Source organism: Methyloversatilis sp., assembly GCF_030696805.1.
GTDB lineage: Bacteria > Pseudomonadota > Gammaproteobacteria > Burkholderiales > Rhodocyclaceae > Methyloversatilis.
Genome location: NZ_JAUYRO010000051.1, coordinates 1 through 55,272, shown reverse-complemented (window position 1 = coordinate 55,272; position 55,272 = coordinate 1). Strand labels below are relative to the sequence as shown.

The following is a 55,272-nucleotide window of genomic DNA, read 5'->3' as shown; positions in this document are numbered from 1 at the left end:
CTCAAGCGCATGGAAACCGCAGGGTTGATCATCCGCCGTCGTTCAACGGCCGACGAACGCCTGGTCGAACTGAGCCTGACCGAAGTCGGCCAGGACACGTGCCGGCGCGCCCGGGCGATTCCGGTGACGCTGGGCCCGGCCACCGGCTGCTCGGCGCGCGAACTGTCCGAACTGGTAGCTGCATTGCAGGGCGTGCGCTCTGCGCTGACGCGCCACCTCGATGCGGTGGCCGGAAACTGAACGCGGCAGGGGCCCATGAATGAAAGGGGCCGCATTCTCGGCCCCTTTCAATGCAGCGGCTGATTCAGTCGCGCCGGACGCGCCTCGCCGCGAAACCGGTCAGCGCCAGTCCCGCCAGCAGCATTGCGTACGACGACGGCTCGGGCACCGCGAGCACCGCCACACCGCGCATCTGTGACGGGCTGAACGGCAGGTTCGGGTCGAAATCCTGTTGCGCCCGGACCACTTCCACCACATCGCTGCCATCGAGCGTCATGCTGAGGATGCGACCGGCGCCCAATGTGGTGTTGCCTTGCGGTGTCGTGAAAAGGGCCTGCAGCGCCGAAACGTAAATCGTGTCGGCGGTGACATCGATGCCATTCAGGAAGCCCAGCCCGCTGGCCAGCGTGGTGAGGTCGCTGCCGTCGAGGTTGCTGCGCTTCACGAAGCCATCGGTCGTCGTCAGGTAGATGTGGCTGGCGGTGACTTCGAAGTCATACGAGGTCAGGCCGGTCAGCAGCGTCTGCACGTTCGAGCCGTCCAGGTTCGAGCGCATCAGGCGGTTCGACGTGCCGACCTGACTCCAGAACACGCTGTCGGCGGTCACGTCGATCGCAAACGGTGACGTCAGCCCGCTCTTGAACACATCGGCGGGCGGGAATTGCAGCGACGGGTCGAGCGTCAGGATGTCGCCCGAGTTCTGCCGCGTGACATACAGCAGTCCGCCCTGCACATCGATGTCGTAGGCGCCGGAAACGTTGTACGACTTCAGATCTGAACCGTCGGGCAGCGCGGACACGACGCGGTTCAGTTGCTGGTCGGGCCACCAGATGCGTCCGCCGACGACCTCGACGCCATTCGGCCCCTTGACGCGGGTCGGGTCGGTCACCAGCGCGCTGGACGTGCCGCCCGGCACGGTCGCCGTGTTGATCGACCCGACGGTCTGGAATGTCGGCGTGAACCGCTGGAAGGTTTCCGACCACACCAGCTGGTCAGCCGCCATGGCGGTAAAGCTGCTACAGGACAGCGCAAGCGCGAGGAACTGACGACCCCGTTTTTTCATTTTTGGTGATCTCCGGATCTGAACGGCGATGAACGTTTTCGCCCGGAGAGGCCGGTAGCAAGCGGCATTCCTTCGTACAGCAAGGGTTGGGCCGCGAGGACCCGAGCGGCCATGGCGACCCGGTGTGCGAGCACTTCGATCAATGTGTCGGCGCAGAAATTCCCTTTTTCAATAACGGGTTATCGAGTCGATGGATGTGCGAGGAATGCCGAGGAAGTATGACGTTTGATGGCGGCCTCCGGGCGGCGTCGGCGGTGTTCGCCATGTGCCGGAGCGTCGGACTGTCATGACGAAGGTTCGGTGTAAAAAAATCCGACGCGTCGGCAGCACACCGCGCCCACAAAACCGTCGAGGTTTTCGTGGGCGCCCTCCGCGGCGGCCTTACACCTTCCTGTACACCTCGGCGCCCTGCTTGACGAACTCGATCGACTTCGTCGCCATGCCCTGGGTGAGCGCAGCCTCGTTGCTGAGACCTTGTGCGGCGGCGTAGTCGCGCACGTCCTGGGTGATCTTCATGCTGCAGAAGTGCGGGCCGCACATCGAACAGAAGTGGGCGAGCTTGGCGCCGTGCTGGGGCAGCGTCTCGTCGTGGAATTCGCGCGCCTTGTCCGGATCAAGCCCGAGGTTGAACTGGTCGTCCCAGCGGAATTCGAAGCGTGACTTGCTCAAGGCGTTGTCGCGGATCTGCGCGCCCGGGTGACCCTTGGCCAGATCGGCGGCGTGCGCGGCAAGCTTGTACGTGATGATGCCGGTCTTCACGTCGTCCTTGTCCGGCAGCCCCAGGTGCTCCTTCGGGGTGACGTAGCAGAGCATGGCCGTGCCGTACCAGCCGATCATCGCCGCGCCGATGCCGCTGGTGATGTGGTCGTAGCCGGGGGCGATGTCGGTGGTCAGCGGCCCCAGCGTGTAGAAGGGCGCCTCGTCGCACCAGTCCAGCTGCAGGTCCATGTTCTCCTTGATGAGCTGCATCGGCACGTGGCCCGGGCCTTCGATCATCACCTGCACGTCGTGCTGCCAGGCGACCTGCGTGAGCTCGCCCAGCGTCTTCAGCTCGGCCAGTTGCGCCTCGTCGTTGGCATCAAAGATGCTGCCCGGACGCAGCCCGTCGCCCAGGCTGAAGCTCACGTCGTAGGCCTTCATGATTTCGCAGATCTCTTCGAAGTGCGTGTAGAGAAAGCTCTCCTTGTGGTGCGCCAGGCACCACTTGGCCATGATGGAGCCGCCGCGCGACACGATGCCGGTCATGCGGTTGGCGGTCATCGGGATGTAGGGCAGGCGCACGCCGGCGTGGATGGTGAAGTAGTCCACGCCCTGTTCGGCCTGCTCGATGAGCGTGTCGCGGAACATTTCCCAGGTGAGCTCTTCGGCCTTGCCGTCGACCTTCTCCAGCGCCTGATAGATGGGCACGGTGCCGATGGGCACCGGCGAGTTGCGGATGATCCACTCGCGGGTTTCGTGGATGTGCTTGCCGGTCGACAGATCCATCACCGTGTCGCCGCCCCAGCGGATGGCCCAGGTCATCTTGTCGACCTCTTCGCCGATGGACGAGCCGAGCGCGGAGTTGCCGATGTTGGCGTTGATCTTCACCAGGAAGTTGCGGCCGATGATCATCGGCTCCGCCTCCGGGTGATTGTTGTTGGCCGGGATGATGGCGCGCCCGCGGGCCACTTCATCGCGCACGAACTCGGGCGTGATTTCGGCGGGGATGGATGCGCCGAAGCTCTGGCCCGGGTGCTGACGCCCGAGCAGGGCGGCCATCTTCGCCCCCGTCGGGCCGGAGGCCTTGAGCGACTCGATGTATTCGCGCCGCTGCAGGTTCTCGCGGATGGCGATGTATTCCATCTCGGGCGTGATGATTCCACGCCGGGCGTAGTGCATCTGCGAAACATTGGCACCCGCCACAGCACGGCGCGGTGCGCGGTGCAGGCCGGGGAAGCGCAGATGGGCGGTGGCCGCATCCAGGGCGCGCTCGGTGCCGAAGGATGAACTCAGACCCGGCAGCTGTTCGGTGTCTCCGCGCTCGGCAATCCAGCCGGAGCGAACACCGGGCAGGCCGGAGCGGATGTCGATCGAGGCGGCAGGGTCGGAGTAGGGGCCGGAGCAGTCATAGACATAGACCGGCGGATTCTTCTCGGCGCCGAAGGAGGCGGGGGTGTCGGACTGGGACACTTCGCGCATGGGCACGCGGATGTCCGGGCGCGAGCCTTCGATGTAGACCTTGCGCGAATTGGGCAGCGGCGCGATGGCCGCCGAGTCGACGTGCGCCTGTGCGGCGAGGAAGGTGTCGCGGGAATCGCGCGAGTCGTGGGACAGCGGGTCTTTGGCGTTCATGAAAGCTCCTGTGTTGTGCGGCTGCGGCGATGTCACCACAGGCGCACGGTGTGCGTCTGTACGGTTCAGCAATTTCCAGTCCACGAAGCGGACGCATGACGCGGAGATGGCGCGCGTCCGCGCTGCGTGGCCGTCAATCCTTTCCGGGTCCGGATCGGCGCCCACCGGGCTCCATGGGCAAGTTGCGGTCTACCCGTGTGCGGCTCGTCGGGCGCGCTGTATGGCGTCTCACGGAACGCTTGCGACGCCGTGCGCGGGGCCGATACAGATGTCGCAGTTTTTCTGCCTCGGCCAAGACATCTGTCGCATGTCTCTGCCGGCGAATCTCAGAGGTCGGGAAAAATACCCAGTCAATTCAATGCTGTGAGAGTTGGCATGGATTCTGCCCTTGTGTTCTGCGACGAAGGCGTTGCGGAAAGCGGCGCCGCGTCGAAGCTCGAAGTTTCGACATCAACAATCGGAGGGGAGTATGAAAAAGAAGATCTCTGGCGCTTCGGCGCAGGGCGCACGCAACGCATGCACGCTGGCCGCTGCAGTCGCTGCGGCAATGATGATGGTTCCCGGTGTGGCGCAGGCCGACATCGTGATCGGTGAAATGGGCGGTACCAAGCTGTCGATGTTCGGCATCATCGACGTTGGCCTGCTCTACAACAGCAAGGGCAACGCCGCCGGCGACAGCAAGACGTCGATGGAAACCAGCGGTCTGCGTCAGACCGTGATCGGTTTCAAGGGCGAACGCGATCTGCAGCCGAATCTCACGGCGTTCTTCAATCTCGAATCGCACTTCGACACCAACGACGGCTTCCTGCACGGCACCGGTGATGCGCCGCGCGGCGGTACGAACAACACGCCGCTGTTCCGGCGTCAGGCGAATCTGGGTGTGCGCGGCGACTGGGGTAGCGTGACGGTTGGTCGTCAGTATGGCCCGGCACTGCTGGCCCACATCGGCACCGAACCGCGTGCCTTCAAGGAACAGTTCTCCAATCTGTATGCATGGGCCTACGGCCAGTTGTTCACGACCGCCAATGCGGCGGGCGGCGACCGCAACACCAACAACGATGTGGGTATTTTCTTCAGCAACTCCGTGCAGTACAGACATACTGTCGGCCCGGTGAATTTCGGTGTGCTGTACGCGTTCGGCGGTCAGGCGGGAGCGCTCAAGGACAACCAGTCGTATGCCCTGGGCGCGACCTACAACGGGCCGATCACGCTGTCCGCGTCCTACCAGGCGATGAATGACGAACAGACCGGTCGCAGCAATATCGAGCACACGTCGCTCGGCTTCGCGATTCCGTTCGGCGACTTCATCTGGAAGAACAACTGGATGAATGCCAAGAACGATGCACGCACCGGCGCGGAACTGGCCGACATCAACGGCTTCGGCACGGGCCTGGACTGGAAGTGGCACGCCAAGAATTCGGCCACGGTGGCGTACTACATCAACAAGGATGACGCGAACAAGACGGACGAAACAAAGTTCCTGGTCATCAGCAATGACTACCAGTGGCGTCCGGACACCACGCTGTACGTGCAGTTCGCGTACGCCGATGCCGATGCAGGCGCGACGCTGCGCACCAGCATCGTCGCCGCGGGCGTGACTGCCGGAGAGAAAAGCACGCTGCTGAACGTCGGCCTGAATTTCATGTTCTGAAGCAACGCAACTGTCTGAACACCCGGGGCCGAACCCGGGTGAATGAACTCAGTGAATGGAGATTGATAGATGACCGCCTCACGCAAGATGTTCCGCCTGTCTGCTGGCCTTCTGGCAGGCTCGGCGCTGTCCCTTCTGACCGCGGCACCTGCCATGGCACAGGGCAAGGCCGGCTTTGAAGATCCGAACAACTGGCCGGAATATCACCGCACCAGCAATGCCTGGCGCTTCAGCCCGCTGAACCAGATCACGCGCGAAAACGTGAAGAAGCTGAAGGTCGCCTGGATTCACCAGCCGGGCAACATCACGCACGGCCTGCAGTCGACGCCCATCGTCATCGATGGCGTGATGTATACGATTTCGGCTAACAACAACGTCTGGGCGATCGATGCTGCCACCGGCAAGACGCTGTGGCAGTACGCACCGAAGCTCGACAAGATCGTCGAACAGGTGTTCTACGGCGCAGCCAGCCGCGGCGTGACCGTGGGCCGCGGCAAGGTTTTCGTGGGTACGCTGGATGGCCGCTTCATCGCGCTCGACCAGAAGACCGGCAAACAACTGTGGTCGACGCAGCTCACCGATCCGAAGACGCAGTACGGCGCATTGTTCTCCGCCCCGCCGCAGCTGGCCGGCAACATCCTGTTCGGCGGTACCACCGGCGGCGATCAGCCGATCTCGGGCAAGATCTACGCCGTCAACGCCGACACCGGCAAGCCGGCGTGGACCTTCGACGTGATCAAGAACGATCCGAAGAGCTGGCCGGGCGACAGCGGCAAGGTCGGTGGCGGCAGCGCCTGGATGCCGGGTACCTACGACGCGAAGACCGACACCATCTACATCGGTACGTCGAACGCAGCCCCCGACTACTACAACTACGACCGCAAGGGCGACAACCTCTATACGGCTTCGCTGCTCGCGATCGAAGGCAAGACGGGCAAGCTGAAGTGGCACCGTCAGGAAGTCCCGAACGACTCGTGGGACTACGACTCGGCGTATGAAGCGCTGATCGTGCAGAAGGACGGCAAGGACGTCATCGTCCACCTGAACAAGGGTGGCTTCGTGTTCGTCATGGACAAGAAGGACGGCGCGCTCGAAAACGTGTGGCAGTTCTCCGAGAACGTGAACTGGGTCAAGGGCATCGACCCGAAGACCGGTGCGCTGATCGATCCGATCTACCCGGAAGTCGACAAGGTAAAGACCTTCTGTCCGAACCTGCTCGGTGCGCGCAGCTGGAATCACGGCGCCTACAACCCGGGCACTGGCCTGTGGTACTCGCATGCGATGGAAGTCTGCAACGAAGTGGTTGCCGGCAAGGATGATCCGGACAATCTGAAAGCAGTCTCGGCGCTGTCGCTGGGTATCGAGTCGATCAAGCTGGTACCGCCGCCCAGCGGCAAGCCGCATGGCCGTCTGGATGCGCGTGATCCGCTGACCGGCAAGCTCAAGTGGTCGATCAAGTACGACCTGCCGCCGCTGTCTTCGGTACTCACCACGGCAGGCGGACTGGTGTTCACCGGCGATATGGAAGGCAAGATCCTCGGCTACGACGCTGAAACCGGCAAGGAACTGTGGTCATTCATTTCGGGCTCGGGTCTGCGTGGCGGACCGGTCAGCTACTCGGTGAAGGGCAAGCAGTACATCGTGTTCCCGACCGGTCTGGGCTCGCATGCTCCGGGCTTCCTCGCAGGGGCCTTCCCGCAGATCAAGGATCTGCCGGGCGGCGCTGCGATCATCGCTTTCACGTTGGAGTAGCAACGTTGGAACCCCCGGCGCGTGGCTCCGCGCCGGGGTGGCATGTCTCCTCATTAACAGGCGGTTACTCATGTTGCTGCCTGTTTTTTTTCGTTCACACTGTTGCTGGGGTCTGCTGACATTCATTCGGGTCGTGATGGAATGTCACGAGACCCTCATCCGGAAACCCGACGAGGACTTCAAGCAATGACTCATGAAACTCCACGCAGCAATGCCGCTGGCCGGTTGACCGCAAGCGCACTGGTGATTGCCTTCGGAATGATCTGGGCCGCACCGTCACCCGCCATGGCGACCGAAGCCCCCATCGTTGCACCGTCTTTCGATCTGACCGATCCGGACCGGATCGCCCTCGGCAAGAAGCGCTTCAACAAGACCTGCGCAGGCTACTGCCATGGTTCGGATGGTGTAGGCGGGCGCGCCCCCGATTTCAAGGGTCGCACCGATCTGGCCGACGAAGAGGCTTACCGCACGATTTTCCACGGACGTCGTACGTCAGACATCATGCCGCCCTGGGGCGCGGCATTCACGACCGATCAGATCTGGGAACTGGTGGCCTACATCAAGTTTCTCGGCACGCAGTAGAGCGTGTCCGGCCCGCAGCGTGAAGCTGCTGCGGGCCGGATGCCTCGGGATCAGCCCTGTTGTGCGGTCTGCTCGGCGCTGTCCAGGTAGTTGGGCGCAACGATGCGCAGACGCGCCATCTTGCGGTAGAAGGTGGCGCGCGACATGCCGAGCTGGCGCGCCGTCTCGGTCACCTTCCAGTGATTGCGCCGCAGCGCCTCAAGCATCTTCTGGCGCAACTGCAGACATACTTCATTCAGTGGTTCGCCGCTGTCGTCTTCACAGGCGTCGTACGCAATGGCTGCGACGACCGGCTGCTGCACGGGTGGCGGCGGCAGGGCAACCCGCGTCGGCTTGTTGCCGGCGCGCAGTTCATGCGGGAAGTGTTCAAGCCGCACCAGCGGGCCTTCCGCAATGGCGCAGGCGTAGCGGACCGCATGGCGCAGCTGGCGGATGTTGCCCGGCCAGCTGTAGGCGAGCAGCACGTCCATCGTCTCCGCTTCGATCGACAGTCCGGTGCGTTCCATCGCGGTGCTTTCTTCCAGCATGACTTGTTCGACCAGCGAGCGCTTGTCCTCGCGCTCGCGCAGCGGCGGCAGCGTGAACGAGGCGCCGTTGAGGCGGTAGAACAGGTCTTCGCGGAAGCGCCCTTCGCGCACCAGTTCCGGCAGGTCCTGGTGGGTGGCGCAGATCACGTGCAGGCGCACCGGCGTCGGCTGTTCGGCACCGAGCGGCACCACTTCGCCTTCGGCCAGCACGCGCAGCAGCCGGCTCTGCAGCGACAGCGGCATGTCGCCGATTTCGTCGAGGAAGAGGGTGCCGCCATCGGACTGCAGGATCTTGCCCTTCGAACCCTTGTTGCGGGCACCGGTGAAGGCGCCATCGCGGTAGCCGAACAGTTCGCTCTCGATCAGGCTTTCCGGAATCGCGGCGCAGTTGAGCGCGACGAACGGCTGTTTGGCCCGGTCGCTGAAATCGTGGATACCGCGCGCGAACGCTTCCTTGCCGGTGCCCGTCTCGCCCAGCAGCATGACCGGAATGTCGCGGTTGGCGACGCGCACTGCGCAGCCCACATTGGCCTTCACGCGCGGGTCTCCCAGCGCGAGGTGACGGAAGCCGCGCGGTGCCGTCAGGTCTTCGGCCTCGGCGACCGGCTTGGCGGCAATCTGCGGCAGCGTGCGCGCGTGCGGTGCGCGCAGCACGGCAAACAGGCGCTGACCGGTGGCGAACATGCGCAGCGGAAACGGTGCGCCCGGGCTGGCGTGCGCGGCGGCCATGATGCCGTTGGCGGTGCATTCGAACAGGTCGTGCAGGTATTCGGCGCGGCGCCCGTTGTGGTTGATCAGGTCGTGGCGGGCGCGCCGGTTGCCGCCGACGATACGGCCGCTGTCGTCGAAGGCGATCAGGTAGTCGGTTTCGACGGGCAGGAATTCGGCGATCGGGCCGAGCTGCAGTATCCAGTGGTTGCGCAGGCTGTAGTGGGCGTAGGCGTCCTCGATCAGGCGCGCCTTGTCGATCACCATGCGGTAGATCAGCAGCTGGCTTTCGCGCTGTTCGGGCGAGTACAGGGCCGAGGCATCGAGCACGGCGATCGGTTCATCTTCGAGGCCGACGATGGGTACCGAACTGCAGGTGAAGCTGATGTTGTGGGCGCGGAAGTGTTCGCCGCGATGGACCAGTGTGGGCTGGCAGTCGATCAGGCTGGTGCCGACGCCACAGGTGCCTTCGTGTTCTTCCGCCCAGCAGGTGCCGTTGCGGAAGCCTTCGTCCTTCAGTTCGCGTTCGAGGTGCGGCACGGTGCGGAAATCGACCGTTACGCCCTGGGCGTCGGTCAGCAGCACGCAGTAGTCGGCCAGCAACACCTGATGGTGCAGGCGTTCGACGCCTTCGCGCGCGATGCGCATGAAGGTTTCGAGTCGGTCGCGGTGCTCGCGCAGTTCGTAGGCGGTGACGACCTTTGGTGTCGTCGCCCGTCCGGGGTCGATCGAGTGCTTGTTCAGCGACCGGTGCCACGAGCGCTTCAGCCGGTCGTGTTCCGCATGAAGCGGAGCGGATCGGCTGGGTGCTTCGATGGCCTTGAGTACCCGGCCGACGTGTTCCGAGATCGTGTGTCCGCGGTCCATGTCCTTCTCCTCACGAATATATACCTCTATCGAAACACCGCGTACGACGAAGTCTGCCGCGGCGTTTCACTTTTGTGACTTGAGGGTAAGCCCTGAACGGCCTGAAATCAACGCGACGAATGTCTCCTAAAAGTGAGACAGGTGTCTCATCGTCCCGTTGTCGCAGTGGGCAGCGCTGCGACAGGTGGGCGGCCGCGTGTTGCGTCGACACGGACGAGGTGCCGAAGAGCGCTTAAGAATCATCTGCTTGTCGGGTGCGGCGAGGCTAAGGGGGCGCTGCTGGCACGGCCGATGCAATGACACCGGTAACCAATGCCTGGAGTCGCATCGCCGTGCTGTCTGTTCCACCCCGTCCTGCCATCGTCGGCATCATCGCGAACCCCGCGTCGGGTCGGGACATCCGTCGCCTGACTTCGCGGGCGTCGGTGTTTCCGAACGCCGAGAAGGCCAGCATGATGGTGCGGGCGATCGCCGGGCTGGAAGCGGCCGGCGTGCGCGATGTCATGATCATGCCGGACTCGGGCGGCATCTGCGGCCCGTTGTTCCGCGCGCTGTCGGTGTCCACCGGTTCCCCGGTCACCGTGAAGCCACGCTTCATCGACATGCCGGTGACCGGCTCAGCCGAAGACACGCTGCTGGCGACCGAGCTGATGTGCCAGGCCGGTGCCGGCGCGATCATCGTGCTCGGCGGCGACGGCACGCATCGCGCCGTGGCGGCGCGCTGCGGCCAGGTGCCGTTGCTGGCGCTGTCCACCGGTACCAACAACGCTTTTCCCGAAATGCGAGAAGCCACGGTCGCCGGACTGGCGGCCGGCTTGCTGGCCAGCGGCGCCGTGCCGGCCGATGTCGCCGTACGGCGCAACAAGCTGCTGCGCGTGCGCTGCGATGACCGCACGGACATCGCCCTGGTCGATCTGTGCGTCACGCGCCACAACTATGTCGGCTCGCGCGCCGTGTGGGACAGCGCACTGCTGGAGGAACTGTTCGTCGCCTTTGCCGGCGCCGATGCGATCGGTCTGTCGGCGATCGCCGGCCAGCTCGAACCGGTCACCCGCAGCGCGCCGCACGGCCTGCATGTGCGCTGCGCCGACACGACGCATACGCCGCAGCAGGTGATCGTGCCGATTGCCCCGGGGTTGATCAGCGCAGTCGGCATCCGCGACTACGCCCGCCTGCTGCCCGGACAGCCGGTCGTGCTCGCCCCGCAGAGCGGCACCATCGCGCTCGATGGCGAGCGCGAGATCGAATTCGATCCGTCGAACCGGATCAGCGTCGAACTCGACCTGCACGGCCCGCTGACCATCGATGTCGCCGCGGTACTCGAAAACGCAGCGCGCCGGCGCGTGCTGCGCCACTACGCAGGGTGCCCGGCATGAGCCGCGTGTGCGCCCTGTCCCGTCTCTCCCCGGAGGTGCCGGCGCCTGCCGCCAGCGTCTTCGTGCCCGGTTCGTCCGGCCAACCGCCCGCAGCTGCCGGAGATCAGCGGGCTTGTCATTCCATCCACAACGAGGAGCACCCATGAGCAGTTCATTGACCAGGGAAGGCCTGCTGCAGGCCTACCGGACCATGCGCACGATCCGGGAATTCGAGGAACGTCTGCACGTCGATTTCGCCACTGGCGAAATCCCCGGCTTCGTCCACCTGTATGCCGGTGAGGAAGCGTCGGCAACCGGCATCTGCATGCACCTGAACCGCGACGACTACATCGCCAGTACCCACCGTGGCCACGGCCACTGCATCGCCAAGGGCGTCGATCCGGTCGGCATGATGGCCGAGATCTGGGGCAAACGCACCGGCACCTGCAAGGGCAAGGGCGGCTCGATGCACATCGCCGATCTTGACGTCGGCATGCTGGGTGCCAATGGCATCGTCGGCGGTGGCGGCCCGCTGATCTGCGGTACCGCGCTGGCGTCCAAGCTGCGCGGCAGCAACAACGTCGGCGTGTGCTTCTTCGGTGATGGCGCGTCCAACCAGGGCACCATTTTCGAAGCCATGAATCTGGCGGCCGTGTGGAAGCTGCCGGTCATCTTCGTCGGCGAGAACAACGGCTACGCCGAAGCGACGTCCAGCAATTTCTCGGTTGCCTGCGAAAACATCGCCGACCGCGCGTCCGCCTTCGGCATGCCCGGCGTGATCACCGATGGCTTCGATTTCTTCGCCGTGCATGAAGCCGCGGGTGAAGCGATCAAGCGTGCCCGCGAAGGCGGCGGACCGACGCTGCTGGAAGTGAAGCTGTCGCGCTACTACGGCCACTTCGAAGGCGACCAGCAAACCTACCGCGCGCCGGGCGAAGTGCAGAAGCTGCGTGAAACCAAGGACTGCCTGATGCAGTTCGCACGTCGCGTGACATCCCGCGGCGAACTGTCGATGGCCGAACTCGAAGCCATCGATGTCGAAGTAAAGACCCTGATCGATGCATCGGTGGTGAAGGCGAAGGCAGATCCGCTGCCCTTGCCCGAAGACCTGATGGCAGACGTCTACGTCTCTTACTGAACCTACGCCACACGCTGACAGGAGAAATATCAGATGGCACGAAAGATTACTTACCAGCAAGCCATCAACGAGGCGCTGGATCAGGAAATGACGCGTGACCCGAGCGTCATCGTCATGGGCGAAGACGTGGCCGGCGGCGCCGGCGCACCGGGCGAGGAAGACTCGTGGGGCGGCGTGCTCGGCGTCACCAAGGGCTTGTATGCGAAGCACCCTGGGCGCGTGCTCGACACGCCGATTTCGGAATCCGGCTACATCGGTGCCGCGGTCGGCGCAGCCTGCAACGGCATGCGTCCGGTGGCAGAACTGATGTTCATCGATTTCATGGGCGTCTGCTTCGACCAGATCTTCAACCAGGCGGCCAAGTTCCGCTACATGTTCGGTGGCAAGGCGAAGACGCCGGTGGTCATCCGCGCCATGTACGGCGCCGGTTTCCGCGCCGCGGCACAGCACTCGCAGTGCCTGTACAACATCTTCACCCACATCCCCGGGCTGAAGGTGGTGCTGCCGTCGAACCCGTATGACGCGAAGGGCCTGCTGATCCAGTCCATCCGTGACAACGATCCGGTGATCTTCCTCGAGCACAAGGCCCTCTACACGATGGAAGGCGATGTGCCGGAAGAAAGCTACATCGTGCCGTTCGGCGAAGCCGCCGTGGTGCAGGAAGGGGATGACGTGACCATCGTGGCATTCGGCCGCATGGTCAATTACGCCAAGGATGCGGGTGCCAGCCTGCGCAAGAAGGGCGTCCAGTGCGAAATCATCGATCCGCGCACGACGTCGCCGATGGACTTCGACACCATTCTGGAAAGCGTCGAACGTACCGGCCGCCTGGTCATCGTCGATGAATCGCACCCGCGCTGCAGCATGGCGTCCGACGTGTCGGGCTTCATCGCGCAGGAAGCGTTCCGCGCCCTCAAGGCACCGATCCAGATGGTGACCGCACCGCACGTACCCGTGCCCTTCGCAGCGTCGCTCGAAGATCTCTACATACCCAGTCCGGCGCGCATCGAAGAAGCCGTGATGCGCGTCAAGGAGTACCGCTGATGTCCTCGATTCTTACCGTCACCATGCCCAAGTGGGGCTTGTCCATGCAGGAGGGCAAGGTCAACCTGTGGCTGAAGGAAGTCGGTGACACGATCGCTCCGGGCGAGGAAATCGTCGAAGTCGAGAGCGAGAAGATTTCCGGCGCCGTCGAGGCGGCGGTGTCCGGCACGCTACGTCGGCAGATCGCACAGCCGGACGAGGTGCTGCCGGTTGGCGCCCTGCTCGGCGTGATCGCCGACGCCGACGTGTCGGATGAACTGATCGATGATCTGGTCACCCGCTTCCAGGCGGAATTCGTGCCGCCGACCGACGACGAGGCCGATGACGGACCGCAGACGCAGACCGTGCAGGTCAATGGCCGGCAACTGCGCTATCTGAAGCGCGGTGAAGGCGGCACGCCGCTGCTGCTGATCCACGGCTTTGGTGGCGATCTGAACAACTGGCTGTTCAACCATGAGGCGCTGGCCGCTTCGCGCGCCGTCTATGCGATCGACCTGCCGGGTCACGGCGCATCGACCAAAGTCACGGGTGCCGCGTCGCTCGATGATCTGGCCGATGCGGTGAGCGGGTTCATGGATGCGGTCGGCATTGCATCCGCCGACGTCGTCGGCCACTCGATGGGTGGCGGCGTGTGTCTTGCGCTGACGCGCCGCGCGCCGCAGAAGGTCAGGTCATTGACGCTGATCGCGAGTGCCGGAATGGGCAGCGAAATCAATGGTGCCTACATCGACGGCTTTGTCGCCGGCAACACGCGCAATGCGCTCAAGCCGCTGCTGGCCCAGCTCTTCTCGGACGCCGGTCTGGTCACGCGTCAGCTGATCGACGACATGCTGAAGTTCAAGCGGCTGGAAGGTGTCGACGCGGCGCTGGCCACGCTGGCCGGCGGGCTGTTCCCCGGCGGTCGGCAGTCGGAGGTGCTCGCCGGTATCGCAGCGGCAAGCGGCAAGCCGGTTCTGGTGATCTGGGGCGAGAACGACCAGATCATTCCGGTTGCGCATGCTTCGGCCATTCCGTCGGCCAGGGTGGTCGTGCTGCCGGCACAGGGCCACATGGTGCAGATGGAATCGGCCAGCGAAGTGAACAAGCTGATCGGCGAGTTCACAAGCTGAGACCACGGTGAGCCGTCAACGCCGTCCGCACTGAAAAGGTGCCGGACAGGGCGGAACATCCGTTGTGGATGTTCCGCCTCGCTGCGGCATGCGCCGCAGCAACCCGATGAAGGACAAGAAATGAATTCAGCAGTCATGGGGGAAGGACTGCGCGGACGCGACAAGCTGGCCCGCATTCCGGTCAAGGTGCGCGAGGACGTGGCGTCGCCGGCGAAACCTGCCTGGCTGCGCGGCCGCGACCAGGACACGCCAGCGGTGCGCGCGCTGCAGGGCGTGCTGCGCGACCACGCACTGCATACGGTATGCGAGGAAGCGGCCTGCCCGAACATCGGCGAATGCTTCGGCCGCGGCACCGCGACCTTCATGATCCTCGGGGCGATCTGCACGCGCCGCTGCCCGTTCTGCGATGTGTCGCACGGCCGGCCGCTGCCGCCCGACGCCGACGAGCCGCAACGTCTTGCAGACACCGTAGCGGCGATGAAGCTGCGCTACGTGGTCATCACCTCGGTCGACCGCGACGATCTGCGCGACGGCGGCGCAGCGCACTTTGCGCAGTGCATGGCCGACATCCGCGCGGCGTCACCCGACATCACGATCGAGGTGCTGACACCGGATTTCCGCGGCCGCGAAGCGGCCGCACTCGACGCGCTGGCGGTATCGCCGCCGGACGTGTTCAACCACAACATGGAAACCGTGCCGCGCCTGTACCGCGAGGTCAGGCCCGGTGCGAACTACGAAGGCTCGTTGAAGCTGATCCGCGATTTCGGTGCGCGCTTCCCCGGTGTGCCGACCAAGACCGGCCTGATGCTCGGTCTGGGCGAAACCGAAGCCGAAGTGGTCGAGGTGATGCGCGACCTGCGCGCACACGGCTGCGACCTGTTGACGCTGGGTCAGTACCTGCGGCCGTCGCCGGCCCACCTGCCGGTGATCGAGTACATCACGCCGGCACGCTTTGACGCACTGCGCGACAAGGCGCTCGAACTGGGCTTCAGCGAGGTGGCGGCCGGCCCGCTGGTGCGCTCGTCCTACCGCGCCGACGTATTGCATCAGGCGCATGCCGATCATGAATGACCCGCGCCCTTCGCTGGTCACCGTCAATGGACAGATCGAACGGCTGGACGCCGTGATGTCGATCGGCAGCCTGCTCGACGGCAAGGCGTTGCGCACTCGGCGCATCGCAGTCGAGCGCAATGGCGAAATCGTGCCGCGCAGTGCCTTCGACTGCACCTGGCTCAATCACGGCGATCGCGTGGAAATCGTCGTCGCAGTCGGAGGAGGTTGATGTGCATGCACCCTTGAGTCCCTGTCAGAGCGACTCGCTGGTCATCGGCGGCCAGGCTTTCGAATCGCGCCTGCTGGTGGGTACCGGCAAGTATCGCGACCTCGCCGAAACCGCGAGTGCGCTCGATGCCAGTGCAGCCGAAATCGTCACCGTCGCCATCCGCCGCGTTCCGCTGACGTCGCGCGACGGTGCTCCGGGGCTGCTCGACGTGCTGCCGGTCGGCCGTTACACACTGCTGCCCAATTCCGCCGGCTGCTACACGGCCGACGACGCGGTGCGTACGCTGCGGCTCGCGCGCGAACTGCTTGATGGCCACGATCTGGTGAAGCTCGAAGTGCTGGGCGACGCGAAGACACTGTTTCCCGACATGCCGGAAACGCTGCGCGCTGCCGAAGTGCTGATACGCGATGGCTTTCGCGTGATGGTCTATTGCTCGGACGACCCGATCCAGGCGCGCGTGCTCGAGAAGATGGGCTGCGTCGCGGTGATGCCGCTGGCCAGCCTGATCGGTTCGGGCATGGGCATCCTGAATCCGTGGAACCTGAAAATCATCATTGCCGAGGCCGGCGTGCCGGTCATCGTCGATGCCGGCATCGGCACTGCGTCGGATGCCGCCGTGGCGATGGAACTCGGTTGTGACGGCGTGCTGATGAATACCGCCATCGCGCATGCGCGCGATCCGGTACTGATGGCCAGCGCCATGCGCCATGCCGTCGCGGCCGGTCGCCAGGCCTTTCTGGCCGGGCGCATGGACGCAGTGCCATATCGCGCCGTGGCGTCGTCTCCGCAGGTCGGATTGATTACCCAGATGTAAGTACAGCAGGAAGCACCCACTACAAAAACAGGGAGGAATTCAGATGTCTTCAGCAGGAACGCGCAAGGTTGCACTGGTCACCGGTGCATCCCGCGGTATCGGTGCCGCCATCGCCCGCCGGCTCGCACGCGACGGCTTTCATGTCGTCGTCCACTACGGCAGCGGGGCGGACGAGGCGCGCGCGGTGTGCGACGGCATACGGCAGGCGGGCGGCAGTGCGTCGGTCGTGCAGGCGGATCTGGCGGCGCGCGACGGCGCCGACCAGTTGCTCGCCGGTCTGGCCGAACAGCAGGTCGATGTGCTGGTGAATAACGCAGGCATCGCGCCGTTCGCATCGATCAGCGACATGGCTGTCGACAGCTTCGACGAACTGTCGGCCGTCAACATGCGGTCGGTGTTTTTCGTGACGCAGAAGGTACTGACGCGCATGGGCGGCGGCGGTCGCATCATCAACCTGTCGTCCGTGGTGGCGCGCACCGCATTCCCCGGCATGCCCGCCTATTCGGCCACCAAGGGCTTCGTCGACGTGCTGACGCTGCACCTTGCGGCCGAACTGGGCCCGCGCGGCATCACCGTGAATGCCGTGGCCCCGGGCGTCATCGAAACGCGCCTCACCGCAGGCATGCTGGAAGGCGCCGGCGCCGATGCCGTGCAGTCCATCCAGGCGCTGTCGGGCATTGCCGGCCCGGATCGCGTGGCTGGCATCGTTTCTTTCCTCGCCGGTCCGGATGGCATCTGGACAACCGGTCAGGTGATCGACGTCAGCGGCGGCACCAAGCTCTGACCGTTGAGTCCGCACCCGCTCACGCCAAGCGCAGGCTCATCGCGATCCAGCCCAGCCATTCGTGCAGCGCGACCCATGATTGCGACAGCGCACGCATGGTCGGTACCAGATCGCCCGGCGACACGCCCCCGTCGCGGCGGATGAGGGTAGGTGCGGCGAGCGGCGTCAGTCCGGCGCGGCGGAAGTGTTCCATCGCGCGCCGCATGTGGAAGGCGTGCGTCACCAGCGCCACGCGGGTGATGCCGTCGCGGCCGAGCGCGACAGCGGACAGTGCGGCGTTGTCGCCGGTATCGCGCGACGCCGATTCAATCCAGCGCACCGCAACCCCCTGTTCCTGCAGAACCGCCGCCATCATGTCCGCTTCGGGTTGGCCTTGCCATACGACGCCACCGCTGACCAGCAACGGCAGGCCGGTTTGCCGCGCCAGCCGGGCGCCGGCGCGCAGCCGTTCGAGGGCTAAGCCGTTCACCGTCTGCCCGTCGTAATCCACCAGGTTGTCGGAGCTGCCGGCGCCGAGAATGACGATGGCCTGGGCGTCCGACAGATCGGCCACGGCATTCGTGGCATAGGTCGAACGCTCGAGCCAGCCCGATACCACCGGTGTGGCGAGCAGCCACAGCGCGATCAGACCGCTCCACGCCAGCACCGCGCCGGTGCGCGGATGGCGCCCGCGCAGCAGCAGCCCGAGCGTGCTGGCCAGCAGCGGACTGACTGGGGGCAGCAGCAAGGTGGACAGCAGTTTCTTCAGGGCGAACAGCAGCGAAGCCAGCATGGGCGCCTATCCGGGCAAAAAGACTTATTATCCGGGCCAACGCGCCTCATGGCGATGGCGTTGGCGATGGCGGCGCGACGCCGCGCCCGGAACGGTGCTTACAACGGAGCATGCTCTTGATCGATGTGTCGGCTATCGGCTGGAAGGAAGCGGCGCTCCTCGCGCTGGTCATCCTCGCCGTGTACATGGGTTATGCATTGCTGCGTTTGTCCACACTGAACGCGCGCCGCGTGCAACCCGAGCCGGAACCGGTTGCCGACCCCGACCCGCCCACCATTGTTCCGGCTGCGCCAGCGCTGCAGCAGGAACAGATCGAGGCAATGCTCGACACCTTGCTGGACCAGCGGCTGGCGCCGTTGATGCAGCAGCTGGAAACGCGCCTCGAACAAGCCGAGTTGCGCATTGACGAACTGGGCCGCCGGGTGGAAACGGTCAATCAACTGCCGCCAGTGGCGCCGCAGTACAGTGAGGCGCTGTCGCTCGCGGCACGCGGGCTGAGTGCGGAGGACATCGCCGACCAGTGCGAAATGTCGGTCGGGGAAGCTGAACTGGTGCGGACACTGGCGAGAAGTCGCGGCATGGGCGGAGGAAACGAAGCATGAGTGCGGCAGTGGCGCGGGCGCGTCTGGGCGTGAGAAGCGACGCCGAGGAACAGGCGGCGGAACAGCGCAGTGCGCTGCTGCGCCGGGTGGCGGTGGCAGGCGGCCTGATCGCGCTGTTGATCGGTGGCCTGGCACTGTTCGACGTGAGTCGCAAGCCGGCCGAGCCGTTGCCGCCGCCGATCTCGGACGTGCAACCCGAGCCGGCCGTCGCCGAAGCCGAACCGCCAGCCGAAGAAACCGCATTGCCGCCGTTGCCGCCGGTCGACGACGGCGCAGCCGACCCGGGTGCGCTTGACGACACTGCGGCGCAGGCACGGACCGTCAATATGCCGGATACCCCGCCGCCGCTGCCCGAAGGCACGGCGCGTCCCGAGGCACCTGCCGGCAGCGCCGAAGCGGAGCCCGCACCCGCACCCGCACCCGCCGTACCGGCCACGCCAGGCCGTCTGGTGATCGGTGACGGCGAGCGTCGCGCGCCCGCGGCGGCGCAGGGCGCTTCGGCGCGCGCGCCCGCGGTCCAGCCGATCACGCGCACGCCGCCGCCAGCCGTCAGCCAGGGCGAAATCACCGGTTACCGGGTGCAGGTCGGCGTGTTCAGCAGCGTGGCCAATGCCGAAGACGTGCGCGCGAAACTGGCGCTCAAGGGCATTCCATCGCAGATCGAGGCGCGCGTGCATGTCGGCCCGTTCAAGTCGCGCGCCGAAGCCGATCAGGCGCGCGCACGTTTGCGCGCGCTGGGCATGGACAGTGGCGCACCCGCGCCAGTGCGTGCCGCGACGGGCCAACCGTGAGCGCTGCCTCGGCTGGCGTCGGCAGACCGTAGGGTCTGTTCTCATCTGATTCGTACATCACGCGTGCAGCCAGAGCGCCACATGGCTGCACGCGCACCGCGTTGCATGCCTTTTCGAGACAGCCAGTCTCGACTGCGTCGCGCGCCTCGTTCGCGGCTATCCCAAAAGCAATGTGACGCACGAATCAAACGAGAACAGACCTTAAAGCCCGTGTTCGATCCGGACGTAATAAAGATCCCGATCAATACGAACATGCGAGGCTGCGATGGCGCTTCTGGGCTGGGTAAAAAAGACGGAGCTGGATGCTCTGGCGGATGAGGGAAAACGTTTGCGAAAGGATGTCGGCGCGTTGCGGGCGGACATCGAACGCCTCGAAAGCGAGCGGGCCGAGTTGCAGCGAACCAACGAGGACATCCGCGCGCAGTGCAGCTTCAACGCCGGGTTGCTGGCCAACCTGACGGCTTACGCCGGCTCATTCCAGCGTTTCCGGACGACGCTTGCATCGCTGGCCGGCATCGTCACCGGCGAAGCCGAGCGGGCGGTCGACACGGCAACCCGAATATCGCAGACGGCCGAGGGCAGCCGGGTCATCGCATCCGGCCTGGAGGGCTATTCGGCGCGGCTGAAGGACACTGCACTCAGCGTCGATACGCTGCGCGAACGCGCCGATCGGATCGGCGGCATCGTGGGTCTGATCCGCGAAATCGCCGACCAGACGAATCTGCTGGCGCTGAACGCTGCCATCGAGGCAGCGCGCGCCGGCGAACAGGGCCGCGGCTTCGCGGTCGTGGCCGACGAGGTGCGCAAGCTGGCCGAACGTACCGGTGCCGCCACGGCCGAAATCGTCGGGCTGGTCAACGGCATCCAGCACGACACCGCGCAGGCCACCGAACGCATGCAGGCCAATTCCGCCGACGCCGACGCGTATTCGGCGCAGGGGCTGGCGGCGAGTTCGCAGCTCGATGCGCTCAGCAGCCAGGCCGGCGCCAATGGCGCGCACATGGCCGCAACCTCGCTGCGTACCTTCGCCGAACTGGCAAAGGTCGATCATCTGGCCTACAAGATGGATGTCTACCAGGCGGCGTCCGGCCAGTCGGGCCTCACACCCGACAGTTTTGCCAGCCATGTGCAGTGCCGGCTGGGCAAGTGGTACTACGAGGGCGAAGGCCGTCGTTGCCACAGCCACCTGGACGGGTTCCGCGAGCTCGAAGGTCCGCACGAAGCGTTCCACCGCGTCGGTATCGAGGCGCTCGAACATGCCCGGGCCGGGCGTTTCGATGCCGCGCTGAGCAGCATTGCCCGCATGGAAAGCCTGAGCGTCGATGTGATCAGCCAGCTCGATCGCATGAGCGAATCGATCGATCACCGGCATCCGCACTGAGCGTTTCGCATGACGGGCACGCGGCGCTGCGCCGTGCGCCCGCGAATCCGCGATAATCCGGCGTCGTCCGGCGTGCGACCATCCCGTCGCGGCGCCGCATTCCCCTTGCAGACTTCCGGAGATACGCATGTCGCGCACCATCATTTCCACCCCTGATGCACCCGCTGCCATCGGCACCTATTCGCAGGCCGTGAAAGTCGGCAATACCGTCTATCTGTCGGGCCAGATCGGTCTCGACCCGGTCAAGATGGACATGGTCGACGGCATCGACGCCCAGATCGCCCGCGTGTTCGACAATCTGAAGGCGGTCGCCGAGGCGGCCGGCGGATCGCTCGACGACGCGGTCAAACTCAATGTCTACCTCACCGACCTGGGCAATTTCGTCAAGGTGAACGAAGCCATGGCGCGCTACCTCAAGCAGCCGTATCCGGCGCGCGCCGCGGTCGGCGTGTCGGCGCTGCCGCGTGGTGCGATGGTCGAAATCGACGGCGTGCTGGTGATCGACTGACCCCGCCCCGGTTGTTGTCGGCCGCGCGGTGAGCACCCGGAGCGAAGCGCTCGCTGCGGCGCTGGAAAAACTCGGCCTCGGCGCAGACGCCGCGCTGGTGCTGCACTTTCCGCTGCGCTACGAAGACGAAACCCGCCTGACGCCGATCGCGCAGGCGCGTGCCGGCGCGCCGGTGCAGGTCGAGGTCGAGGTGAGCGCCAGCGAGGTGAAGTTCAAGCCGCGCCGCCAGCTCATCGTCAGCGCCTTCGACGAAAGCGGCACGGTCACGCTGCGCTTCTTCAACTTCTATCCGTCGCAGCAGAAGCAGCTCGCCGTAGGCCGGCGGGTGCGCCTGTTCGGCGACATCAATCCCGGCTTCTTCGGCGCCGAAATGCTGCACCCCCGGGTGCGCAGCGTCGGTGACGACACGCCGCTGCCGGATCGCCTGACGCCGGTCTATCCGACCACGGCCGGCCTGTCGCAGGCCAGTCTGCGCCGGGCCATCGATGAGGCGCTGGCGCGCGTCAGCCTCGACGACAGCCTGCCCGACGCGCTGCGCCGGCAATATGGGTTGATACCGTTCGCCGAGGCGGTGGAGGCGCTGCACCGGCCGAGACCGGGCGAATCGCTGCGCGACATGGACGAGCGGCTGGCACCGGCCTGGCGGCGCATCAAGTTCGACGAACTGCTGGCGCAGCAGATCAGCCTGAAGCGCGCGCACGATGCACGGCGCAGCCGCGACGCACCGTCGCTGGCCGGCCGGGGTGCGCTGATCAAGCGCTTCCTCGCCGCATTGCCCTTCCGCCTGACCGGTGCCCAGGCGCGCGCCTGGAAGGAAATTTCCGCCGATCTGGCGCAGCCCTTTCCGATGCAGCGGTTGCTGCAGGGTGACGTCGGCTCCGGCAAGACGGTGGTGGCCGCGCTGGCCTGCCTGCGCGCGGTCGAAGCGGGTTATCAGGCAGCGTTCATGGCGCCGACCGAAATCCTCGCCGAACAGCACTACCGAAAGCTGGCCGGCTGGCTCGAACCGCTCGGAGTGCGCGTGGCCTGGCTGTCGGGCAGCCTGAAGGTGCGCGACAAGCGTGCGATGAAGGCGCTGATCGCCAGCGGCGAGGCGCCCGTGGCCGTCGGTACGCATGCGCTGATCGAAGACGCCGTCGATTTCGCCCGCCTCGGTGCCGCCGTGGTCGACGAGCAGCACCGTTTCGGCGTGCGCCAGCGCCTCGCGCTGCGCGCCAAGGCCGGCGGCATCAGTCCGCATCAGTTGATGATGAGCGCCACGCCCATCCCGCGCACGCTGGCCATGAGCTACTACGCCGACCTCGACGTGTCGGTCATCGATGAACTGCCGCCGGGTCGCACGCCGGTGCTGACCAAACTGATATCGGCGGCGCGCCGCGAACAGGTGATCGAGCGCGTGCGCGACGCCTGTGCGATCGGTGCCCAGGCCTACTGGGTGTGCCCGCTGATCGAAGAGTCCGAAACCCTGCAGTTGCAGACCGCGATCGACACCCATGAACAGCTGGTCGCCGCCTGTGCCGATCTGAAGGTGGGGCTGGTGCACGGGCGCATGAAGCCGGACGAAAAGGCGGCGGTGATGGCGGCCTTCGTCGCCGGCGACATCGACCTGCTGGTGGCGACGACGGTGATCGAGGTCGGGGTCGATGTGCCCAACGCCAGCCTGATGGTGATCGAGCATGCCGAGCGCTTCGGCCTGTCGCAATTGCACCAGTTGCGCGGCCGCGTCGGGCGCGGCAGTCGAGAATCGGCCTGCGTGCTGCTGTACGAAGGCCCGCTGTCGCAGACCGCGCGCGAGCGGCTGCGCGTCATCCATGCCTACACCGACGGCTTCATGATCGCCGCCGAAGACCTGAAGTTGCGCGGCCCGGGCGAATTCATCGGCAGCCGCCAGTCCGGCCAACCGCTGCTGCGCTTCGCCGACCTGCTGCTCGACGAAGCGCTGGTCGAGCTGGCGCGCGAAGCGGCGGCCACCCTGCTGCGCGACGACGTGCCGGCGGCTGAACACCATCAGGCGCGGTGGCTGGCAGGGCGCGAGGATCTGCTCAAGGCCTGAGGTGCCTATCCGTTAAGCAGAGGTCGAGGCGCTCCGTGTGCGAGCGCCCCATCCTGTGGAGCAGACATGGATATTGCATTGGATCGCAGCGGCAGCGTCGTTGCGCTGGCGACCCTGCTGGAAGACGTGGCGGCCCGCCCCGGCGTGGGAGGTCTGCTGGTGCTGGCCTGCGACGGCAACGGCTTCACGGCAGAACAGCTCGACCCGTTACTGCGTGCGGCCGCGCGACCCGTGTTCGGTGGCATCTTTCCGCAGATCATTCACGGTCGTGAGCACCTGGAGCGCGGCACCCTGGTGGTGGGCCTTCCGGTGGCGCCGCGCCTGTGCATCATCGAAAACCTGAGTGACGCGGACACCGACATCGATGGCGCGCTCGCCGGACTGGACGCGCCCGGGAGCACATTGTTCGTGTTCGTCGACGGTTTCAGCCGGCGGATCGGCGCCACCATTACCGCCTTGTTCGAAAACTTCGGCCTGCTGCCCAACTACATCGGTGGCGGCGCCGGCTCGCTGAGCCTCGTGCAGAAGCCTTGCCTGATCACGCCGCGCGGGCTGCTGCAGGACGCGGTCGTGCTGGCCGGCACCGATCTGCGCAGCGGCATCGGTGTGGCGCACGGCTGGCAGGTGGTGTCCGACGCGCTCAAGGTGACCGCCTCCGACCGCAACACCATCCTCACGCTGAATGGTCGTCCGGCCTTCGACGTCTATCGGGAACATGTCGAGCCGCTGGCCGGCGCCACGCTGGATGCGACCGGGTTTTTCGACATTGCGAAGGGCTTCCCCTTCGGCATACGCCGGCTGGATAGCGAGGTGGTCGTCCGCGACCCGCTGATGGTGGGCGGGGAGGGCGCGCTGGTGTGTGTCGGCGAGGTTCCCGAAGGCGCCTTTGTACACGTGCTGCGTGGTGTGCCGGATAACCTGCTGGATGCCGCCGCGCAGACGGTGCGCAAGGCGGCCGACGCTTTTGAAGGCGAGCCGCCTGTGCACGCGACGCGCTTGTTCATCGACTGCATCTCGCGCGTGCTCTACCTGGGCGACGACTTCGGACGCGAGCTCGACGCGGTGGATCGCGGCGAGCCGCTGTTCGGCGCCCTCACGCTGGGCGAGATCGCGAACAGCGGGCGCGAGTTTCTCGAGTTCTACAACAAGACGTCGGTCATGGCCCTGATCGAGGGCTGATACGAGCCATGACATGAAGCTCGCTCTCGAGACCGAAATCCTGTTTCGCATTTCGCTGTCCATCGGCGACAGCACACAGCTGGAGCCGATGACGCGACGCGTGCTGTCGGAGACGCTGCGTCTGCTCAACGCCAGTGGTGCTGCCGTGTATGCGCGCAGCGGCGATGTGCTGGAGCCGGTCTGCATGCTGCCGCGTACGCTCGGGCGCAGCGCTCGCTTTCCGCTGCTGCGGGCGCGCTGGCCTTCGCCGGCCGAAGTGGCAGGTCAGGGCTGGATGATCGTCGAACTGGAGGGCGTCATCCACCACCTGGTCGACCTTCCCGGGTTCGGACTGCTGGTGATCGAGCGCAGTGGCCCGGTGCTGGAAAGCAGCTTCCTCGACAGCTTTCTCGCCCTGGCCCGCAAGCTGGCCAACGCCTGTCGCGCATGCCTGAGCGACGAGGCGCTGGAGCGCGAGAAGCAGCGGCTTGAAATGGCCACCTCGGCCGCATCGCTGGGCGTATGGAGCTGGACACCGGCCACCGGCGCGCTTGACTGGGACGCACTCATGTGCGCCATGCACGGCGTCGAGCCGACGGTCTTCGGGCAGCGGCTCGACGACTGGCTTGATCGACTGCTGCCGATCGATGTGGGGCGCCTGCGAAGCGGGCTGGACGCCGCACTGGCAGGCAAAAAACCGCTCGATGAAGACCTGGGTGTGCAACAGCCGGACGGCAGTGTGCGGGTGGTGCGCGTGCTCGGACGTGCCGGTGTGCATCAGGTGTCGGGTGTGGCGCTCGATGTGACCAGCCGGCGCGAAACGAATGCGGCCCTGCGCCGCGCACGGGACGCCGCCGAGGCGGCCAGCCGGGCGAAGAGCGATTTCCTCGCCAACATGAGCCATGAAATCCGTACCCCGATGAATGGCGTGCTCGGCATGCTCGACCTTGCGCAGGACGCGGCAAGCGAGTCGGAGCTGCGCGAGTACGTCGCGGTGGCGCGCAGTTCCGCAGAGTCGCTGCTGGCCATCATCAACGACATACTGGATTTTTCCAAGATCGAAGCGGGGAAGGTCGAGGTCGAATCCGTACCGTACGACCTGGGCGATCTGCTGGGTGAAGTGCTGCGCATGATGGCCACGCAGGCAGGTCGGAAATCCCTGCCGCTCAAGCTCGAGTGCGATCCCGGTCTGCCACGGCTGATCTGCGGCGATCCGTTACGCGTGCGTCAGGTGCTGCTCAATCTGGTCAGCAACGCAATCAAGTTCACCCCCCGGGGCAGCGTCACGATCCGGGCTGGCGTGCGCGTCGATTCCGCTGCGCAGGAGCGGCTGTCCATCTCTGTGATCGATACCGGCATCGGTATTGCACCGGACAAGCAGGCTCACGTATTCGAAGCGTTTGCACAGCAGGACAGTTCGACCACACGCAGTTATGGCGGTACCGGTCTGGGGCTGTCGATCTCCAGCCGCCTCGCCTCGCTGATGAGCGGCCACATCGCCCTGAGCAGCACACCCGGAGAGGGCAGCGTGTTCTGCCTTGATCTTCCGCTCGTACGCGGCAACGCGGTGCGGGTCGAGCCGGCAGTTGCCGGCGCGGAACCGTCGACTCACGCATTCAGCATCCTGCTGGTGGAGGACCATCCGGTGAATCAGAAAGTCGCCGAAGCGGTGCTGACGCGCAGCGGTCACCGGGTCACGCTGGCAGAGAACGGCATGCAGGCGCTGGAAATGATGGTCGATGGGGGATTCGATCTGGTGCTGATGGACATGCAGATGCCGGTGATGGGCGGCGTCGAGGCGACGCGGCTCATTCGTGAAATGGAGCGCGAACTCCGGCGCCCGGCGGTGCCCATCTTCGCGATGACCGCAAACGCGCTGGAAGAGGACCGCGTGGCCTGCATCGACGCCGGCATGAACGATTTCCTGACCAAACCGCTGCTGCCGCGCGTGCTGCGCGAGAAGATCGCGGCACTGGCTGAAGGCTTGCCGGAATGAGCGCGCGCACCGCCCCTGCGTGTAGAGCGCAAATGGCAGACGAAAAAAGAGGGGGCCGAAGCCCCCTCCCATTGCTGCGGTGCTACCAGTGGATCAGCCGACGCGGCGACGCGCCATCAGACCCATCAGGCCGAGGCCGGCGAGGAACATGACGTAGGTTTCCGGCTCCGGCACGGCCGTGATCTGCAGCAGCGTGTCGTTGCCGCTGCTCGGGTGCTGGATGTTCACGTAGGCGACGTTCGGGTTGAACTTGTCGAAGTACAGGCCGGTAGGCTCGGCGCCCACGGTCGACATCGACGCCCAGCGGCTGACCGATTCGGCCACGCCATCGCGGTCAGCATCATTCGCAAACCAGATGTCGGCGCGACCGCCCGGCTGGTCTTCGCTGATGTAGATGTTGCCGTTGGCATCGATCGCGATGTTGTCCGGGCTGGTGAATTCGCTGCCGACGGCGGCACCGGTGACCGAGTTGAAAGTCGCGCGGCTGACGAACAGCTTCATTTCGTTGGTCGCAAGATTCAGCGAATACACCTCATGGGTGGTGGTCGTCGCGATGTACAGAATTTCGTCACCGTTGCCGAGCACCTGCAGTTCGATGTCTTCCGGACGCTGGTAGTTGGTGCCGCCGACCATGTCGGCTGCGGCGCGGCCGTCCATCGAGAAGCTGCCGCCGCCCATGTTCAACATCGCGCCAGCGGTGGTGGCCAGCGGGGTGCCGGTGCCGGTCGTGATGGCTTCCCAGGTGGCAGCGCCGACGGCATTCGAATTGCTGCCGCCGTTGGCCTTCAGCACGAAGGTCTGACCCTTGTCGAAGTAGCTGTTGCCGGTGGTGGCAGCCGGTGCGGCCGACACGTACTTGTAGATCGAGCCGCCGTTGAATTCGTCGATGAAGTAGAAGCTGTTGTTCTTGTCGAACGCGCCACCTTCATGGGATACGCGCGGCACGACGTTGCGATGCACGAAATCGGCGCTCGAGGTGTCGGCCAGCGGGTTGGTCACTTCGAACAGGCGACCGTTGGTGCTGTTGGTGCCCCATGACTCTTCAGCCGTCATGTAGGTGCCCCACGGCGTCCAGCGCGAAAAGTCGCCGGACCTGAAACCCTGGGTGCCGGACTGGACGATGGTCTTGGTAACGCCGGTCCACAGGTCAGTGCGCTGTACGCCGCCAGCGCCTGTTTCGAACGGTGCGTAGAGGTAACGGCCGGCATCGGTGCCGGTTTCGTTGGCGGTGATCATGTCCCAGTTGCCGCTGTTCGATTCGCCGAGACCGAGCTGGGTGTTGCGATCGGCCAGGACCTTCTGCGAAAAGAACGGCGACGACAGTTGCAGCGGTGCGGTTTCCGGCAATGAGCCGGCAGCGACGTTTCCGGCCAGTGCCGTGAAGTTGTCGAAGTAAGTGTTGTCAGCCGCGGAAACCTGGTGGGCGGAAGCGCCCATCAGGCCAATGGCGGCAGCTATGGCAAGTTTGCGGGACTGCATTGTTGGACTCCCTGATTGAATGCCTTGCGAACGACAAGGTGCCAGCAGGGTAGTCAGCACGCGTGATGTTGCCGTGATGCAGATAGATGGGGGCACTGGTCCGAACGGCGCATCGTTTGTTAACCGCGCTTAATGTCCCGCAGTGCGAGGTGTGAATTGAGCACTTGCGGGTGGAAATTCGGAACGCAGTTAAAGAGGGCCGCGTTCATGCCGGGTTCGTTGATCAGTGCAGCAGGCTCCGCTGCGCCCTGCGCCGGATCGATCGAATCAATGTGTCAGCCCGCGTCGGCCCACGACCTCCGCCGGAATGGCCTGAAGCGGGGGACGGCTGGCTAGCGGTTGGCGTGGGTGGCGGTAAACACCGCCACAAACACTTCGCGCAGGAACAGGCTCAGCGACATGATCAGAGATAGCATCGCCAGCACGAAGAAGCCGGCCAGCAGGTCGGACAGCACGACCGTGAACAGCACGCCGAAGAAGGCGCAAGACACCACCAGACAGACCAGCAGCGCCGACAGCACGGCGAAAAGCACCGCCAGATAGACCAGGCGCGCACGCTGCGACAGCAGCGCAAGTTCGGTCGCATTGCTCATCGTTTCGTCTTCGCACTGTTTGCCGCCGCGCGCCAGCACCACACGGCGGCGGTCGATGATGCGACCGAGCCGGTTGTTCAGCGTGCCGATCAGCGTGGCGATCGCGGTCAGCAGGAACACCGGTGCCACGGCCAGACCGATGGCGTGCGTGATGGTGTCGATGGTGGTTTGCAGAACCATGGCCGTGCCTTACGGAATCTTGAATTCGAGTTCGAACTTTGCGCCGTCGTCGAGTGCCAGCGTGCGCGTAAGCCATGGCATGACGGTCTTCAGCGTGGCCGGCAGTGTCCATGGCGGATTGACGATGAACAGGCCGCTGCCGTGCATGCCGAACCCGTCCGGTGACGGCTTGCGCGTGGTCAGCGTCACGTGCAGCCAGGCCGGCACCGGCAGGCGTTTGAGTTTGGCCGGCAGGTCGCGCGATTCCATGCGGTGCAACTGCGGGTACCACAGGCAGTAGGTGCCACCCGGAAAGCGCGTGTTGGCGTCACGCAGCGTTTCGAACGCCAGCCGGTAGTCTTCGCGGATTTCGTACGGCGGGTCGATCAGCACCAGCGCACGGCGCGGGGGTGGCGGCAGCAAGGTGCGCAGGCCGGAGAAGCCGTCGGATTTGTCCACCTTCACGCTGCGGCCAGCCTCGGCGAAGGCAGCGTTCAGCAATTTGTTGTCGGCCGTGTGCAGTTCAAACAGGCGCATCCGGTCGTCGTCGCGCAGCAGCGCGCGCGCAATCATCGGTGAGCCCGGATACGCGCGCAGCTTCGCGCCGCTGTTGAAGGCACGCACCAGATCCACATAGGTCGCGAGCTGCGGCGGCAGGTCGGGCGCCGACCACAGTTTTGCGATACCGCCGGCGTACTCGGCGTTCTTGGCCGCGAAACCGCTGTCGAGCGCATAGCCGCCGGCACCGGCGTGCGTGTCGATGTACCAGTAGGGTTTGTCCTTCTGGTTCAGGTGCTGAAGCAGTTCAACGAGTACGAAGTGCTTGAGCACGTCGGCCGGGTTGCCTGCATGGAAGGCGTGGCGATAGCTGAGCATGGCGGGGCGGGGGTTGTGGCCGCTGAGTATACGCTGGCCGCCACCGTCATCATGGGGCTTCGGGACACGGCGCGGGTTTGGTGCGCTGCGTGGTGTTCGGCTCTTCGGTCAGCCGCTTTTGTTGGGCATCGCTGCGCTCACCCCAACCTACGAAGCGCGCCAGAAAATTGCCGTTGGCACAGGACATTGCCCGACATGACCCGAGATGAGGTTCCAAACCCGTTGGTGGGGGTGAGCGCAGCGATGCCCAACGCCCTCCGGAAAACGCGCGACATACCCGAGCCCGGCGCCACGCCCGTAGGTTGGGGTGAGCGCAGCGATGCCCAACGTCACACGAAACACCGGCGGCCCCCCGGTCCTTGATGATCAGACTACGAAGCGACCGACATTGTCCTGCAACTGGCCGGCCAGCTTTTCCAGACCGAGTGTTTCGCCGTCGGCGCGCCGGGTGATGTCGGCATTCTGTTCCGCCATGCCGGCGATGCGTTCCACGCCCTGCGCCACGCTCTGACTGGCGCTGCTCTGTTCGCGCGTGGCGGCGGCGATTTCCTTCATCGCCGAGGCGGTGCGTTCGCTCTGCTCGCTGATGACGCGCAACACGGCACCGGCTTCGGTCGCCCGGCTCACGCCGGTGGCGACCTGACCGCTCACTTCGCCGATGCGTTGCACGACCTTGTCGGCGTCGGCCTGCACGCTGCTCACCATGCTGGCGATTTCCTTCGTCGAGGCGGCGGTGCGTTCGGCCAGCTTGCGCACTTCGTCGGCCACCACGGCGAAGCCGCGGCCGGATTCGCCGGCGCGTGCTGCTTCGATGGCCGCGTTGAGCGCCAGCAGATTGGTCTGTTCGGCGATCTCCTGGATGATGCGGCCGACGTTCGAGATTTCGCGTGTGCGGCCGGCCAGATCGGTCACGGCGGTCGACGCGTCGTTGATGTCGCGGGCGATGTGCTGCATGCCGTCGACCACGGCGTTCAACTGGCGCTCGCCGTCGATCGCGGCGCTGCGCGCTTCGCGGCTGACGGCATCGGCCACACCGGCGCTGTCGGCCACGTGCGTGATGCTGACCGACAGTTCCTCGATCGCGGCGGCAAGGCCGGCGGCGGCGCTGCTCTGTTCGGTCGAACCTTCGACCACTTCGCTCGAGCCGGCGCGCAGCGAACGCGCCGCTGCGCCTACGGCGCGGGCTGCGTCGGCCGTGGCAGTGATCAGCGTGGCAGTCTTGCGAGTCGCTTCGTTGATCTGCACGGTGATCAGGTCCAGTTCGTTGCGGCTTTCGCCGGCCTGCACCGCAAGACGCTGGCTGAAGTCGCCATTGCCCAGCCGGTTCATTGCCGCCGACACATCCTTCAGGCGCACGAGACGGCTGTGTGCCAGCCACCACGTGAGCGCAGCCAGCAGCAGAGCGGCGCCGACGCAGATCATGATCAACTGGTTGCGCAGCCGCACGCCGGCGGCCGTGAATTCGGCGACATGCGCGCCGGAGGACACCATCCACCCCCAGGTGTCCGATGTACGGAAGGTGGTGAGCTTCGGCGCCAGGCTGCCATCGGCGAGCGGCCAGTCATACGTCAGCTGGCCGTTCTTCATGTCGAGCTGTTGTGCGATGACGCTGGTCAGCACCGGATTGCCGATGTCGGCGATCGTCTTTCCGCCATGTTCGGGGTGCAGGATCATTTCGCTCGCGTCTGCCGACTCACCCGGCTTCAGGATGTTCAGGTAGCCGGTGTCGCCGATGCGCAGGGTTTTCAGCGACGCGAACAGCTGGTCGATGCCCTGTTGCACGTCGACCCGTGCCGACAGCGCGCCGACGACTGTGCCCGAGGCGTCCTTGATCGGTTCCAGCGAGGAAATGTAGAAGCGGCCGTTGCGGATCACGACGCCCGAATAAGGCTTGCCGGCAAGCAGGGTATCGGTTTCCTTGCTCTTGTTGATGGCCTTGCCGGCCATTGACTTGCCGTCCTTGTCCTTCAGCAACGTCGCCACGCGGACGAATTCGTCGCCGACGCGCACCATGACCGCCGGATCGGCACCGATCAGGTCGCGCAGCCCGCTTACACGGTCAGTGTCTCCGTTCAGTACTGCGCCATTGACGCGCGCGATGCGCACCGCGCCATAGCTGCCCATGGGCATCGTATCGTCGCCGATGACCACGTCAGCGCCGAGCCCGCGTTTGAGCGCGCTCATGCCCTTTTCGGCACTGGCCATTGCGTTGTGATAACTCAGGTCGAGCAGTTTGACCGTGGCGTCGGCCTGCTCACCAAGATGGGCCTCGGTCTGTTGCAGCGTGGAGCGCTGGGTGGACATCGATACGATGATGATCAGCGACGCAAAGATCACTGCGCAAAGCAGGCCGATCGAAATCGAAAGCTGGTGTACCACCGAAAGGCGGCTGAATGCGTTCATGGGAAGTCTCCTGTAGGTCCCCGCAGTGCCTTGAGTGGCCGCGCGAGGCAACTTGCAAAGAGATTCACGGCACAAGCCCGAAAAACTGGAGTCAGGCGATGCGGTCGGTGGTACAGCCGGCCTGCAGCAGGCGCGCGAGCACGCCGTCAGGGCCGGTCAGGTGGGAAGCGCCGAAAGCGGCAAATACGCCGCCTTCGCGGATATGCGGCAGCAGGCGTTCGACGAAACGCGCATTGCGCTGGCCGAGCAGCGACTGCATGAACAGATCGGCGTGGCGCCGCAGCGCCTTGTCATCGCCGATCAGCCGGGCATTGATGCGCGCCAGCTCGCCGATACCGCCGGCCAGCCAGGCGTCGGTCATCGGTGCGACACCGGCCTGTATCGCATCATGCCGGCGCGCGCTGTCGATCAGCAGTGCCATGACCGTCGCGTCGGGCAGGCGCGCGATCGCATCGATCTGTTCCTGCACGTTTTCGATCGGCAGAATCTTCCTGCCGGCGGCGCGCGCGCGGCGCACCAGCACCTCGTCGAGCGTGGGCTGCGCGCCGCCGACCGGTTGCAGCAGCGTCACCAGCGCCGCCCACGGGCGCAACCGTGGCTGCACGCGTTCGTCGACGCCATGCAGTGCGAGCATCTGCGACACCCGCGGCCAGTGCTTGCTGCCGACCTTTTTCGGCAGCTCGTCAGCCTCGGAAGTGCTGGCGGCCATGAAGGCATTCACGGCATCGGCGTCGGCCACCAGTTCCGGCATGAATACGCGCGCCGCTTCTATATAGGTGTACAGCGGAGCAGCACGGTCGAGCACGCGCGGCTCACCGCTGTGCAGCGTGCCGAAGAGATGACTGACCGGTGCGTCACCGAGCGTGATCTTCCACAGCAGGCCGTGATCGTAGGGGCCGGTCGGCGCCGCGCGCAGTGCCCTCGGCAGCGTGCTTGCCAGGGCGATGGCGCCGCACTGACGAAGAAAGAGGCGGCGCGCTGTCATGCCGCCCAGGCGCCGCGGATCGCGGCGATGCCGTGCGCACCGCAGCCGTGCGCGGCCTGCCTGTGCGATGCGTCGAGTCCGCCGATGGCAAACACCGGAATGCCGCATTCGGCAACCAGCGCCGTCAGTGCAGCCCAGCCCAGGCCGGCTGCGTCGGGATGGGTGGCGGTCAGCAATACCGGGCCGACCACCGCGTAGTCGAGTCCGAGCTGCGCGGCCTGCGCGAGCTCGTCGGCCGTGTGGCAGGACGCGCCCACCCATTCGAAGTCGGGGCGGGCCGTCAGCGCGGCAAGCTGCGACGACTTCAGATGCACGCCGTCCGCCCCCAGCGTGCGGGCGAGCGCTGGCTCGCCGTTGAGTACGGCAGGCGAACCGCCGGCGTGCGCCAGCCGGACCGCTTCGGCGGCGAAGGCCTGGGTTGCGTCATCCATCACCGGTTCGCGGATCTGCAGCAGCAGCCGCTGCCGCGCACAAGTCCGGCGAATGGCGTCGAGTTGCGCCGCGTGACCGATCTGCCAGGCATGGGTGATGGCCATGAAACCGGGCAGGCGCAGCGATTTGAGCACCGGCCCGTTGGCCGGCAACATCGGCCCGACGGTCAGCACATCGGCCTGCTGCCAGCTCAGCGCGCTGTGTACATGGTCCTGCAGCGCGCCCTGCCAGGCTTCGACCCGGAAAAAATGCAGCCGCACGAAGGCGTGTTCGTATTCGTGCGACAGCGTCAGCCAGGGCGAACAGGCTGTGACCGTGATGCCCAGTTCCTCGTCCAGCTCGCGCTTGAGCGCGTCGACCGGCGCTTCGCCCGCTTCCACCTTGCCGCCGGGAAACTCCCAGTAGCCCGGATAGAAGGTGCCCGGCGCGCGCTGGCCGAGCAGGAATTCCCGTCCGCGCGCGCTGTCCCGGAAAATGACGGCCGCCGCGACGGCGACCTGTTTGCGTTCGATCATGCGCCGGCCCTCGATGCGCTCACTTTGCCGCGTGCTGCCCCGCCCAGTCGCGCGCGAACTGCCAGGCAACGCGGCCGCTGCGCGAGCCGCGTTCCAGCGTCCAGCGCAGCGCATCGGCGCGGCAGGCTTCGATCTGGTCCGGCGGCACGCCGAGCTTTTTCAGCCAGTGGCGAACGATGTCGAGATATGCCTCCTGATCGAAGGGGTAGAAGGACAGCCACAGGCCGAAGCGCTCGGACAGCGAAATCTTTTCCTCCGTCGCTTCGCCCGGATGCACTTCGCCGTCGACATGCTTCGCTTCGTTGTTCTCGGAGAAGTATTCCGGCATCAGGTGACGCCGGTTCGACGTGGCATAGATCAGCACGTTGTCGAGCACCGCCGACACCGAGCCGTCAAGAATGCTTTTCAGCGCCTTGTAGCCGGGTTCGCCGGATTCGAACGACAGGTCGTCGCAATAAATGATGAAGCGCTCGGGCCGGTTGGCGATCAGGTCGGTGATGTCGGGCAGGTCGACCAGATCATCGCGGTCGACCTCGATCAGGCGCAGACCCTTCTTCGAGAAATCGTTCAGCAGCGCTTTCACCAGCGAGCTCTTGCCGGTGCCGCGCGCACCGGTCAGCAGCACGTTGTTGGCCGGCTTGCCTTCGACGAACTGCCGGGTGTTGGTGGTGATGCGGGCCTTCTGCACGTCGATGTCTTTCAGATCGGACAGGCGCAGCTTGTGCGGATGGGCAACCGGCTCCAAACGGCCGCGACCGTTGCTGCGTCGCCAGCGGTAGGCGGTCGCCTTCCAGTCGGGTGGTGCCGGCGGCGCCGGGATCATGTGTTCGAGACGATCGAACAGCGCATGCGCGCGGGCGATCAGGCTTTCGAAACCTTCACGGTCTGTCATGGTCGTCCTTGTTGTCGGTGAGCGCCTTCGGCGGTTCGGTGTCGGAGGCGTCCTTTTCCTTGCGCGGCAGCGTCCACCACAGGATGAACAGCAGCAGGGCCAGCGCAACGCCGGCTTCGAGAAGGAATATCCACATGGGTGAAGTGTCCGCGAAACGTCCGTCTTCAATGCAGCCGTCCGGCAGGACCGCTGCTCGTTATCATTGCACCCTCAGCGTCTGCGGGCGCGCCAATCTAAAGCACATCACGATGTTCCAGCAAATCCGCCGCGGCGTACGGTTCGCCATGCTCGCTTCGGCCGCCGCGTTGTTCGCCGCCTGCGGCTCGGCTCCACGGCCCGGCCCGGCGAGCGCTGCCGCTCCCCCGTCCTGCCCTGAGGTGCAGCCTGCCGCTGCGCCGACCCAGGTCTGCCCGGTCTGCCCGGCGTGCGCCGCGTGTCCGGTCTGTCCGCCGGCTGCTCCGGTGCCCGAAGCAAAGCTGCCGCCGCGTCTGGTGGCCGCCGAGTGGTCCGCGCTCGAAGGCTGGGCCGACGACGATCTGCGCGAGGCCTTGCCGGCGCTGCGCGCCAGCTGCAGCGCACTGGCCAGTCGTGCCGAATGGCGTGCACCGTGCGCTGCGCTGGGCTCACTCGCCCAGGAAGACAGCGCTGCGGTGCGGGCGTTCTTCGAATCGGCTTTCCGCCCATGGCAGCTGCTCAATGGCGACGGCACCGACCAGGGGCTGGTGACCGGCTATTACGAACCGCTGCTGCGGGCGAGCCGTACGCGTGGCGGTATATATATGCACCCCATTCACGCGGTGCCTGACGATCTGCTGGTGATCGACGTCGCCAGCCTGCATCCGGATCTGAAGCATCTGCGGCTGCGCGGTCGCGTCGAGGGTCGCAAGGTGGTGCCTTACTGGTCACGCAGCGAACTCGACGCCCGTGCGGCCGAATTCGACCGCAAGGTGCTGTTCTGGGCGGCAGACGCGCTTGATGTGTTTTTCCTGCAGGTTCAGGGCTCCGGCCAGGTGGAACTGCCGGACGGCAGCCGGGTGCGTGTGGGCTATGCTGACCAGAACGGCCACAGCTACCAGTCGATCGGTCGCTGGCTGGTTGACCAGGGCGAGTTGAAGCTCGAGCAGGCATCGATGCAGGGTATCCGGCAGTGGGCGCGAGCCAATCCGTCGCGGGTGGCGACAATGATGGCGGCCAATCCGAGCTACGTGTTCTTCCGCGAACTGCCTATCGGCAAGCAGGCCCCCGGTCTGCCGGAAGGCCCGCTCGGCGCGCTCGGCGTACCGATTGCCGGCGAGCGGGTGATCGCGGTCGATCCGCGCAGCGTGCCGCTGGGTGCTCCGGTGTGGCTGGAGACGACGCGCCCGAATAGCGCCGACCCGCTGCGTCGCCTGATGATGGCGCAGGACACCGGTGGCGCAATCAAGGGTGGCGTGCGGGCCGATTTCTTCTGGGGTTTCGGTCCTGACGCCGGCGCGCTGGCGGGCCGCATGCGCCAGCAGGGCCGCATGTGGGTGCTGCTGCCCGCCGGCGTCACACCGCCGTAAGCAGCGCGATGACAGGGAGGGTTCGATGAACGATCAGGCGCACGGCCACATCCTCAGTGCGTGCGAACAGGGCATCGCGACGATCACCATTTCGAACCCGGCACGACGCAACGCGTTTTCGGTCGCCATGCTGCAGGCCATGCGCAGGGCGGTCGAGGCGAATCTGGCCGATCCGCACTGTCGCGTGCTGGTGCTGCGTGGCGCCGGTGGCTGCTTCAGCGCCGGCGGCGACATCAACGATTTCCGCGCCACCCTGTATCTGGAGGCGCCGGCGCGGCTTGATGCCTACCGTGCCTTGATCGAGAACTGGGTCAATCCGGTCATCCTCGCGTTGCGCCGCGCGCACCAGCCGGTGTTGTCGGTGGTGCAGGGCGCCTGCGCCGGCTACGGGCTGTCGCTCGCGCTGGCGTCCGACTGCGTGATCGCCGCCGATGATGCGATTTTCAGTACCGCATACACAGGTCTGGCACTGCCGTGCGACGGTGGCCAGTCGGTGTTCCTGATGCAGGCGCTGGGCGAGCGGCGCGCGCGCGAACTGATGTGGTCGGCGCGTCGCGTCGCGGCGCCGGAAGCGCTGGCGCTCGGCCTGGTCGAACAGGTGGTGCCGGTTGCCGGGCTGGATGCCGCAGCGCAGACGCGCAGCGCCCAGTTCGCGCGCGGGCCGCGTCATGCGCTGTCGGAAATCAAGCGCTTGCTGGTGGCTGCCGGTCCGTCACTCGAAGCACAACTCGCGGCCGAGGCGCTGGCTTTCGCGCGCTGCGCGGCGACGATGGATTTCGTCGAAGGAGTGACCGCGTTCGCCGACAAGCGCGCGCCGCTGTTCCGCGGGCGCTGAACATTCATTCAAGGGTGACGATGCAGCGCCTGCATGCCGGGGCCCTGGCGGGCGTTCGCCGCGCGGCCACCCGGCAGCATCCGTTGTTCCGTCAGGCCGGTAACGGATTCAAGCCGGCCCGGCGCGAGTCGATATCACTTGCGTGCATTGATGGATACCGCGGCGGGCGGATGGCGCTGTCACGTTTTCCGATGTCCGGGCGGGCGGGAATTTGCGCGGTCAGCGAGCATTCCGAGAAACAGTTCCCAAAGGAATCGTCATTCCGGACCGTTATCGATAAAGAATTTGTTGTGCTGACCTGAGCGGGGCGCCGCGTGAGCCGCGCCCGGGTTCCGAATTTCCGATGCCGCGCAGCATCGACCACTGATTCCGGCAAAACGATGAACAACAGCGAAGCGGGCATGATCGAGGCGGTGGCGCAGGGCGCCAATGCGCCCGGTGTCGTCAAGGACGTGCTGTTCAAGGACATCGGTCTCAAGATCGGCGACCGGCTCATTCTTGAACCGCCGCCGAAGCTCGGCGAACAGCTTGGAATGGTCAAGCTGATCGGCTACGTCAACGATGTGAGTGTGCTGGTCACGATGCCCGACACCCGCGCCTGGGCCGGCCCGCCGATCGAAGGCGACGAATTTGCGGTGCGCGCGTTTTCGGGCCGTCATGCCTACGGTTTTTCAACCACGGTGGGCAAGCGCTCGGTCAACCCCTTCGAGTACCTGCACCTGCAGTTTCCGCGCCGCATCACGATGCGCCAGATCCGCAATGCGGAGAGGATTGCCACGACCATCAGTGCCCGTGTTCTGGATGGCGCCGAGCCGGTGTCGACCACGGTAACCAACCTCAGCGCCACCGGTGCCGAACTGCGCGCCTGGGACCCGCCGCGTGCCATCGGTGAAACGATTTCCCTGGAGTTGATCCTCGACATCCACAAGGTGCGTACCCGCGTGGTGGTCAGCGCAACCATCCGCAATACGCATGACATCGTCGATACCGGCGAAGCGGCCTACGGCGTCGAGTTTTCCGACGTCAACGCACAAACCAACATCTTCCTGAAAAGCTTCGTTTACCAGAATCTGGTGGAACAGCCGCACAAGCGACTGTGACCTGCGTGGCCGGTGCCGGGCGCATGGCGGCTGGCGTCAGCGGGCGCCGATAGGCGAGAACGGCGCTTGCGATGTACTGTCTTGTCTGAAGCAGACAACAGGAACCGCAGTTATGGAACGTCACAGGCACACCACCCGCCCGCACGGCGCGTCGGCCAGCACCCGGCCGGCCGGACCTCTTGCGAAGTTGTTCGCCGCTCTGGCCGGCGTGATCCTGCTGGTACTCGGCCTGATGTTTTCAGTGGTGATCATTGCCGTCGCGATCGCCTTTGGCCTGGTCATCTGGGGCTGGATATGGTGGAAGACGCGTGCGTTGCGCCAGCAGATGCGCGAACAGATGGAAGCCCGCATGGCAGCCGGAGAAGGCGCTTCAGCGCCATTTTCCGACGGCGAAGGGGCGCAACCCAGTGGACGCGTGATCGAGGGTGAGGTCATCCGCGCTGACGACACCCCACCGCCGCCGGAGCGCTGACTGCACACCCTGCCACCCTGGAGTGCCCGCCCCGGCGCTCTTTTTTCTTCAATGTCCGTCCGGAATAGTCCATGACAGAGTTCATCCATCGCGTCGGCCTGGGTTTTCTTGCCGAGCCCTGGATCGCCCGCATCATCATCATTCTGGCGGTCACGGCAGCAGCCAACCTGCTGGCCGAATTCCTGCTGCGTCACGTGCGTCGCGTCACGGTGCGTACGGTCAACGTATGGGATGACGCACTGGTGCGTTGCGCCAGCCGGCCCATGCTGGTCGTGATCTGGCTCATCGGGCTGTCGCTGGCGGTTGACATCTTGCGACGCCACGTCGACGAACCCTTTCTCGAGTACGTCGTGCCGTTGCGCAACATCGGCATCGTCCTCTGCCTTGGCTGGTTCCTGATGCGCTTCATCGGGCGGGTCAGCGAGAACATCGTCGCCGCGCGACTGGTGCGCGGCGACGAGATCGATCGCACCACGGTCGATGCGTTGAGCAAGCTCGGTCGGCTGGTGGTGGTCGTTTCGGCGCTGCTCCTGGTTCTGCAGACGCTCGGGGTAAGCATTGCCGGCGTGCTGACGCTGGGCGGCATCGGCGGTATCGCGGTGGGCTTTGCCGCGAAGGACCTGCTGGCCAATTTCTTTGGCGGGCTCACGATTTACCTCGATCGGCCATTCAGTGTCGGCGAATGGATACGTTCGCCCGACAAGGCGATCGAAGGCACCGTGGAGTACATCAGCTGGCGCCACACGCGCGTGCGCGCCTTCAACAAGAACCCGATCTACGTGCCGAACGCGCTGTTTACCACCATCGTGGTGGAGAACCCCTCGCGCATGACCAACCGGCGCATCCGCGAAGTCGTCGGCGTGCGCTATGACGACCTGCCGAAGGTGGCCGCCATCGCGAACGACATCAGGGCCATGCTGCAGGCCCATCCCGACATCGACAACGCGCAGACGCTGATCGTCAATTTCACCGCCTTCGCCGCGTCGTCGCTCGACATCCTGATCTACACCTTCACCCGCACCACGGTGTGGGTCGAGTACCACATGGTCAAGCAGGACGTGCTGCTGAAGATCGCCGACATCATTGCGGCGCACGGCGCGCAGATCGCCTTCCCGACGCAGACGCTGCACGTCGACCTGGAGCCGCTGCCGCCGGATGCTGCACCGGCTTGATCCGGATCAAGCCGGTGTTGAAGACGGATTTTGAAGATATAAGTAGAATACATGTTCAAAACTGTCTTCAATACTCAATTTCCGGAGCCCGATCATGGCCACCCTGCTGTCGATACAGGAAGCGGAACAGCCCCTGCCGCATGCGCCATCATGGGGCGCCTTTCTCGAACTCGGTTTTCGCCCGGTCTATCTGGCCGGCGCGCTGTGGGCACTGATCGCGGTCGGGCTGTGGATATTCGCACCGCACTGGCTGAACGGCCCGCTCGCCGGGGTGGCCTGGCACGCGCATGAAATGCTTTGGGGCTTCGTGGCCACCATCGCGGTCGGCTTCCTGATGACGGCCGGCGCTGCCTGGACCGGCATCAACCCGGTGCAGGGTCGAGCGCTGGCCATTCTGTGCGCACTTTGGTTGGTGGCGCGGCTGGGCTTTCTCGCAGGTAACGGGATGCCGTTCCTGATCGGCACCCTTGCCGAACTGCTGTTCTTCACCCTGGCTGCCGCGGCACTGCTGCGCGCCGTCGTGGTGTCGCGCAATGTCCGCAACTACGCCGTCCCGCTTCTGCTGCTGGCACTGGGCGTGTCCGACGCCCTGTTCCTGCTGGCGGCGCATGACGGCGACTACGCAACACTGATGCGCCAGTTCAACGCCGGTCTGCTGATCATGACGCTGATCGCGCTGCTGGTGGCGCGCCGGGTCATTCCGTTCTTCGCCATGCGTGCCGTGCCGGGCCTGCAGATTCCGATGCAGTTGCGCAGCGGCCACATGCAGCTTGGCGCCAGCGGTGTCGCCGTCGTGTGCCTGCTGGCCGATTTCCCGGTTGCGCAGGCACTGGCGCTCGCCGTGGCCGGCGCCCTTTCGCTGCAGCACTGGGTCAGCTGGAAACCGCAGGCCGTGCTGCACAAGCCGCTGTTGTGGATACTGTATCTGGGCTACGCATCGCTCGGCGTCGGCCTGCTGCTCGCTGCGGCGTCGGTCGCGGGCTTCGGCGCGCGCCCGGCGCTGCACATCCACGTGATCGCGATGGGCGGCTTTTCGCTGCTCATCATCGGCATGATCACGCGCACCGCACTCGGTCACCTCGGGCGTCCGCTGGAAGCCGATCGCAGTATGGTCGCCAGCTACGTGCTGGTGATCGCGGCCACCGTGCTCAGGCTGCTCGCGCTGCAGCCATCCGCCGCCGCCCTCCACCTGCTGCATGTTGCCGCGTTGCTCTGGGTGGCGGCCTTCGCGCTCTACCTGTGGCGCTTTGTGCCGATGATGATCCGGCCGCGTGCCGATCGCCCGGCGCCGGCCGCCGTGGCGGCGACGATTGCGCGCCCGGGCCACTGACCATGCGTCTGACCACGATGACCGATTACGCGCTGCGCCTGCTGATGCACGTGGGCCAGCATCCGGACCGCCTGTGCACGATTGCCGAAGTCGCACACGCGCATCAGGTGTCGCTGGCGCACCTGATGAAGGTGACCCACCAGCTCGGGCTGGCCGGCTGGATCGAAACCGTGCGCGGCAACGGCGGCGGCATGCGGCTCGCGCATGCGCCGGAGGCGATCGGCCTGGGTGCCGTGGTGCGCAGCGTCGAACCCGACTTCAGACTGGTCGAATGCCTCGATGGCGGCGGTCACTGCCGGCTGCTGGGCGATTGCCGTCTGGCCGGGATATTCGATGACGCGCTGCAGGATTTTCTCGCCCGTCTGGACCGCCACACGCTGGCCGACCTCCTGCCGCCGGCCGCGCCTCCCGGGGCGATCGGGATAGCTTTCCCGACCCGGCAGAAGGTGTCGTGATGCCCACCGAAGACACGCTGCGGGCCGCGCTGCACACCGTCGCGGACCCGGAACTGGTCGAAAGCATCGTCGAACTGGGCCTCGTCAAGTCGATTGCCATCGGTGAGACCCGCGTCGATGTGGTGCTGATACCGACCAGCGCGACCTGCCCGATGGGCGAGCTGATCATCGAAGACGCGACATCGGCGCTGCGCACCGTCTGCCCGCCGGGCTGGATCGTCCAGGTTGAATTCGACTGGGATTGCGCATGGCACCCCGGCCGCATGAGCCCGGCGCTGCGCGAGCGGTTCGGATGGTGAGCGTGACGACGCCTGCGCTGTGGCGCACCGGCGTCGCGGTGTGTGCGCTGCTGGCGGTGTCCGCCATGCTGGCCGGCATCGCCGCCGGTCTGGCTCGTTTCGGTGTGCCGATACCGGCGGTGCCGGTCGCGCTGCACGGGGCGGTGATGATCTGCGCCGTGTTCGGCACCGTCATTTCGCTCGAGCGCGCGGTGGCGCTGCAGCGTCTGCCTGGCCTGCTGTCACCGCTGGCGGCGGGGCTCGGCGGGCTCGTCGCGTGGGCGATCGGCTCCGTGGTCGCGGCGCAGATGCTCTGGGCATTCGCGGCCGCGGCGCTGGTGCTGCTCTACCTCCATGCCGGACGCAGCCGCGCGTGGTCGCTGCACCTCGTGGTCGAAATGGCCGGCGCGGTGTGCTGGCTGATCGGCGTGCTCGTCTGGGCGGCTGGAGACCTGTCGGCAGCCGTCATGAGCTGGGTCGCCTTTCTGGTGCTGACCATCGCCGGCGAACGTCGCGAACTGATGCAGATGATCCGCCTGCCGCGCTTCGCCCGCGTGCTGTTCGTGCTGGCGGTGGCGATGCTGCTGCTGTCGGTCGTCCTGTCACCGGTGCGGGCGGCGCTGGCAGCGCTGCTGCTCTGGCTGGCCTGCGCGCTGCTCGCGCTGTGGCTGCTACGCTGGGACATGGCGCCGCGCAAATGGTCGGCGCCCGGCTGGCCCGGTCATGTCGCGCAGTGCCTGACGGTCGGCTATGTGTGGTTGCTGGTCGGTGCGCTGCTCGGGCTGTATGGCGTGCTGTCGCCCGGCCCGCTGCCCGCGGCAGGTCTGCACGCGGTGCTGCTCGGCTTCGTGCTGGCCATGGTGTTCGGCCACGCACCCATCATGCTGCCGGCACTGCTGCGCCTGCGACCGGTGTATTCGGCCTGGGCGCGGGTGCCGCTGTGGCTGCTGGCGGCAAGCCTGCTGCTGCGCCTGGGCGCCAGCCCCTCCGGCGACCTGTCTGCGCTGGCCCTGGCCGGCGTCGGTCATGCATTGGCCATCGTGCTGTTCGGTGCCGTCATGGTCGCAGCCGTGCGGGGCAAACTGTCATGATGCACTCTGTGCAACGCAGCCTCGTTCCCCTCGTTCTCATTCCATCTTGCGGAGACCTGCCTTGACAGCAACTTTCGACGGCCTGATCGCAGCCATGCGCGAAGAATCCGAACCGCAGCGCCTGCTGATGGTATTCACCGTGGCCGAACTGCCGGACGATGCCTCGGCCGAAGAGCGCGCGCGCTTCGAAGCCGGACAGGGCGGCGCACTGGTGCCCTACGTGTGCGTGGACAAGACGATCGACGAGTTGCCGAGCTTCGCGGCCCTGCTCGAAGAGACGGCCACCTTCGACGCGCGCTGGGCCATCGTGTTCGTGGCGGCGCTGGCCGGACGCGACGGCCAGGCGCCCGCCAGCGCCGATGCGGATGCACCGCTCGAAAGCATGATCTCGGCGATCCGCACCGGGCGGCTTGACAAGCTGATCGCCTTCGACCGCACGGGTGAAGCCGTCGATGTCGGCTGAGCGACATGCCGACACGCCGCGCGCATGAATCTGATCGACATGTATCCGCTGGCGCGACAGGCCCACATCGGACTGGTCATCGCCAGTGGAACGCTGTTCGCGCTGCGCGGTATCGGCGTGCTGTCGGGGGCGCGCTGGAGCATGCGGCGCAGCGTGCGCATCACCAGCCAGATCATCGATGCCGGCCTGCTGATCGCTGCGCTGTCGTTGCTCGGCCTGCTGCAGCTGAATCCGTTCGTCGTGCCCTGGCTGGCGACGAAACTCGTATTGCTGGTGGTCTACATCGTGCTGGGCAGCCTTGCGCTGAAGCGCGCGCGCAGCGCGCGGGCCCGCCTCGTGTGTTTCATCGCGGCGCTGCTGACCTTCGCCTTCATGCTGGGCGTGGCACGCGCTCACCATCCGCTCGGCCTGTTGCACGGCGTGTTGTGAAACCGGGCCTGCCAGGGAGCTGAATGTGGACGTACTGACGGATCTGCCGGGCTGGCGGCGCACCGAACGGCAGCGACTGATCGCTGCGCGCGAAAGCGTGCCGGCCGTGCAGCGTGCCGCGCGCAACGTGGTGATCACCGCCTTGCTTGAACACGGTTTCCCGGCACTGCGCCGGCTGATCGTCGGCTTCTGCTGGCCCTACCGCGGCGAGTTCGACGCGCGCTTCGCGATCCGTGCCTTGCGTGACGCAGGCGCTCGCGCTGCGCTGCCCGACGTGGTGGCACGCGCCACGCCGCTGGTGTTCCGCGAATGGTGGCCCGGTGTGACCATGACGAAGCGGGTGTTCGACCTGCCGGTGCCGACGGACTCCGCCGTCGTGCAGCCGCAGGCGCTGCTGATTCCGCTGGTCGGGTTCGACGCACGCGGCTACCGGCTCGGCTACGGCGGCGGCTATTTCGACCGCACGCTGGCAGCGCAGCCGGTGCCGCCGCTGAGGATCGGTGTCGGCTTCGAGTCGTCGCGCATGTCGACCATCCATCCGCAGTCGCACGATGTGGCGATGGATTTCATCGTCACCGAAGCCGGCATTCATGTCGTTGATGCCGGCGCATTGCAGCGCATCGACGCGAGCGAAAGTGCGCGCCGTGCGCAGGCCCTCATCGAAGAACGTTTTCCCTGATTTGCGATTGACTGTCATGAACTCTCTGATATCCCCGCTGCTGTCCGACCGTCTGCGTGCGCTCGCCGGACAACTCGAATGCGGGCTCGTCGAACGGCGTGTGGTCGTGCGCCGCTGCCTGCTGACCGCGCTGGCCGGCGAGCACACTTTGCTGATCGGTCCGCCCGGCACGGCCAAGAGCGAACTGGCGCGCCGGCTGCGGGCGGCGTTTCGCGATGCGCGCTATTTCGAGCGGCTGCTGACCCGCTTCACCGTGCCGGAGGAGCTGTTCGGCCCGCTGTCGATCCGCGCGCTGGAGGAGGACCGTTACGAGCGGCACACCGCCGGCTTTCTGCCCGACGCGTCCATCGCCTTCATCGACGAAGTGTTCAAGGCGAACAGCGCCATTCTCAACGCCTTGCTGACGCTGCTGAACGAACGCGAATTCGACAACGGTGCCGGCCGCCAGCACTGCCCGCTGGTCAGCGTCATCGGCGCCACCAACGACGTGCCGGAAGACGAGGTGGGCGAAGCCTTCTTCGACCGCTTCCTGACCCGCCTGCCGATCGCGCCGGTCAGCGCCGACGGGTTCGCCGCGCTGCTCGACACCGGCTGCGCCGATGCATGGTCGCTGAAAGATGACTCCTTGCCGCTGACCGACGCAGACCTCGCTGCGCTGGCGGCAGCGGCTCGCGAGGTGGCGCTGCCGGGCGGGTTTGTGGCGGTGCTGTCTGCTTTGCGCACGCACATTGCGGCGGAAGGCGGCTACGTGTCCGACCGGCGCTGGGTCAAGACGCTGTGGCTGCTGCGCGTGGCCGCCGCGAGCGAAGGCCGCACCCGCCTCTCGGTATGGGATCTGCTGCTGCTGCCGGCCTGCGTTGCCCCGGACGCGACGCGCCAGAGTGCCGTGGCCGAATGGCTCACCACACATCTCGGTGTGCGCGAGGCCTGCGCACCGGCGCGCCTTGCGCGCGTCGTGCAGGCGTTCGAAGCCCAGCTGGAAGCCGAACGGAAAGCCAATGATCTCGATTACGACGAAGCCGGCCGGCTGCGTTTTTCGGCATCGGACATGTCGGCCGGCACGACGACCGACCTGGCCACCGACCTGGCGGAAAAGATCGGCGACGCCAAGGGCGGGGCCGGTGCGTTGCGCATGAGCTACAGCCGGCAGCGTCGCTACGGACCGGCGCACATCGGCGCACGGACCGCGCAGATCGATGACCTGCTCGACCGCATCGCCGGTTATCAGGCGGAGCTGGACGCCGAACGCGCCAGCCTGGCCGACTGCCGGCGCAACACGCTGTGGCTGGATGACGCGCAGCTGGCGCAGGTCGAGCGGCATCTCGCCACGACCGCGTCCTCCATCGCCGATCTCGCGACCCGCGCCCGCGATGCGCGGCGCGGCTTTGAAAACCTGCCGCGTCTGCCGGCCGATGTCGCGCTTTCTGTCGCTGAAGCGGCACCCGAGCCGGTGCTGCACGAGCCGCTGACGTGAGCGCTGATCCGCAGCGCCTGTTCGCAGCGCGCGAAGCACGGCTGGCCGCACTCGACGCGCTGCCGCGCACGCTGTGGCTGTCCGGTCTGACGCATGCGCAGGGCACGCTCGAGCCGCGACTGGCCGCCCTGGTCGCGCTGCGCGACGCGCTGATCGACGGCCGTGTGCCGCCGGCCGATGCCTGGGGCTGGCCGTCGCCCGACATCGTCGCCGCGCTGTGCGATACGTTCTGCACGCTGGATCTTGCGGCGTACTGCAGCGCGCGCCAGGAGCTGACCGACACCGTCGTGCTGAGCCTGCTGTTCCATCTCGATTTCATCGACGACTATCGCGATCGCGGCGCCACGCCAGCGCGCGCCATCCGGATGGCCGTCGAGGCTTTCGAATCCGACTGGCAGGACAGGCGCGGTCAGATGGACGAACTGATCGATGTCTTCGGCAAATTGCCGGACGATGGCAAGAACGCGCGCTGGGACCTCATTCCCGGTCTGCTGCGCAGCGAGGGCTGGCGCGAAGTGGTGCGCATCCGCCGCCTGCTGGAGCGGCTGCCTGAACTGGCACGCTGCATCCGCCGGCTCGGCCGTGCCCGCCCGGCGGATGAAACCGACGCGGCGCAGCGTGACCCGGTGACGGTGCTGGAGGACGCCGTCGCGCGTCGCACTGAATCACGCAGCGTGCGCGTGCCCGACATGCCGGGCGAAACGCGCGGCATTCATCGCGCCGATCGCATCGCCCGCATGCTGCCGGCCGAAGCCGTGCTGCTCGGTCACCCGGTGCTGCGCCTCGTGTGGCACGCGCGCCGCGCCGAGCGCACGCTGCTCTGTTACGAAGACGACGACCGTCTGCACGAGGTGCGCCAGCTCGATGCGCCGGCACTGCAGCCGCGCCCCGACCTGCAAGCCGATCGCCGGCTCGAAATGGGCCCGCTGCTGGTATGCGTCGACACGTCCGGTTCGATGCAGGGCGGCGCCGGTCAGGTCGCCAAGGCGGTGGTGCTCGAAGCCGTGCGCACCGCGCACGATCAGGGGCGCGCCTGCCACGTGTTCGCCTTCGGCGGTCCGGACGAGGTGGTGGAACTCGAAGTGGCCGTCGATGCGTCGGGCATCGAGCGGCTGATCCGGTTTCTCGGACAGGGCTTTCGCGGTGGCACCGACATCTGCGGGCCGCTCGAGCGCGCCATCGCCCGGCTGGAACATGAGGCCTGGCAGCGCGCTGACCTGCTGATCGCATCCGATGGCGAATTCGGCGCCACGCCGGAACTGGTCGCCCGGCTCGATGCAGCCAAGGCGGCGCTCGGTCTGCGTGCGCAGGGCGTGCTGATCGGCGATCGTGAAACCATCGGCTTGCTCGAACTGGCCGACGACATCCATCCGGTGCGCGACTGGCGCCGCTATGGCGACGACGCTCACGCCCACGGCAGCGGCGACTCGCCTCTGCATACCCACCGCCTGACCGCACTGTATTTCCCGGGCGCCCTGCGCACGCCGGAAAACCGCGACGCCACGGTCAGTGGCGAAGCCGCATCGGCCGCCGTGCGCGCCGGGCTGCGCCGCGATCAGGTGCGCTCCGATGGCTTCACGAAACCCGACCCGGCCGACACCCCATGAGCTTCGCCACCGACTACCTCGCACAGATCGAAACCATCGCCGCGCGCATGCCCTTGCCGCGCGTGCGCGCGCTGCACCTGCCGCCGTCGCGTCCTGACGACCCGTGTCGCACCGGCGCGAGCGGCCACGCCCGCGGCGAGTTCTGCGCGCTCGAACTGGACGACGGCAGCATCGGCCTCTCCTATGTGCTGCTCGACGACACGCTGGAGCGCCTGCGCAACGGCCCCGGCCTCGCCGACCTGAAGGGTGCGGATGCCCTCGCGCTGGCGCGTCGCTACGTGAGCGGGCAGGGCGTGGACCGCACCCTCGGCTTCGTCTGCGCCAACGCCATCACCCGCTGCCTGTACGACCGCGCCGGCTTCCGGCCGGACGGCAGCAGTGACTCCATCGGCCAGATGGACCCGCAGGCGGGCGACGCCATCGGCATGATCGGCCTGTTCGGCCCGCTGGTGGAGCGCATCGTCGCCGCCGGCGCACAGCTCACCGTGATCGAACTGGACGAGAGCGCCGTCGGCGAGCGCGACGGCTGGCGCGTCACCACCGACGCCGCGGCGCTGGAAACCTGCGGCAAGGTGCTGTCCACCAGCACGCTGCTGCTCAACGACACCCTCGACCGCATGCTCGCCCACTGCCACGCCGCCCGCTGGTTCGCCATGGTCGGCCCCAGTGCCGGCTGCCTCCCCGACGCCCTGTTCGCGCGCGGTGTCACCCTGCTAGGCGGCAGCTGGGTCGAGGATCGGGCCGCCTTCATCGAAGGGCTCACGTCCGGTGACAAGGACAACCGGAAGGGGCGCAAGTCGACCAGCAAATTCGCGCTGATGGCGGAGGGATATCCCGGATTCGGAACACTGCTCGATCGCGCAGCGGGTTGAGCGATCGGCCGTCGGGTGAGGTTTTCCGAGATCGAGGCAGATCAAGGGCCTGCCGCCCTGCCGTCATTGCCGCTTCACACCTCAACGAAACTCGCGCGTATGCCACACGCGCAACATCCACACAGCCTGATCGGCGGTGATTTCGTAGCGCATTTCGTAGTCGCCGATGAACAGGCAGCGCACTTCGCGCGGTTCGAATTCCGGCAGCCGGGTGCCGATGCGCGGTTGGGTGTGCAGCAGATCAGGCCCATCGGTCAGGCGCTGGATCACGCAGGCTGCAGCATCCGGATTGACTGGATGCAGGAAGGCGTGCAACCGCTGTAGATCGCTCAGGGACGCACGGGTCCACTTGAGTGTCATTCAGGCATTCGTCGGGGTGTGTCCGTATTCAAGCTGGCCGCCCATGTCTTCACGTCCGGATGGCTCACGCCCTTGCCGGCCTCGACGTCCGCCATGGCTTCGAGCGTCAGACGGTAGCGTTCGGCTTCCCGTTCGACGTAGGCGGCGAGGGCTTGCTTCACCACCCAGCCACGTGAGCGCTCGAGACGCGCCGCGAGATGGTCAACCTGTTCGGCCAGCGCCACGGGCAGGTGGGCGGTCATCACACGGGTGTCGCCTGACGACATGAATCACTCCCAATCATTTTCAATCAAGGTAGTGCGATTCGGCGGTCTTGTCCAGCACGCACATCATCCCGAACGGGCTCGCCCGGATGTTCATCTGCGCCAACCAGTCGGAACAATGGAAAGAACGAAGACAGGCAGAAGCAGGACGAAGGATGCGCTGGGGCTCGATAGCTGTCGGGACCTGGCTGAGCTGCCGAAGCGCGCGGCGTGGTCGATCATCCGCGTTCAGCGCGCGCTGCCGTTACCGTGAGCCATCCCCGGCAGGCTGAGCCGGCCTTCCTCGCTGAAACGCACGGTGCCGAAGGTGCCGCCGGCGAGTTTGCCGCGCAGCGCGAAGGGGAGGTTTTCCAGCGTGCTGCCTTCGGTCATGCCGAGTGCCTGGCGCAGTGCCGACAGGGCCGATACCGTGACCGGTACGCTGATGACCGTTTCGCCGAAGCGCGGCACGCTGCCTTTGGCATCGCTGACGCCGGTGGCGAATGAGCGGTTGTTCACGTCGAGTTCGAGTGCGAGACCGTCGTAGTCGATCACGCTGTCGTTCGGGTTCTGCACCCGCAGCTTGACGGCAAAGCGCAGTTCGAAGCCTTCGCCCTGCAGCGGCTCGACGCCGACCAGATTGATCCGGACCGGATCACGCGCGGCAAGACCGGCGCAGCCGGTCAGCGCGCACAGCAGCGCAAGGCCGAGCGTGACGAGGAGCAGGCGTAGCGAGAGCGCCGGAGTCAGGCGCGGCGGCATGGGTGGGGAAAGAATGGCAGGCACGCGGGTCACCTCGGTGTTGATCGATGGGGGTGGGGCGTAAACGGACTAGGGCCTGTAGATGCTCAATCATTGTCTACACGATTAAGCATCCACAGGCCCCGGGCGATCTTGCGGTCGCTCCATTCACGCTGCAGGCGCAAGCGGGTCAGCCACCCGCTTGCGACGTTCAGGTGCGCGGTTCGGCGACGAAAATTTCGACCCGGCGGTTCTGCGCGCGACCCTGTTCGCTGCCGTTGTCGGCCACCGGTTCGTGCGAGCCGCGACCGTCGATGACGATGCGGTTCGGCGCGACGCCGCGATCGGTCAGGTACTGACGGGTGCTGCTCGCGCGATTGACCGACAGCGGATTGTTCACCGCGTCGCTGCCGGTGCTGTCGGTGTGGCCGATGATGCGCACTTCGGTATTCGGATTCGCGTTCAGTGTCTGCGCGAAACGCTCGAGCACCGGGCGGAAGTTCGACTTGATGTCGGCGCGGCCGACGTCGAACGAAATGTCGCTCGGGATTTCCAGCTTCAGCTGGTTGTCGGCGGTCTGCACGACCGCGACGCCGGTGCCGGCGGTGGCCTGTTCCATGGTGCGTTTCTGTTCTTCCATCCGGTTCGACCAGATGTAGGTGCCGATGCCGCCGACCGCTGCGCCGAGCAAGGCGCCGGTGCGCGTCGCGCCGCCGCTTCCGCCGAGTGAGCTGCCCAATGCTGCGCCTGCTGCTGCGCCGACGCCAGTGCCGATGGCCGTGCGCTGCTGCGTCTCCGAAAGGTTTGCGCAACCGGTGGCCACAAGGGCGCCGATCGAGATAACTGCGAGGGTTTTCTTCATGATGTTGTTTCCGGGTGGTCCGCCGTGTTCTCCGGATCGTCGGGGTGACGATCATTCGAACACCTGCCTGATGCGTTCAGGGTCTGTCTCGACTGCACGTGTACAGCCGCGTGCGACGAGCCAGTGTGGCAGACGCGGCTCCCTGCGACGGTGCGCCAGCACACGCAGTAACAAATGGGGCGCTGTGCCTGTTCGCGGACGCATAGCTTGTCCGCGGCTGCTTCGAGCCGGGCTGTTCGCCCCGGTGATCCGGCTGCTGTCTTTCGTTTGCGGCCAGCGGGCATTGCATGGCCTCATTGATCCGCGTCATGTATCCGGGCGTACTGACGGACCATCATCGGTCTGCCACGATTTGCCGGAAGGTACTTGAAACGTGGGCCGGCGCAGTCGTGAACAGGGAGCGCATACGTGGACTTCAAGGATTACTACCAGATACTGGGCGTCGCGCGTAACGCAGGCGCGGAAGACATCAGGAAGGCCTTTCGCAAGCAGGCGCGCAAGTTCCACCCGGATGTGAGCAAGGAGCCCGACGCGGAAGCGCGCATGAAGGAGATCAACGAGGCCAACGCGGTGCTGTCCGACCCGGAGAAGCGCGCGCTCTACGATCAGATGGGCAGCGGGCATCAGCCGGGCCAGCCCTTCCAGCCCGCTCAGGGTTGGGACAGCAACTTCGAATTCTCCGGTGCCGACGCAGCGGATAGCAGCGATTTCTTCGCCAGCCTGTTCGGGCGCGCCGGTGGTGCGCGCCGCTCGGGCGCTTTTCGCATGCGGGGCGAGGATCACCACGCGAAGGTCGACATCGAACTGCAGGACGCCTATCAGGGTGCGAGCAGAACGATCAGCCTGCGCCGGCCGCGTGTGGATGAGCACGGTCAGGTCGTGCTCGACGATCATACGCTCGAGGTGCGTATTCCGAAGGGCGTGAAGGAAGGCCAGCACATCCGCCTGAGCGGCCAGGGCGCGCCCGGTGAAGGCGGCGCGCCGGCAGGTGATCTTTACCTCGAGATCCGCTTCACACCGGATGCCCGCTATCGCGTCGACGGCCGGGACGTGTATGAAACCGTACCGGTCACGCCGTGGGAGGCTGCACTGGGCGGTCCGATCGAAGCGCCCACTCCGTCGGGGCCGGTGACGCTGACGGTGCCGGCGGGCTCGCAGACAGGACGCAAGCTGCGGCTGAAGTCGCGCGGGATTCCGGGTGATCCAGCGGGCGATCTGTACGTCGTGCTCGAAGTGGTGCTGCCGCCGGCCGACACTGACACTGCACGGCGACTTTACGAAACCATGGCGCGCGACCTGCACTTCGATCCGCGCCGCACTGCGGGAGCGTGAGCAATGACACACGACGACATCCTGACCGGCGAACTGCTCGATGACGCGCGCCTCACCCTCGACGAACTGGCGCTGGCCTGCGCAATCGAACCCGGCTGGATCATCGAGCGGGTCGAGGCCGGTTACCTGTGCTGCATGGGCGTCGGGCAACCCCAGGCGTGGCGCTTTGCCAGCGCGGAGCTGGTCCGCGCCCGACAGTTGCGTGCGATGGAGCGCGATTTCGATGCCAACCCCGAATTGGCCGCGTTGGTGGTGGATCTGATCGAAGAAGTGAGAGGGCTCCGGCAGCAGCTCTCGCGCATGCGTCGGTGAGGGCGATGCCATGACGATGAAACTGCTGTCCGGCGCGACCCGCTATCTGTTCTTCACCGGCAAGGGCGGCGTGGGCAAGACCTCGCTGTCCACCGCGACCGCGATCGCACTGGCCGACGCCGGCCGGCGCGTGCTGCTGGTCAGTACCGATGCGGCGTCCAACCTCGATGAAATGCTTGGCGTGCCGCTGAGCAACCAGGCCACACAGGTGCCCGGCGTATCCGGTCTGTCGGTGCTCAACATCGATCCGGACGCCGCGGCCGAGTCGTATCGGCAGCGGGTGCAGGACAGGATGGCGTCGGACACGACCGATGCCGAGCGCGCCACCGTGCGCGAACAGCTGTCGGGTGCGTGCACGACGGAAATTGCCGCCTTCGACGAGTTTTCCGGCCTGCTCGCCGGCGCCGCCGACGCCTTCGATCACGTCGTGTTCGATACCGCGCCGACCGGTCACACGCTGCGCCTCCTGAGCCTGCCGCAGGCATGGAGCGGTTTCCTGCGCGGCAACGACCGCGGTGCATCGTGTCTGGGGCCGCACTCCGGACTGAAGATGCAGGAAGCGCGCTTCAACACCGCCTTGACCACGCTGAGCGATGCCGGCCAGACCACGGTGGTGCTGGTGACGCGCCCCGACCACGGCGCCATCGGCGAGGCGGCGCGCAGCTCGGACGAGTTGCGCACGCTCGGTCTGGGCAACCAGCGGCTGGTGATCAACGGCCTGTTCCGGGCGACCGATCCGGGTGACCCGGTGGCGGCCGCCATCGAAGCGCTGGGGCGCAAGGCCCTGCGCGACATGCCGGACAGCCTGCGCGCGCTGGCACAGGACATCGTGCCGCTGCGGGCGTTCGACACGGTCGGCCTGCCGGCACTGCGCGCGCTGATGTCCGACGCGCCGGTGCTTCCGGTGCAGCCGCCGCGGCCGGTGACCGATGCGTCGCCACCCGCCGACGGTCTTGCGATGCTGGTTGATGAACTGGCCGCCGGCGAACGCGGGCTGATCATGGTGATGGGCAAGGGCGGCGTCGGCAAGACCACGATTGCCGCCGCGCTGGCGCTGGGCCTGGTGCAACGCGGCAAGTCGGTGCATCTGAGCACGACCGATCCGGCCGCCCACCTCACCGCAACGCTGGGCACCGAAGTGCCGGGGCTGAAGGTGGATCGCATCGATCCGGTGGCGGAGACGCGGCGCTATGTCGACAAGATCATGGCCGCGCGCTCGCCCGGGCTGGATGAACAGGAACAGGCGCTGCTGCGCGAAGACCTGCGTTCGCCGTGCACCGAGGAAGTGGCCGTCTTTCATGCGTTCTCACGCATCGTCGCCGAGGCGCGCAGCGCCTTCGTGGTGCTGGACACTGCACCGACCGGGCACTCGCTGCTGCTGATGGATGCCACCGGTGCCTACCATCGGCAGACCCTGCGCGAATATGAAGGCCGCTCCGGCACGCACTTCGTGACGCCGCTGATGCGCCTGCAGGACGCGGCCTATACCCGCATCATCCTGGTCACGCTGCCCGAAGTGACGCCGGTGTCGCAAGCCGCCGCGCTGCAGGACGATTTGCGTCGCGCGCAGATCGAACCCCATGCATGGGTCGTCAACAAGTCGATACTCGCCGCGGGTACCCGCGATCCGCTGCTGTCTGCCCGTCTCGACGGAGAACGCGCACAGATGGCGCGCATTGCCGCTGGTCTGGCGCGGCGCACGTACGTGGTGCCCTGGGTGACCGAAGCGCCGGTCGGGGTGGCCGCGCTGTCCGCACTGCTCGGCACTCCGACCCGGCCTAATGAGGCGTGAGTTCGATCTTCGGAATGTCGAAGCCCTTCGCGGCCAGTCGCTCAAGCAGCGCCTGATAACGTGCCGGATCGACGCGCGGGGTTTTCGACAGCCGCCACAGATTGTCGCGACCGGGTTCGCTGACCGCCGCCATCGTTCGGCGAGGCGGCCGCGTCGGCTGCATCAGCGGCGGATGCCGCCTTCTTCCAGCACGAAATACTGCGGTTTCAGGGCGGCCAGCGGTTCGAGCAGCTTGGAGATCTCCGCTGCCGGTGCGTGCACCTCGATGCGGGTGATGTAGGCGAAGGCCAGCACTTCCTGCAGCAATGCACCGACATTCTCCAGATGGGCGAGCACGGCTTCGGCATTGTCGTAGCCTTCGCGACAGTGCGCGGTGCAGCCGCTGAACGAGAAGGCGTAATGCACGCAGCCCGGTTCGCTGCGCGTACGCTCGACGAAGCGCTTGCCGAGGGCCTTGAACTCATCGACCTTGTCGGCCGGCACGTCGAAGTAGGGAACGAGGGTGCATACGGCGTCTTGATTCATTCTGTTGCCTCCTTTGGGTTCGAAATCTGCACGATATGGCTCATGCTCGCTGCCGCAATCAAGCGGGTGCATTGCGGAGTGGCCGGAGTATGCCTGAGCCGGGCGGCGTCGGGCGCGCTGTCCGGCTCAGGCCGGATCGCAGTCAGTGCGGGCAGCGAATGTGCAAGTGCCAGAACCGGGCCGGCGCATGAGACGGGGCAGAGCCGTCTACCATTTGCCGATGGATTTGATGCAAGCCAACGGTGTTTGCGGGGGTGACGAGCGTGTTGGGCATCGCTGCGCTCACCCCAACCTACGGGGGCTGGTCGCGACCCGGGTGTCCCCACCCGACCGGTGATGGTGTGGCAGAGCAGCGGTGGTGCGGTGGTGAGGATTGCGTTGGGCATCGCTGCGCTCACCCCAACCTACGTGCTGCACCGGGCGAGGGCGGGTGCAGGCGCGGAACAGTCTCGTGGAGACTGACCCCCGTAGGTTGGGGTGAGCG

The 55,272-nt window shown here is 66.1% G+C and carries 56 protein-coding genes (1 of these 56 only partly in view); 38 read left to right on the top strand and 18 right to left on the bottom strand.

Features of this window, described 5'->3' with window-relative positions; genetic code table 11:
- Nucleotides 1-240: the final stretch of a MarR family transcriptional regulator gene (locus Q8R75_RS08915; RefSeq protein WP_305626006.1), read on the top strand. Its footprint begins 246 nt before the window's first position; the window shows 240 of its 486 coding nt (coding positions 247-486); its start codon lies off the left edge, out of view; its stop codon occupies nucleotides 238-240.
- 64 nt (nucleotides 241-304) lie between these two features.
- On the opposite strand, the gene Q8R75_RS08910 is transcribed toward Q8R75_RS08915, so the two are convergent.
- Together Q8R75_RS08910 and thiC are read right to left on the bottom strand one after the other, a co-directional pair.
- The gene (locus Q8R75_RS08910) at nucleotides 305-1,282 is read right to left on the bottom strand and encodes a PEP-CTERM sorting domain-containing protein (RefSeq protein WP_305626007.1); all 978 of its coding nucleotides are present in this window, start codon (nucleotides 1,280-1,282) and stop codon (nucleotides 305-307) included.
- 381 nt (nucleotides 1,283-1,663) lie between these two features.
- Nucleotides 1,664-3,613: a phosphomethylpyrimidine synthase ThiC gene (gene thiC / locus Q8R75_RS08905; RefSeq protein ID WP_305663642.1), complete on the bottom strand. Its 1,950-nt coding sequence runs from the start codon at nucleotides 3,611-3,613 to the stop codon at nucleotides 1,664-1,666.
- Nucleotides 3,614-4,082: 469 nt separating this feature from the next.
- Between thiC and Q8R75_RS08900 the strand changes: the two genes are divergently transcribed.
- The 3 genes from Q8R75_RS08900 to Q8R75_RS08890 all read left to right on the top strand — a co-directional run bounded on the left by Q8R75_RS08900 (nucleotide 4,083) and on the right by Q8R75_RS08890 (nucleotide 7,598).
- A complete protein-coding gene (locus Q8R75_RS08900; protein WP_305611464.1) occupies nucleotides 4,083-5,264 on the top strand; it encodes a porin in 1,182 nt (393 codons plus the stop codon).
- A 69-nt stretch (nucleotides 5,265-5,333) separates the two neighbouring features.
- On the top strand, nucleotides 5,334-7,016 hold the full coding sequence (locus Q8R75_RS08895) for a PQQ-binding-like beta-propeller repeat protein (RefSeq protein WP_305611462.1): 1,683 nt from the start codon (nucleotides 5,334-5,336) through the stop codon (nucleotides 7,014-7,016).
- 186 nt (nucleotides 7,017-7,202) lie between these two features.
- Nucleotides 7,203-7,598 carry a cytochrome c gene (locus Q8R75_RS08890; protein ID WP_305611461.1) on the top strand — a complete coding sequence of 132 codons (396 nt, stop codon included), beginning with the start codon at nucleotides 7,203-7,205 and terminating at the stop codon, nucleotides 7,596-7,598.
- Nucleotides 7,599-7,648: 50 nt separating this feature from the next.
- On the opposite strand, the gene Q8R75_RS08885 is transcribed toward Q8R75_RS08890, so the two are convergent.
- Nucleotides 7,649-9,700, bottom strand: a complete 2,052-nt coding sequence (locus Q8R75_RS08885) for a sigma-54-dependent Fis family transcriptional regulator (protein WP_305611460.1) — start codon at nucleotides 9,698-9,700, stop codon at nucleotides 7,649-7,651.
- A gap of 296 nt (nucleotides 9,701-9,996) precedes the next feature.
- On the opposite strand from Q8R75_RS08885, the gene Q8R75_RS08880 reads away from it, so the two are divergent.
- The 8 genes from Q8R75_RS08880 (at nucleotide 9,997) to Q8R75_RS08845 (ending at nucleotide 17,226) form a co-directional block, all read left to right on the top strand.
- Complete coding sequence (locus Q8R75_RS08880) at nucleotides 9,997-11,076, top strand: NAD(+)/NADH kinase (protein ID WP_305611459.1); 1,080 nt, start codon at nucleotides 9,997-9,999, stop codon at nucleotides 11,074-11,076.
- 142 nt (nucleotides 11,077-11,218) lie between these two features.
- The gene (locus Q8R75_RS08875) at nucleotides 11,219-12,193 is read left to right on the top strand and encodes a thiamine pyrophosphate-dependent dehydrogenase E1 component subunit alpha (protein WP_305611458.1); all 975 of its coding nucleotides are present in this window, start codon (nucleotides 11,219-11,221) and stop codon (nucleotides 12,191-12,193) included.
- Nucleotides 12,194-12,226: 33 nt separating this feature from the next.
- Complete coding sequence (locus Q8R75_RS08870) at nucleotides 12,227-13,237, top strand: alpha-ketoacid dehydrogenase subunit beta (protein ID WP_305611457.1); 1,011 nt, start codon at nucleotides 12,227-12,229, stop codon at nucleotides 13,235-13,237.
- On the top strand, nucleotides 13,237-14,346 hold the full coding sequence (locus Q8R75_RS08865; RefSeq protein WP_305611456.1) for an acetoin dehydrogenase dihydrolipoyllysine-residue acetyltransferase subunit: 1,110 nt from the start codon (nucleotides 13,237-13,239) through the stop codon (nucleotides 14,344-14,346). The genes Q8R75_RS08870 and Q8R75_RS08865 overlap by 1 nt, the downstream gene beginning before the upstream one ends.
- Nucleotides 14,347-14,466: 120 nt before the next feature.
- A complete protein-coding gene (gene lipA, locus Q8R75_RS08860; protein WP_305611454.1) occupies nucleotides 14,467-15,417 on the top strand; it encodes a lipoyl synthase in 951 nt (316 codons plus the stop codon).
- Nucleotides 15,410-15,628: a sulfur carrier protein ThiS gene (gene thiS / locus Q8R75_RS08855; RefSeq protein ID WP_305611453.1), complete on the top strand. Its 219-nt coding sequence runs from the start codon at nucleotides 15,410-15,412 to the stop codon at nucleotides 15,626-15,628. The genes lipA and thiS overlap by 8 nt, the downstream gene beginning before the upstream one ends.
- Nucleotides 15,629-15,641: 13 nt before the next feature.
- Nucleotides 15,642-16,442, top strand: a complete 801-nt coding sequence (locus Q8R75_RS08850) for a thiazole synthase (protein ID WP_305663641.1) — start codon at nucleotides 15,642-15,644, stop codon at nucleotides 16,440-16,442.
- A gap of 43 nt (nucleotides 16,443-16,485) precedes the next feature.
- Nucleotides 16,486-17,226 carry an SDR family NAD(P)-dependent oxidoreductase gene (locus Q8R75_RS08845; protein WP_305611449.1) on the top strand — a complete coding sequence of 247 codons (741 nt, stop codon included), beginning with the start codon at nucleotides 16,486-16,488 and terminating at the stop codon, nucleotides 17,224-17,226.
- Between the two features lie 19 nt (nucleotides 17,227-17,245).
- On the opposite strand, the gene Q8R75_RS08840 is transcribed toward Q8R75_RS08845, so the two are convergent.
- A complete protein-coding gene (locus tag Q8R75_RS08840; protein WP_305611447.1) occupies nucleotides 17,246-17,998 on the bottom strand; it encodes a YdcF family protein in 753 nt (250 codons plus the stop codon).
- 110 nt (nucleotides 17,999-18,108) lie between these two features.
- Between Q8R75_RS08840 and Q8R75_RS08835 the strand changes: the two genes are divergently transcribed.
- The 7 genes from Q8R75_RS08835 to Q8R75_RS08805 all read left to right on the top strand — a co-directional run bounded on the left by Q8R75_RS08835 (nucleotide 18,109) and on the right by Q8R75_RS08805 (nucleotide 26,487).
- Nucleotides 18,109-18,600 carry a DUF2802 domain-containing protein gene (locus Q8R75_RS08835; protein ID WP_305611446.1) on the top strand — a complete coding sequence of 164 codons (492 nt, stop codon included), beginning with the start codon at nucleotides 18,109-18,111 and terminating at the stop codon, nucleotides 18,598-18,600.
- Nucleotides 18,597-19,391, top strand: coding sequence for an SPOR domain-containing protein (locus tag Q8R75_RS08830; RefSeq protein WP_305611444.1), 795 nt, complete (start codon nucleotides 18,597-18,599; stop codon nucleotides 19,389-19,391). Before Q8R75_RS08835 ends, Q8R75_RS08830 begins: the two co-directional genes overlap by 4 nt.
- Before the next feature lie 328 nt (nucleotides 19,392-19,719).
- Entirely contained in the window at nucleotides 19,720-20,772 is a 1,053-nt protein-coding gene (locus Q8R75_RS08825; protein WP_305611443.1) for a methyl-accepting chemotaxis protein, read from the top strand.
- Between the two features lie 127 nt (nucleotides 20,773-20,899).
- Entirely contained in the window at nucleotides 20,900-21,280 is a 381-nt protein-coding gene (locus tag Q8R75_RS08820; protein ID WP_305611442.1) for a RidA family protein, read from the top strand.
- Nucleotides 21,281-21,308: 28 nt separating this feature from the next.
- On the top strand, nucleotides 21,309-23,333 hold the full coding sequence (gene recG, locus Q8R75_RS08815) for an ATP-dependent DNA helicase RecG (protein WP_305611441.1): 2,025 nt from the start codon (nucleotides 21,309-21,311) through the stop codon (nucleotides 23,331-23,333).
- A 66-nt stretch (nucleotides 23,334-23,399) separates the two neighbouring features.
- On the top strand, nucleotides 23,400-24,512 hold the full coding sequence (locus tag Q8R75_RS08810; protein ID WP_305611440.1) for an FIST C-terminal domain-containing protein: 1,113 nt from the start codon (nucleotides 23,400-23,402) through the stop codon (nucleotides 24,510-24,512).
- Nucleotides 24,513-24,525: 13 nt separating this feature from the next.
- Complete coding sequence (locus tag Q8R75_RS08805; RefSeq protein ID WP_305611439.1) at nucleotides 24,526-26,487, top strand: ATP-binding protein; 1,962 nt, start codon at nucleotides 24,526-24,528, stop codon at nucleotides 26,485-26,487.
- A 93-nt stretch (nucleotides 26,488-26,580) separates the two neighbouring features.
- Here Q8R75_RS08805 and Q8R75_RS08800 read toward each other — a convergent pair whose 3' ends face one another.
- From Q8R75_RS08800 to Q8R75_RS08765, 8 genes are all read right to left on the bottom strand, one after another.
- Nucleotides 26,581-27,966, bottom strand: coding sequence for an alkaline phosphatase PhoX (locus tag Q8R75_RS08800; protein ID WP_305611438.1), 1,386 nt, complete (start codon nucleotides 27,964-27,966; stop codon nucleotides 26,581-26,583).
- A gap of 332 nt (nucleotides 27,967-28,298) precedes the next feature.
- Nucleotides 28,299-28,739 carry a DUF2721 domain-containing protein gene (locus Q8R75_RS08795; protein ID WP_305611437.1) on the bottom strand — a complete coding sequence of 147 codons (441 nt, stop codon included), beginning with the start codon at nucleotides 28,737-28,739 and terminating at the stop codon, nucleotides 28,299-28,301.
- Between the two features lie 9 nt (nucleotides 28,740-28,748).
- Nucleotides 28,749-29,594, bottom strand: coding sequence for a 23S rRNA (adenine(2030)-N(6))-methyltransferase RlmJ (gene rlmJ, locus Q8R75_RS08790; protein ID WP_305611436.1), 846 nt, complete (start codon nucleotides 29,592-29,594; stop codon nucleotides 28,749-28,751).
- A 366-nt stretch (nucleotides 29,595-29,960) separates the two neighbouring features.
- Nucleotides 29,961-31,997: a Cache 3/Cache 2 fusion domain-containing protein gene (locus Q8R75_RS08785; RefSeq protein ID WP_305611577.1), complete on the bottom strand. Its 2,037-nt coding sequence runs from the start codon at nucleotides 31,995-31,997 to the stop codon at nucleotides 29,961-29,963.
- A gap of 91 nt (nucleotides 31,998-32,088) precedes the next feature.
- Nucleotides 32,089-32,982 carry a TraB/GumN family protein gene (locus Q8R75_RS08780; protein ID WP_305611578.1) on the bottom strand — a complete coding sequence of 298 codons (894 nt, stop codon included), beginning with the start codon at nucleotides 32,980-32,982 and terminating at the stop codon, nucleotides 32,089-32,091.
- Nucleotides 32,979-33,929 (bottom strand): Nudix family hydrolase, encoded by a 951-nt coding sequence (locus Q8R75_RS08775; RefSeq protein WP_305611579.1) that lies wholly within the window; start codon nucleotides 33,927-33,929, stop codon nucleotides 32,979-32,981. Before Q8R75_RS08775 ends, Q8R75_RS08780 begins: the two co-directional genes overlap by 4 nt.
- Nucleotides 33,930-33,948: 19 nt before the next feature.
- Nucleotides 33,949-34,821: an ATP-binding protein gene (locus Q8R75_RS08770; protein ID WP_305611580.1), complete on the bottom strand. Its 873-nt coding sequence runs from the start codon at nucleotides 34,819-34,821 to the stop codon at nucleotides 33,949-33,951.
- Nucleotides 34,808-34,957, bottom strand: a complete 150-nt coding sequence (locus Q8R75_RS08765; protein ID WP_257080157.1) for a hypothetical protein — start codon at nucleotides 34,955-34,957, stop codon at nucleotides 34,808-34,810. Before Q8R75_RS08765 ends, Q8R75_RS08770 begins: the two co-directional genes overlap by 14 nt.
- Nucleotides 34,958-35,069: 112 nt before the next feature.
- On the opposite strand from Q8R75_RS08765, the gene Q8R75_RS08760 reads away from it, so the two are divergent.
- The 16 genes from Q8R75_RS08760 to Q8R75_RS08685 all read left to right on the top strand — a co-directional run bounded on the left by Q8R75_RS08760 (nucleotide 35,070) and on the right by Q8R75_RS08685 (nucleotide 48,622).
- Nucleotides 35,070-36,365 carry a murein transglycosylase A gene (locus tag Q8R75_RS08760; protein WP_305611582.1) on the top strand — a complete coding sequence of 432 codons (1,296 nt, stop codon included), beginning with the start codon at nucleotides 35,070-35,072 and terminating at the stop codon, nucleotides 36,363-36,365.
- A gap of 25 nt (nucleotides 36,366-36,390) precedes the next feature.
- The gene (locus tag Q8R75_RS08755; RefSeq protein ID WP_305611583.1) at nucleotides 36,391-37,200 is read left to right on the top strand and encodes an enoyl-CoA hydratase-related protein; all 810 of its coding nucleotides are present in this window, start codon (nucleotides 36,391-36,393) and stop codon (nucleotides 37,198-37,200) included.
- Between the two features lie 20 nt (nucleotides 37,201-37,220).
- Nucleotides 37,221-37,502 carry a hypothetical protein gene (locus Q8R75_RS08750; protein ID WP_305611584.1) on the top strand — a complete coding sequence of 94 codons (282 nt, stop codon included), beginning with the start codon at nucleotides 37,221-37,223 and terminating at the stop codon, nucleotides 37,500-37,502.
- Between the two features lie 78 nt (nucleotides 37,503-37,580).
- Nucleotides 37,581-38,300, top strand: a complete 720-nt coding sequence (locus Q8R75_RS08745; protein ID WP_305611585.1) for a flagellar brake protein — start codon at nucleotides 37,581-37,583, stop codon at nucleotides 38,298-38,300.
- A 112-nt stretch (nucleotides 38,301-38,412) separates the two neighbouring features.
- Nucleotides 38,413-38,772 carry a hypothetical protein gene (locus tag Q8R75_RS08740; protein WP_305611586.1) on the top strand — a complete coding sequence of 120 codons (360 nt, stop codon included), beginning with the start codon at nucleotides 38,413-38,415 and terminating at the stop codon, nucleotides 38,770-38,772.
- Between the two features lie 71 nt (nucleotides 38,773-38,843).
- Complete coding sequence (locus tag Q8R75_RS08735) at nucleotides 38,844-39,944, top strand: mechanosensitive ion channel family protein (RefSeq protein ID WP_305611587.1); 1,101 nt, start codon at nucleotides 38,844-38,846, stop codon at nucleotides 39,942-39,944.
- Between the two features lie 94 nt (nucleotides 39,945-40,038).
- On the top strand, nucleotides 40,039-41,274 hold the full coding sequence (locus Q8R75_RS08730) for an NnrS family protein (RefSeq protein ID WP_305611589.1): 1,236 nt from the start codon (nucleotides 40,039-40,041) through the stop codon (nucleotides 41,272-41,274).
- Between the two features lie 2 nt (nucleotides 41,275-41,276).
- Nucleotides 41,277-41,729 (top strand): Rrf2 family transcriptional regulator, encoded by a 453-nt coding sequence (locus Q8R75_RS08725; protein ID WP_305611591.1) that lies wholly within the window; start codon nucleotides 41,277-41,279, stop codon nucleotides 41,727-41,729.
- Nucleotides 41,729-42,028, top strand: a complete 300-nt coding sequence (locus Q8R75_RS08720; RefSeq protein WP_305611593.1) for a metal-sulfur cluster assembly factor — start codon at nucleotides 41,729-41,731, stop codon at nucleotides 42,026-42,028. Before Q8R75_RS08725 ends, Q8R75_RS08720 begins: the two co-directional genes overlap by 1 nt.
- A complete protein-coding gene (locus tag Q8R75_RS08715; protein WP_305611594.1) occupies nucleotides 42,022-43,098 on the top strand; it encodes a hypothetical protein in 1,077 nt (358 codons plus the stop codon). The genes Q8R75_RS08720 and Q8R75_RS08715 overlap by 7 nt, the downstream gene beginning before the upstream one ends.
- 61 nt (nucleotides 43,099-43,159) lie before the next feature.
- On the top strand, nucleotides 43,160-43,561 hold the full coding sequence (locus Q8R75_RS08710; RefSeq protein ID WP_305611596.1) for a ribonucleotide reductase subunit alpha: 402 nt from the start codon (nucleotides 43,160-43,162) through the stop codon (nucleotides 43,559-43,561).
- Nucleotides 43,562-43,585: 24 nt separating this feature from the next.
- Entirely contained in the window at nucleotides 43,586-43,990 is a 405-nt protein-coding gene (locus Q8R75_RS08705; protein ID WP_305611598.1) for a SirB2 family protein, read from the top strand.
- A 25-nt stretch (nucleotides 43,991-44,015) separates the two neighbouring features.
- Nucleotides 44,016-44,669 (top strand): 5-formyltetrahydrofolate cyclo-ligase, encoded by a 654-nt coding sequence (locus Q8R75_RS08700; protein ID WP_305611600.1) that lies wholly within the window; start codon nucleotides 44,016-44,018, stop codon nucleotides 44,667-44,669.
- A 16-nt stretch (nucleotides 44,670-44,685) separates the two neighbouring features.
- Nucleotides 44,686-46,143, top strand: a complete 1,458-nt coding sequence (locus Q8R75_RS08695; protein WP_305611601.1) for an AAA family ATPase — start codon at nucleotides 44,686-44,688, stop codon at nucleotides 46,141-46,143.
- Nucleotides 46,140-47,750 (top strand): VWA domain-containing protein, encoded by a 1,611-nt coding sequence (locus tag Q8R75_RS08690; protein WP_305611602.1) that lies wholly within the window; start codon nucleotides 46,140-46,142, stop codon nucleotides 47,748-47,750. The genes Q8R75_RS08695 and Q8R75_RS08690 overlap by 4 nt, the downstream gene beginning before the upstream one ends.
- Entirely contained in the window at nucleotides 47,747-48,622 is an 876-nt protein-coding gene (locus tag Q8R75_RS08685; protein WP_305611603.1) for a DUF364 domain-containing protein, read from the top strand. Before Q8R75_RS08690 ends, Q8R75_RS08685 begins: the two co-directional genes overlap by 4 nt.
- An 81-nt stretch (nucleotides 48,623-48,703) precedes the next feature.
- On the opposite strand, the gene Q8R75_RS08680 is transcribed toward Q8R75_RS08685, so the two are convergent.
- The 4 genes from Q8R75_RS08680 to Q8R75_RS08665 form a co-directional block, all read right to left on the bottom strand.
- A complete protein-coding gene (locus tag Q8R75_RS08680; protein WP_305611604.1) occupies nucleotides 48,704-48,982 on the bottom strand; it encodes a type II toxin-antitoxin system RelE/ParE family toxin in 279 nt (92 codons plus the stop codon).
- On the bottom strand, nucleotides 48,979-49,248 hold the full coding sequence (locus tag Q8R75_RS08675; RefSeq protein ID WP_305611606.1) for a ribbon-helix-helix domain-containing protein: 270 nt from the start codon (nucleotides 49,246-49,248) through the stop codon (nucleotides 48,979-48,981). Before Q8R75_RS08675 ends, Q8R75_RS08680 begins: the two co-directional genes overlap by 4 nt.
- A gap of 225 nt (nucleotides 49,249-49,473) precedes the next feature.
- Nucleotides 49,474-50,010 (bottom strand): LEA type 2 family protein, encoded by a 537-nt coding sequence (locus Q8R75_RS08670; protein WP_305611607.1) that lies wholly within the window; start codon nucleotides 50,008-50,010, stop codon nucleotides 49,474-49,476.
- Nucleotides 50,011-50,176: 166 nt separating this feature from the next.
- Nucleotides 50,177-50,827: an OmpA family protein gene (locus Q8R75_RS08665; RefSeq protein WP_305611608.1), complete on the bottom strand. Its 651-nt coding sequence runs from the start codon at nucleotides 50,825-50,827 to the stop codon at nucleotides 50,177-50,179.
- A 408-nt stretch (nucleotides 50,828-51,235) separates the two neighbouring features.
- Between Q8R75_RS08665 and Q8R75_RS08660 the strand changes: the two genes are divergently transcribed.
- Genes Q8R75_RS08660 through arsA form a run of 3 tightly spaced genes read left to right on the top strand, consistent with a single transcriptional unit; the run spans nucleotide 51,236 to nucleotide 54,263 of the window.
- Nucleotides 51,236-52,159: a DnaJ C-terminal domain-containing protein gene (locus tag Q8R75_RS08660; protein WP_305611609.1), complete on the top strand. Its 924-nt coding sequence runs from the start codon at nucleotides 51,236-51,238 to the stop codon at nucleotides 52,157-52,159.
- Between the two features lie 3 nt (nucleotides 52,160-52,162).
- Nucleotides 52,163-52,471, top strand: coding sequence for a chaperone modulator CbpM (locus Q8R75_RS08655; protein WP_305611610.1), 309 nt, complete (start codon nucleotides 52,163-52,165; stop codon nucleotides 52,469-52,471).
- 10 nt (nucleotides 52,472-52,481) lie between these two features.
- Nucleotides 52,482-54,263, top strand: a complete 1,782-nt coding sequence (gene arsA / locus Q8R75_RS08650; RefSeq protein ID WP_336623618.1) for an arsenical pump-driving ATPase — start codon at nucleotides 52,482-52,484, stop codon at nucleotides 54,261-54,263.
- Here the strand turns inward: arsA and Q8R75_RS08645 are convergent.
- Both Q8R75_RS08645 and Q8R75_RS08640 read right to left on the bottom strand, forming a co-directional pair.
- Nucleotides 54,250-54,426 (bottom strand): lipocalin family protein, encoded by a 177-nt coding sequence (locus Q8R75_RS08645; RefSeq protein WP_305611611.1) that lies wholly within the window; start codon nucleotides 54,424-54,426, stop codon nucleotides 54,250-54,252. The genes arsA and Q8R75_RS08645 overlap by 14 nt on opposite strands.
- Complete coding sequence (locus Q8R75_RS08640) at nucleotides 54,426-54,788, bottom strand: antibiotic biosynthesis monooxygenase (protein WP_305611612.1); 363 nt, start codon at nucleotides 54,786-54,788, stop codon at nucleotides 54,426-54,428. Before Q8R75_RS08640 ends, Q8R75_RS08645 begins: the two co-directional genes overlap by 1 nt.
- Nucleotides 54,789-55,272: the final 484 nt, after the last annotated feature.

Bases quoted from the DNA above. Each gene is read 5' to 3' on its own strand.
- Q8R75_RS08910 (WP_305626007.1), bottom strand. From the start codon at position 1,282: ATGAAAAAACGGGGTCGTCAGTTCCTCGCGCTTGCGCTGTCCTGTAGC.
- thiC (WP_305663642.1), bottom strand. From the start codon at position 3,613: ATGAACGCCAAAGACCCGCTGTCCCACGACTCGCGCGATTCCCGCGAC.
- Q8R75_RS08900 (WP_305611464.1), top strand. From the start codon at position 4,083: ATGAAAAAGAAGATCTCTGGCGCTTCGGCGCAGGGCGCACGCAACGCA.
- Q8R75_RS08895 (WP_305611462.1), top strand. From the start codon at position 5,334: ATGACCGCCTCACGCAAGATGTTCCGCCTGTCTGCTGGCCTTCTGGCA.
- Q8R75_RS08890 (WP_305611461.1), top strand. From the start codon at position 7,203: ATGACTCATGAAACTCCACGCAGCAATGCCGCTGGCCGGTTGACCGCA.
- Q8R75_RS08885 (WP_305611460.1), bottom strand. From the start codon at position 9,700: ATGGACCGCGGACACACGATCTCGGAACACGTCGGCCGGGTACTCAAG.
- Q8R75_RS08880 (WP_305611459.1), top strand. From the start codon at position 9,997: ATGACACCGGTAACCAATGCCTGGAGTCGCATCGCCGTGCTGTCTGTT.
- Q8R75_RS08875 (WP_305611458.1), top strand. From the start codon at position 11,219: ATGAGCAGTTCATTGACCAGGGAAGGCCTGCTGCAGGCCTACCGGACC.
- Q8R75_RS08870 (WP_305611457.1), top strand. From the start codon at position 12,227: ATGGCACGAAAGATTACTTACCAGCAAGCCATCAACGAGGCGCTGGAT.
- Q8R75_RS08865 (WP_305611456.1), top strand. From the start codon at position 13,237: ATGTCCTCGATTCTTACCGTCACCATGCCCAAGTGGGGCTTGTCCATG.
- lipA (WP_305611454.1), top strand. From the start codon at position 14,467: ATGAATTCAGCAGTCATGGGGGAAGGACTGCGCGGACGCGACAAGCTG.
- thiS (WP_305611453.1), top strand. From the start codon at position 15,410: ATGAATGACCCGCGCCCTTCGCTGGTCACCGTCAATGGACAGATCGAA.
- Q8R75_RS08845 (WP_305611449.1), top strand. From the start codon at position 16,486: ATGTCTTCAGCAGGAACGCGCAAGGTTGCACTGGTCACCGGTGCATCC.
- Q8R75_RS08840 (WP_305611447.1), bottom strand. From the start codon at position 17,998: ATGCTGGCTTCGCTGCTGTTCGCCCTGAAGAAACTGCTGTCCACCTTG.
- Q8R75_RS08835 (WP_305611446.1), top strand. From the start codon at position 18,109: ATGCTCTTGATCGATGTGTCGGCTATCGGCTGGAAGGAAGCGGCGCTC.
- Q8R75_RS08830 (WP_305611444.1), top strand. From the start codon at position 18,597: ATGAGTGCGGCAGTGGCGCGGGCGCGTCTGGGCGTGAGAAGCGACGCC.
- Q8R75_RS08820 (WP_305611442.1), top strand. From the start codon at position 20,900: ATGTCGCGCACCATCATTTCCACCCCTGATGCACCCGCTGCCATCGGC.
- Q8R75_RS08810 (WP_305611440.1), top strand. From the start codon at position 23,400: ATGGATATTGCATTGGATCGCAGCGGCAGCGTCGTTGCGCTGGCGACC.
- Q8R75_RS08805 (WP_305611439.1), top strand. From the start codon at position 24,526: ATGAAGCTCGCTCTCGAGACCGAAATCCTGTTTCGCATTTCGCTGTCC.
- Q8R75_RS08800 (WP_305611438.1), bottom strand. From the start codon at position 27,966: ATGCAGTCCCGCAAACTTGCCATAGCTGCCGCCATTGGCCTGATGGGC.
- Q8R75_RS08795 (WP_305611437.1), bottom strand. From the start codon at position 28,739: ATGGTTCTGCAAACCACCATCGACACCATCACGCACGCCATCGGTCTG.
- rlmJ (WP_305611436.1), bottom strand. From the start codon at position 29,594: ATGCTCAGCTATCGCCACGCCTTCCATGCAGGCAACCCGGCCGACGTG.
- Q8R75_RS08785 (WP_305611577.1), bottom strand. From the start codon at position 31,997: ATGAACGCATTCAGCCGCCTTTCGGTGGTACACCAGCTTTCGATTTCG.
- Q8R75_RS08780 (WP_305611578.1), bottom strand. From the start codon at position 32,982: ATGACAGCGCGCCGCCTCTTTCTTCGTCAGTGCGGCGCCATCGCCCTG.
- Q8R75_RS08775 (WP_305611579.1), bottom strand. From the start codon at position 33,929: ATGATCGAACGCAAACAGGTCGCCGTCGCGGCGGCCGTCATTTTCCGG.
- Q8R75_RS08770 (WP_305611580.1), bottom strand. From the start codon at position 34,821: ATGACAGACCGTGAAGGTTTCGAAAGCCTGATCGCCCGCGCGCATGCG.
- Q8R75_RS08765 (WP_257080157.1), bottom strand. From the start codon at position 34,957: ATGTGGATATTCCTTCTCGAAGCCGGCGTTGCGCTGGCCCTGCTGCTG.
- Q8R75_RS08760 (WP_305611582.1), top strand. From the start codon at position 35,070: ATGTTCCAGCAAATCCGCCGCGGCGTACGGTTCGCCATGCTCGCTTCG.
- Q8R75_RS08755 (WP_305611583.1), top strand. From the start codon at position 36,391: ATGAACGATCAGGCGCACGGCCACATCCTCAGTGCGTGCGAACAGGGC.
- Q8R75_RS08750 (WP_305611584.1), top strand. From the start codon at position 37,221: ATGCAGCGCCTGCATGCCGGGGCCCTGGCGGGCGTTCGCCGCGCGGCC.
- Q8R75_RS08745 (WP_305611585.1), top strand. From the start codon at position 37,581: ATGAACAACAGCGAAGCGGGCATGATCGAGGCGGTGGCGCAGGGCGCC.
- Q8R75_RS08740 (WP_305611586.1), top strand. From the start codon at position 38,413: ATGGAACGTCACAGGCACACCACCCGCCCGCACGGCGCGTCGGCCAGC.
- Q8R75_RS08735 (WP_305611587.1), top strand. From the start codon at position 38,844: ATGACAGAGTTCATCCATCGCGTCGGCCTGGGTTTTCTTGCCGAGCCC.
- Q8R75_RS08730 (WP_305611589.1), top strand. From the start codon at position 40,039: ATGGCCACCCTGCTGTCGATACAGGAAGCGGAACAGCCCCTGCCGCAT.
- Q8R75_RS08725 (WP_305611591.1), top strand. From the start codon at position 41,277: ATGCGTCTGACCACGATGACCGATTACGCGCTGCGCCTGCTGATGCAC.
- Q8R75_RS08720 (WP_305611593.1), top strand. From the start codon at position 41,729: ATGCCCACCGAAGACACGCTGCGGGCCGCGCTGCACACCGTCGCGGAC.
- Q8R75_RS08715 (WP_305611594.1), top strand. From the start codon at position 42,022: ATGGTGAGCGTGACGACGCCTGCGCTGTGGCGCACCGGCGTCGCGGTG.
- Q8R75_RS08705 (WP_305611598.1), top strand. From the start codon at position 43,586: ATGAATCTGATCGACATGTATCCGCTGGCGCGACAGGCCCACATCGGA.
- Q8R75_RS08695 (WP_305611601.1), top strand. From the start codon at position 44,686: ATGAACTCTCTGATATCCCCGCTGCTGTCCGACCGTCTGCGTGCGCTC.
- Q8R75_RS08685 (WP_305611603.1), top strand. From the start codon at position 47,747: ATGAGCTTCGCCACCGACTACCTCGCACAGATCGAAACCATCGCCGCG.
- Q8R75_RS08680 (WP_305611604.1), bottom strand. From the start codon at position 48,982: ATGACACTCAAGTGGACCCGTGCGTCCCTGAGCGATCTACAGCGGTTG.
- Q8R75_RS08675 (WP_305611606.1), bottom strand. From the start codon at position 49,248: ATGTCGTCAGGCGACACCCGTGTGATGACCGCCCACCTGCCCGTGGCG.
- Q8R75_RS08665 (WP_305611608.1), bottom strand. From the start codon at position 50,827: ATGAAGAAAACCCTCGCAGTTATCTCGATCGGCGCCCTTGTGGCCACC.
- Q8R75_RS08655 (WP_305611610.1), top strand. From the start codon at position 52,163: ATGACACACGACGACATCCTGACCGGCGAACTGCTCGATGACGCGCGC.
- arsA (WP_336623618.1), top strand. From the start codon at position 52,482: ATGACGATGAAACTGCTGTCCGGCGCGACCCGCTATCTGTTCTTCACC.
- Q8R75_RS08645 (WP_305611611.1), bottom strand. From the start codon at position 54,426: ATGCAGCCGACGCGGCCGCCTCGCCGAACGATGGCGGCGGTCAGCGAA.
- Q8R75_RS08640 (WP_305611612.1), bottom strand. From the start codon at position 54,788: ATGAATCAAGACGCCGTATGCACCCTCGTTCCCTACTTCGACGTGCCG.